52 protein-coding genes and 4 pseudogenes are annotated in these 56,799 nt (G+C 67.9%); 23 read left to right on the top strand and 33 right to left on the bottom strand.

Features of this window, described 5'->3' with window-relative positions:
* Positions 1-10: 10 nt before the first annotated feature.
* The 8 genes and pseudogenes from ACFPZ3_RS31770 to ACFPZ3_RS31735 all read right to left on the bottom strand — a co-directional run bounded on the left by ACFPZ3_RS31770 (position 11) and on the right by ACFPZ3_RS31735 (position 8,086).
* On the bottom strand, positions 11-1,408 hold the full coding sequence (locus ACFPZ3_RS31770; RefSeq protein WP_379517968.1) for a hypothetical protein: 1,398 nt from the start codon (positions 1,406-1,408) through the stop codon (positions 11-13).
* Positions 1,405-3,171: a hypothetical protein gene (locus ACFPZ3_RS31765; RefSeq protein WP_379517967.1), complete on the bottom strand. Its 1,767-nt coding sequence runs from the start codon at positions 3,169-3,171 to the stop codon at positions 1,405-1,407. Before ACFPZ3_RS31765 ends, ACFPZ3_RS31770 begins: the two co-directional genes overlap by 4 nt.
* Before the next feature lie 220 nt (positions 3,172-3,391).
* Complete coding sequence (locus tag ACFPZ3_RS31760; RefSeq protein WP_379517966.1) at positions 3,392-4,462, bottom strand: integrase core domain-containing protein; 1,071 nt, start codon at positions 4,460-4,462, stop codon at positions 3,392-3,394.
* 102 nt (positions 4,463-4,564) lie between these two features.
* Entirely contained in the window at positions 4,565-5,215 is a 651-nt protein-coding gene (locus ACFPZ3_RS31755) for an integrase core domain-containing protein (RefSeq protein ID WP_379517965.1), read from the bottom strand.
* Positions 5,216-5,262: 47 nt separating this feature from the next.
* Positions 5,263-5,385 (bottom strand): annotated as a pseudogene (locus ACFPZ3_RS31750) (hypothetical protein); the annotation flags it as partial.
* 12 nt (positions 5,386-5,397) lie between these two features.
* Positions 5,398-5,652: a hypothetical protein gene (locus ACFPZ3_RS31745; protein ID WP_379517964.1), complete on the bottom strand. Its 255-nt coding sequence runs from the start codon at positions 5,650-5,652 to the stop codon at positions 5,398-5,400.
* A 73-nt stretch (positions 5,653-5,725) separates the two neighbouring features.
* A pseudogene (locus ACFPZ3_RS31740) lies at positions 5,726-6,547 on the bottom strand (transposase); the annotation flags it as partial.
* A 367-nt stretch (positions 6,548-6,914) separates the two neighbouring features.
* Positions 6,915-8,086 (bottom strand): annotated as a pseudogene (locus ACFPZ3_RS31735) (IS110 family RNA-guided transposase).
* A 509-nt stretch (positions 8,087-8,595) separates the two neighbouring features.
* On the opposite strand from ACFPZ3_RS31735, the gene ACFPZ3_RS31730 reads away from it, so the two are divergent.
* The 5 genes from ACFPZ3_RS31730 (at position 8,596) to ACFPZ3_RS31710 (ending at position 12,106) form a co-directional block, all read left to right on the top strand.
* Positions 8,596-9,117, top strand: coding sequence for a WD40 repeat domain-containing protein (locus tag ACFPZ3_RS31730; RefSeq protein WP_379517963.1), 522 nt, complete (start codon positions 8,596-8,598; stop codon positions 9,115-9,117).
* Between the two features lie 216 nt (positions 9,118-9,333).
* Positions 9,334-9,489 carry a hypothetical protein gene (locus ACFPZ3_RS31725; RefSeq protein WP_379517962.1) on the top strand — a complete coding sequence of 52 codons (156 nt, stop codon included), beginning with the start codon at positions 9,334-9,336 and terminating at the stop codon, positions 9,487-9,489.
* Entirely contained in the window at positions 9,477-9,998 is a 522-nt protein-coding gene (locus ACFPZ3_RS31720) for a DUF4158 domain-containing protein (protein WP_379517961.1), read from the top strand. The genes ACFPZ3_RS31725 and ACFPZ3_RS31720 overlap by 13 nt, the downstream gene beginning before the upstream one ends.
* Positions 9,999-10,412: 414 nt before the next feature.
* On the top strand, positions 10,413-10,544 hold the full coding sequence (locus tag ACFPZ3_RS31715) for a hypothetical protein (RefSeq protein WP_379517960.1): 132 nt from the start codon (positions 10,413-10,415) through the stop codon (positions 10,542-10,544).
* A gap of 116 nt (positions 10,545-10,660) precedes the next feature.
* Positions 10,661-12,106, top strand: a complete 1,446-nt coding sequence (locus tag ACFPZ3_RS31710) for a hypothetical protein (protein ID WP_379517959.1) — start codon at positions 10,661-10,663, stop codon at positions 12,104-12,106.
* Positions 12,107-12,248: 142 nt separating this feature from the next.
* On the opposite strand, the gene ACFPZ3_RS31705 is transcribed toward ACFPZ3_RS31710, so the two are convergent.
* From ACFPZ3_RS31705 to ACFPZ3_RS31680, 6 genes are all read right to left on the bottom strand, one after another.
* Positions 12,249-12,398 (bottom strand): hypothetical protein, encoded by a 150-nt coding sequence (locus tag ACFPZ3_RS31705; RefSeq protein WP_379517958.1) that lies wholly within the window; start codon positions 12,396-12,398, stop codon positions 12,249-12,251.
* Positions 12,399-12,436: 38 nt separating this feature from the next.
* Entirely contained in the window at positions 12,437-13,762 is a 1,326-nt protein-coding gene (locus ACFPZ3_RS31700) for an IS701 family transposase (protein WP_379517957.1), read from the bottom strand.
* A gap of 205 nt (positions 13,763-13,967) precedes the next feature.
* Entirely contained in the window at positions 13,968-14,669 is a 702-nt protein-coding gene (locus ACFPZ3_RS31695; RefSeq protein WP_379517956.1) for an integrase core domain-containing protein, read from the bottom strand.
* Positions 14,670-15,052: 383 nt separating this feature from the next.
* Positions 15,053-15,214, bottom strand: a complete 162-nt coding sequence (locus ACFPZ3_RS31690; RefSeq protein ID WP_379517955.1) for a hypothetical protein — start codon at positions 15,212-15,214, stop codon at positions 15,053-15,055.
* Between the two features lie 55 nt (positions 15,215-15,269).
* The gene (locus tag ACFPZ3_RS31685; protein ID WP_379517954.1) at positions 15,270-16,169 is read right to left on the bottom strand and encodes a zinc-binding dehydrogenase; all 900 of its coding nucleotides are present in this window, start codon (positions 16,167-16,169) and stop codon (positions 15,270-15,272) included.
* A 66-nt stretch (positions 16,170-16,235) separates the two neighbouring features.
* Entirely contained in the window at positions 16,236-19,265 is a 3,030-nt protein-coding gene (locus ACFPZ3_RS31680; protein WP_379517953.1) for an AfsR/SARP family transcriptional regulator, read from the bottom strand.
* 152 nt (positions 19,266-19,417) lie between these two features.
* Between ACFPZ3_RS31680 and ACFPZ3_RS31675 the strand changes: the two genes are divergently transcribed.
* The 4 genes and pseudogenes from ACFPZ3_RS31675 to ACFPZ3_RS31660 all read left to right on the top strand — a co-directional run.
* A complete protein-coding gene (locus tag ACFPZ3_RS31675; RefSeq protein WP_379517952.1) occupies positions 19,418-20,419 on the top strand; it encodes an NADP-dependent oxidoreductase in 1,002 nt (333 codons plus the stop codon).
* Between the two features lie 55 nt (positions 20,420-20,474).
* Positions 20,475-20,915 carry a pyridoxamine 5'-phosphate oxidase family protein gene (locus tag ACFPZ3_RS31670; RefSeq protein WP_379517951.1) on the top strand — a complete coding sequence of 147 codons (441 nt, stop codon included), beginning with the start codon at positions 20,475-20,477 and terminating at the stop codon, positions 20,913-20,915.
* A gap of 962 nt (positions 20,916-21,877) precedes the next feature.
* Positions 21,878-23,005: an integrase core domain-containing protein gene (locus tag ACFPZ3_RS31665; RefSeq protein WP_379517950.1), complete on the top strand. Its 1,128-nt coding sequence runs from the start codon at positions 21,878-21,880 to the stop codon at positions 23,003-23,005.
* 126 nt (positions 23,006-23,131) lie between these two features.
* A pseudogene (locus ACFPZ3_RS31660) lies at positions 23,132-23,320 on the top strand (hypothetical protein); the annotation flags it as partial.
* Here the strand turns inward: ACFPZ3_RS31660 and ACFPZ3_RS31655 are convergent.
* From ACFPZ3_RS31655 to ACFPZ3_RS31600, 12 genes are all read right to left on the bottom strand, one after another.
* Entirely contained in the window at positions 23,268-23,483 is a 216-nt protein-coding gene (locus tag ACFPZ3_RS31655) for a biotin/lipoyl-binding carrier protein (protein ID WP_379517949.1), read from the bottom strand. The pseudogene ACFPZ3_RS31660 and the gene ACFPZ3_RS31655 overlap by 53 nt on opposite strands.
* Positions 23,461-24,855, bottom strand: a complete 1,395-nt coding sequence (locus tag ACFPZ3_RS31650; protein ID WP_379518007.1) for an acetyl-CoA carboxylase biotin carboxylase subunit — start codon at positions 24,853-24,855, stop codon at positions 23,461-23,463. The genes ACFPZ3_RS31655 and ACFPZ3_RS31650 overlap by 23 nt, the downstream gene beginning before the upstream one ends.
* Complete coding sequence (locus ACFPZ3_RS31645) at positions 24,855-25,637, bottom strand: LamB/YcsF family protein (RefSeq protein ID WP_379517948.1); 783 nt, start codon at positions 25,635-25,637, stop codon at positions 24,855-24,857. The genes ACFPZ3_RS31650 and ACFPZ3_RS31645 overlap by 1 nt, the downstream gene beginning before the upstream one ends.
* Positions 25,637-26,629 (bottom strand): 5-oxoprolinase/urea amidolyase family protein, encoded by a 993-nt coding sequence (locus ACFPZ3_RS31640; protein WP_379517947.1) that lies wholly within the window; start codon positions 26,627-26,629, stop codon positions 25,637-25,639. The genes ACFPZ3_RS31645 and ACFPZ3_RS31640 overlap by 1 nt, the downstream gene beginning before the upstream one ends.
* A complete protein-coding gene (locus tag ACFPZ3_RS31635; protein ID WP_379517946.1) occupies positions 26,629-27,591 on the bottom strand; it encodes a 5-oxoprolinase subunit B family protein in 963 nt (320 codons plus the stop codon). The genes ACFPZ3_RS31640 and ACFPZ3_RS31635 overlap by 1 nt, the downstream gene beginning before the upstream one ends.
* 73 nt (positions 27,592-27,664) lie before the next feature.
* Complete coding sequence (locus ACFPZ3_RS31630; RefSeq protein ID WP_379517945.1) at positions 27,665-28,402, bottom strand: SDR family NAD(P)-dependent oxidoreductase; 738 nt, start codon at positions 28,400-28,402, stop codon at positions 27,665-27,667.
* Positions 28,403-28,442: 40 nt separating this feature from the next.
* Entirely contained in the window at positions 28,443-29,228 is a 786-nt protein-coding gene (locus tag ACFPZ3_RS31625; RefSeq protein WP_379517944.1) for an SDR family NAD(P)-dependent oxidoreductase, read from the bottom strand.
* A 75-nt stretch (positions 29,229-29,303) separates the two neighbouring features.
* Positions 29,304-30,338 (bottom strand): asparaginase, encoded by a 1,035-nt coding sequence (locus tag ACFPZ3_RS31620; RefSeq protein ID WP_379517943.1) that lies wholly within the window; start codon positions 30,336-30,338, stop codon positions 29,304-29,306.
* 8 nt (positions 30,339-30,346) lie between these two features.
* A complete protein-coding gene (locus ACFPZ3_RS31615) occupies positions 30,347-31,276 on the bottom strand; it encodes a CobW family GTP-binding protein (RefSeq protein WP_379517942.1) in 930 nt (309 codons plus the stop codon).
* 65 nt (positions 31,277-31,341) lie between these two features.
* Positions 31,342-31,650, bottom strand: a complete 309-nt coding sequence (locus ACFPZ3_RS31610; protein ID WP_379517941.1) for a hypothetical protein — start codon at positions 31,648-31,650, stop codon at positions 31,342-31,344.
* Positions 31,651-31,731: 81 nt separating this feature from the next.
* The gene (locus ACFPZ3_RS31605) at positions 31,732-32,643 is read right to left on the bottom strand and encodes a polysaccharide deacetylase family protein (protein WP_379517940.1); all 912 of its coding nucleotides are present in this window, start codon (positions 32,641-32,643) and stop codon (positions 31,732-31,734) included.
* 86 nt (positions 32,644-32,729) lie between these two features.
* Complete coding sequence (locus ACFPZ3_RS31600) at positions 32,730-34,115, bottom strand: MFS transporter (protein ID WP_379517939.1); 1,386 nt, start codon at positions 34,113-34,115, stop codon at positions 32,730-32,732.
* Between the two features lie 589 nt (positions 34,116-34,704).
* Here ACFPZ3_RS31600 and ACFPZ3_RS31595 point away from each other — a divergent pair.
* The 6 genes from ACFPZ3_RS31595 (at position 34,705) to ACFPZ3_RS31570 (ending at position 40,918) form a co-directional block, all read left to right on the top strand.
* Entirely contained in the window at positions 34,705-35,442 is a 738-nt protein-coding gene (locus tag ACFPZ3_RS31595) for a GntR family transcriptional regulator (RefSeq protein ID WP_379517938.1), read from the top strand.
* 179 nt (positions 35,443-35,621) lie between these two features.
* Entirely contained in the window at positions 35,622-36,824 is a 1,203-nt protein-coding gene (locus tag ACFPZ3_RS31590) for an MmgE/PrpD family protein (protein WP_379517937.1), read from the top strand.
* Positions 36,825-36,866: 42 nt separating this feature from the next.
* Positions 36,867-38,024, top strand: a complete 1,158-nt coding sequence (locus tag ACFPZ3_RS31585; protein WP_379517936.1) for an acyl-CoA dehydrogenase family protein — start codon at positions 36,867-36,869, stop codon at positions 38,022-38,024.
* A 1-nt stretch (position 38,025) separates the two neighbouring features.
* Positions 38,026-38,898 (top strand): HpcH/HpaI aldolase/citrate lyase family protein, encoded by an 873-nt coding sequence (locus tag ACFPZ3_RS31580; RefSeq protein ID WP_379517935.1) that lies wholly within the window; start codon positions 38,026-38,028, stop codon positions 38,896-38,898.
* Complete coding sequence (locus tag ACFPZ3_RS31575; RefSeq protein WP_379517934.1) at positions 38,898-40,052, top strand: CaiB/BaiF CoA transferase family protein; 1,155 nt, start codon at positions 38,898-38,900, stop codon at positions 40,050-40,052. The genes ACFPZ3_RS31580 and ACFPZ3_RS31575 overlap by 1 nt, the downstream gene beginning before the upstream one ends.
* Positions 40,052-40,918 (top strand): HTD2 family dehydratase, encoded by an 867-nt coding sequence (locus ACFPZ3_RS31570; RefSeq protein WP_379517933.1) that lies wholly within the window; start codon positions 40,052-40,054, stop codon positions 40,916-40,918. Before ACFPZ3_RS31575 ends, ACFPZ3_RS31570 begins: the two co-directional genes overlap by 1 nt.
* Positions 40,919-41,161: 243 nt before the next feature.
* Here the strand turns inward: ACFPZ3_RS31570 and ACFPZ3_RS31565 are convergent, their stop codons facing one another.
* From ACFPZ3_RS31565 to ACFPZ3_RS31550, 4 genes are all read right to left on the bottom strand, one after another.
* Positions 41,162-41,446 (bottom strand): hypothetical protein, encoded by a 285-nt coding sequence (locus ACFPZ3_RS31565; RefSeq protein WP_379517932.1) that lies wholly within the window; start codon positions 41,444-41,446, stop codon positions 41,162-41,164.
* Positions 41,447-41,522: 76 nt separating this feature from the next.
* Positions 41,523-42,437, bottom strand: a complete 915-nt coding sequence (locus ACFPZ3_RS31560; protein ID WP_379517931.1) for a carbohydrate ABC transporter permease — start codon at positions 42,435-42,437, stop codon at positions 41,523-41,525.
* The gene (locus tag ACFPZ3_RS31555) at positions 42,427-43,380 is read right to left on the bottom strand and encodes a carbohydrate ABC transporter permease (RefSeq protein WP_379517930.1); all 954 of its coding nucleotides are present in this window, start codon (positions 43,378-43,380) and stop codon (positions 42,427-42,429) included. Before ACFPZ3_RS31555 ends, ACFPZ3_RS31560 begins: the two co-directional genes overlap by 11 nt.
* 60 nt (positions 43,381-43,440) lie before the next feature.
* The gene (locus ACFPZ3_RS31550; RefSeq protein WP_379517929.1) at positions 43,441-44,730 is read right to left on the bottom strand and encodes an ABC transporter substrate-binding protein; all 1,290 of its coding nucleotides are present in this window, start codon (positions 44,728-44,730) and stop codon (positions 43,441-43,443) included.
* A gap of 226 nt (positions 44,731-44,956) precedes the next feature.
* On the opposite strand from ACFPZ3_RS31550, the gene ACFPZ3_RS31545 reads away from it, so the two are divergent.
* Positions 44,957-46,219, top strand: coding sequence for a sulfatase family protein (locus tag ACFPZ3_RS31545; protein ID WP_379517928.1), 1,263 nt, complete (start codon positions 44,957-44,959; stop codon positions 46,217-46,219).
* Here ACFPZ3_RS31545 and ACFPZ3_RS31540 read toward each other — a convergent pair.
* Positions 46,216-47,136 carry an ROK family protein gene (locus tag ACFPZ3_RS31540; RefSeq protein WP_379517927.1) on the bottom strand — a complete coding sequence of 307 codons (921 nt, stop codon included), beginning with the start codon at positions 47,134-47,136 and terminating at the stop codon, positions 46,216-46,218. The genes ACFPZ3_RS31545 and ACFPZ3_RS31540 overlap by 4 nt on opposite strands.
* A 492-nt stretch (positions 47,137-47,628) precedes the next feature.
* A complete protein-coding gene (locus tag ACFPZ3_RS31535) occupies positions 47,629-47,919 on the bottom strand; it encodes a hypothetical protein (protein ID WP_379517926.1) in 291 nt (96 codons plus the stop codon).
* Positions 47,920-48,178: 259 nt separating this feature from the next.
* Here ACFPZ3_RS31535 and ACFPZ3_RS31530 point away from each other — a divergent pair, with 259 nt between their 5' ends.
* A complete protein-coding gene (locus ACFPZ3_RS31530; protein WP_379517925.1) occupies positions 48,179-48,832 on the top strand; it encodes a Rossmann-fold NAD(P)-binding domain-containing protein in 654 nt (217 codons plus the stop codon).
* Between the two features lie 624 nt (positions 48,833-49,456).
* Here ACFPZ3_RS31530 and ACFPZ3_RS31525 read toward each other — a convergent pair.
* Positions 49,457-50,068 (bottom strand): TetR/AcrR family transcriptional regulator, encoded by a 612-nt coding sequence (locus ACFPZ3_RS31525; RefSeq protein WP_379517924.1) that lies wholly within the window; start codon positions 50,066-50,068, stop codon positions 49,457-49,459.
* A 489-nt stretch (positions 50,069-50,557) separates the two neighbouring features.
* Here ACFPZ3_RS31525 and ACFPZ3_RS31520 point away from each other — a divergent pair, with 489 nt between their 5' ends.
* The 6 genes from ACFPZ3_RS31520 to ACFPZ3_RS31495 all read left to right on the top strand — a co-directional run bounded on the left by ACFPZ3_RS31520 (position 50,558) and on the right by ACFPZ3_RS31495 (position 56,275).
* Positions 50,558-51,790 (top strand): acyl-CoA dehydrogenase family protein, encoded by a 1,233-nt coding sequence (locus tag ACFPZ3_RS31520; protein WP_379517923.1) that lies wholly within the window; start codon positions 50,558-50,560, stop codon positions 51,788-51,790.
* 183 nt (positions 51,791-51,973) lie between these two features.
* Positions 51,974-53,209 (top strand): CaiB/BaiF CoA transferase family protein, encoded by a 1,236-nt coding sequence (locus tag ACFPZ3_RS31515; RefSeq protein ID WP_379517922.1) that lies wholly within the window; start codon positions 51,974-51,976, stop codon positions 53,207-53,209.
* Positions 53,209-53,991: a crotonase/enoyl-CoA hydratase family protein gene (locus ACFPZ3_RS31510; protein WP_379517921.1), complete on the top strand. Its 783-nt coding sequence runs from the start codon at positions 53,209-53,211 to the stop codon at positions 53,989-53,991. The genes ACFPZ3_RS31515 and ACFPZ3_RS31510 overlap by 1 nt, the downstream gene beginning before the upstream one ends.
* Before the next feature lie 28 nt (positions 53,992-54,019).
* Positions 54,020-55,000 (top strand): 3-hydroxyacyl-CoA dehydrogenase NAD-binding domain-containing protein, encoded by a 981-nt coding sequence (locus ACFPZ3_RS31505; protein WP_379517920.1) that lies wholly within the window; start codon positions 54,020-54,022, stop codon positions 54,998-55,000.
* A gap of 31 nt (positions 55,001-55,031) precedes the next feature.
* Positions 55,032-55,967: a hypothetical protein gene (locus tag ACFPZ3_RS31500; RefSeq protein WP_379517919.1), complete on the top strand. Its 936-nt coding sequence runs from the start codon at positions 55,032-55,034 to the stop codon at positions 55,965-55,967.
* Between the two features lie 95 nt (positions 55,968-56,062).
* Positions 56,063-56,275, top strand: a complete 213-nt coding sequence (locus ACFPZ3_RS31495) for a hypothetical protein (protein WP_379517918.1) — start codon at positions 56,063-56,065, stop codon at positions 56,273-56,275.
* Positions 56,276-56,799: the final 524 nt, after the last annotated feature.

The following is a 56,799-nucleotide window of genomic DNA, read 5'->3' as shown; positions in this document are numbered from 1 at the left end:
ACGGGCGGTTCTATAACCCGACCATCTCCAGAAATGGTTCTAAAGAGAAGTGGGCCATCTCGTATGCGTCCGGGTCCATCGCCGGGGGATACCGGTCGAGCCTCCGTCTGGAGTCGGCGCTGTTGATTTCGGGCAGCTCTCGCTGGTTGAGCTCTTCTGCGATCCGCTCGGCGAATGGTGCATCGTAGAGAGTGGGCTCGTTCTGGTAGAGGCGGAAGTAGCTGACGATGAAGCGCATGCGTTCGTGATACTTCAACCAGTTGGCGACTCCCGCGGTGGCCCCCCGGAGGTCATCGGTGATGAATTCCTCGGCGAGCCTGCGGACCCTCTTGTCCCGAATAGGCGCCCATGCTCGCGTTAAGCCAGTGCTTGGAGACGGAGTCAATCTCTCACCGACTTTGACCTTGCCGGCCGGGGTCTTCAACGATAAGAAAAAGCGAGTATGGAATGCCGCCCAGAGGTCTTCCAGCACGCGCGTCAGCAAGGGCTGGTCCTCGTGTCCCGTGCTGTACAAGCGGAACCTGTGGAAGGGCTGCCGGGTCACCAGCGAGCACAATGAGCGCCACCATACTTGCGTCAGCCAGCGTACCGGCCGATACAGCCTCAGTTCGAGGACTCGTTGCATCCGCATCTGCTCGTAGGCCGACAGTGCTATGTTGGCGCCGAGGACGAGTTCGGCTCGGACGACGGGATCATCCTCCTCCACGGCCTCGGAGAGGAGCGTCGCGGCGTCCCCTAGGAAGCGTGGGTCGGCCTCGGCAAGTAGGTAGGGGAGGAACTCAGGCGCCACTGGCGTCGCATCCGACTCCGGGCTCACCCTGATGTAGGAGGCGGGCCCATCGTGCATGAGGTGGATCGTCGCGCTGACCGTCTCCAAAAAGATCGCCCGGTTGGCCAAGGCGACACCGCGGGCGTAGGCGGAGCCGAGCGGAGAGCGCGGTGCTCCGCGTACAAGCAATCTGAGGCGCGTCCAAGCGGTTCGGCGGCTGGAGTCCGTGCCGAATAGGCCGTGTCCATCGAGGCTCAGGCTCTCGGTGATCGTCTTGGAGGACCACGTCGCGTAGCAGTACCAGTTGTTGGCGTCCCTGCCCAGGAGTCGGGCGAGAGCCAGTGCCATGGCGTGGTAGCCCTGTGTGATTTGCATCATGTTGAGTGCTGGGCTGTGCCACTTGTCCATCGCAATGCGAAGCACGTCATCGAAGGTCAGCGGGGCGCGATCCAACTGGGGCTGCGCGTCTCCCCACTCCGGTCGGGACAACTCGGCAGGACCGAAGATTCGCCGAGCCCGATCAGCCATGTCCTGATCGGAGAGATGCTCGACGGTTTCGCTGATCCCATCGATGAAGTTCAGGTAATCGGCCACCGAGTCGTATGGTGACGGTTGCTGCGGGGGTTCGGAGGAGTTCATTTGTCGCTCTCCTCATTGAGGCTTTGTGTCGGCCGGTCGACGATCTGCTGAAGCCGTTCACGGGCGAACCGCAGGTTCTCCCCGACCACGGTCCACTTCCGCCCGAGATGCTCGGATATGCCGGGCCTTGTCATTCCAGCGAGGTAGCAGGCCATTGTGTCCCATCGCGTGGGCGGCAATGCGTCGAGCATGAGCTCGATCCAGTGGCGGTCCTCCCACAAGGTCAGCCGCGATTCCCAGGGGGTAATTGTGGTCGCCGACGGCTGCTTGCCGCGCTGCTTGATAAAGGTGGCGAGGACCATCTCGCCGGCGTAGCCCTTGTGATCGTTGATCGCGTTCCAGCGGCCTCCTAGGGCGACCATGGTGGCGCGCACCGCCTTGTCGGCTTCGTCGCGCGTGGCACCGGCGAGCATGGCCACACTGATCAACGTCCGTCCGTGATGGTGGAAGAACTGCTCGACCTGTTGTGGCGGGCCGATGGCCTGCTTGAGGAGATAGTCGACGTCGCTTTGGCGGGCCGCGCGGTCGCGCAGTACTCGATGCACCAGGCGGTGCATCGAGACCGACCCGCGGTCTTCGCTGAATGCGACGAGTGAGGTGTTGGTCAAGTCGGCGAGCAGCTTCCGCACGTGCATCAGCTCGGCGCCCATCTCGGCGGCGAGCCTCGAAACGGAGACGCCCGTGGCTGGCGAGACCGCAAGGAATGACAGCAGTCGCCGGGCGAAGGGCAAAGACTCCTCGGCCTGGTAGACCGACAGCAGGATGGCCTCGGCGGCGCCAACCGGGTAAGCGTCGCCGTCCTGAGCCTGCAGGTAGTCGCTGATGCGGTCGTCGCGCAGCTGATCCAGGTACTCGGAGTAGTCCAGCTGCGTCTGGGTGATCATGGCGGCGGCCTGAGCCAGTGCCAGCGGCAGGTGCCCGAGCTCGACCGCGAGCCGGGCGGCGCTGACCGGATCGGACAGCCCGGTACGGTCTTGCAGGAAGGCGACCGACTGTTCGCTGGAGAACAGCCTGACTTCGAGATGTTCGAAAGCGCGCTCGAATTCACGCTTGCGTGAGGTGATGATCACTCGGGTGGCGCCTGTCGCCGGGCACCACTGGCGTACCTTGGCAACGCTGAGGGCGTTGTCGAACACCAGCAGGCACGGTTCCGTCGTCGTGGCCAGCCATGCCTTGGCCCGGCCAGCGGCGATAAGTTCGTTGTCATCGGGGGTCCGCTGCCCCAGCCGATCGGCGAGGGAGGCCAGGCCGGAAACGATCTGGGTGACCTCTTCCGCGATAATCCAAACAATGACTGGCCAGCCCGCGGCCTGACAACCCCAGGCGTACGAGGCGACCAGCATCGTCTTACCCACGCCCGGCCCGCCGGTCACGGCGCAGGACATCACCGCGCCGTCGCCCGCTGTCGATGTCTGGTGATCTAGCAGTTCTCGCAGCCGGAGCAGGGAGTCTTCACGCAGTTGATGGCCGGGAGGGCGCTGCGGGATGTTGCCCTCTACGATCTGGCCGGATCGCGGTTGGGAAGGGTTGCGGTCATGTTGCGCCGCCTCGCCCTGAAGAGTTGCTCCCGATTTCGTCGTGTGCGTACGTTCCGCGCGTACCTGCAGTAAGAACGCCGCCACGCTGACGATAAGCCCGATCGCGCTGATGAACATGCTCACCACGCTGGCCTGTTGATCCTGCGTCGCCAGTGGGGCGACGAGGAAGACGCGGGCCAGCCCCACCAGGAACACACCCGCCGTCACCACGATGGCCGCGATCATCGACCGGCGCCACGTGTTCGCACGTGACGCTCGGGAAGATGTCGCCTTCCGCATGGACCTAGAGTGCCGTCAGATGGCAAGGAGGGGAACGCATGGTGATATACGGCTGTGTATGCACACCTTTGGTGTGCATCCCAATGTGACGCTGATCCTGGGGCTCAGTATTAGGATTCGGTGTCTCACCTGCGGGTTCTTGATAGTGTGCCGCTCGAATATTGAGCTACGTGGTCTGAGCTCCCATTAGGCGGCATGGTGGTATTCGTTGATCGTTCCTGTGGCGACGGGTTTTCGGCGGACGGGTCGTAGGTCGTCGAGGGCGGTCATGTGCCGGGCGGGCTGCGCGGCGATGTCCGTTGTAGTGGATCAGATACTGGTGCAGCACGAGGGCCAGGTGGCGTTCGTTGAGGATCAGGGTCCGGTCCAGGAGTTCACGGCGCACAGTGCCGATGACGCGTTCGCAGATGGCGTTCATCCTCGGGGTCCGCGGCAGTGTCGTGATGATCCGCAGCCCTTCACCTTCGAAGACCTCCCGGAAGGCGGAGGTGAAGAGCGGGTCCCGATCGTGGATCACGAACCGCAGCCGGGCGATGCGGTCACCCAATTCCATCACCAGGTTGCGAGCCTGCTGCACCGTCCATGCCCCGCTCGGGTGCGCGGTCACACCGGCCAGGTGCAGTCGCCGGGTGCCGTGCTCGATGAAGACCAGCACGTACAGCCGCTTGAGAAGCACAGTTTCGACTACGAGGAAGTCACACGCGATGAACGCGTGGGCTTGAGCGGTCAGGAACTGCCGCCAGGTCGGCCCGGCCCGGCGGGGCGCCGGAGCGATACCCGCGGCGTGCAGGATCTCCCATACCGTGGAGGCCGCGATGTTGTAGCCGAGGCGCGCCAACTCGCCTTGGATTCTCCGGTGCCCCCAGGTTGGGTTTTCCTGGGCCATCCGCACAATCAGCGTCTTGACGGGCTGGCGGGTGCCGGGCCGTCCCGGGCGTCGCCTGTCGGTGAAGGTCCACTTACGCGCTACCAGGTTGCGGTGCCAGCGCAAGATCGTTGCTGGGGTGACGTGGACGACTTCCGCCCACCGATGGCGGGGGATCAGTCGCGCCAACGCCGCAAGCCAGAGTCGGTCGGCATGATCCCACCGTGGCCGGCCACCGAGTTGACGGCGGAGTACCTGGTTCTCGTGCCGGAGCGCCAGCAGCTCAGCGTCTTTATGCAGATCAGCGCGAACCAGCACTGTCAGTAGGCCGGACAAGGTCCTCATCAACCGGTAGACCAGCGATAGGAACACCTTGCGATGGTCGCAGCCGCCGCCCTGATCGCGCAGGAAAACCCCAGCTCACAGCACGAAACCGTGCCGCTCGAATATTGAGTTACGTGGCTTGAGCTGCGGTTATGCGGCGTGATGGTATTCGTTGATCACGCCGGTGACGACGGGTTTTCGGCGGATGGATCGCAAGTCGTTGAGGTCGGTCATGTCGCGGGAGGGTTGCGTTGCGATGTCCGGGGGCCGTTGTTGTCTGGACTGGTGCGGCCGGTGCTCGTTGTAGTGGATCAGATACTCCTGGAGCACGCGGGCCAGGTGGCGTTCATCAAGGATCAGGATCCGGTCCAGGAGTTCGCGGCGCAGGGTACCGATGACCCGTTCGCAGATCGCGTTCATCCTTGGCGTTCGCGGCAGCGTGGTGACCAGCCGCAGCCCTTCAGCTTCGAAGACCTCCCGAAAGGCGGAGGTGAAGAGCGGGTCTCGGTCGTGGATCAAGAACCGCAGCCTGGCAATGCGGTCACCCAGATCTATGGCCAGGTTGCGGGCCTGCTGCGCCGTCCATGCTCCGGCCGGGTGCGCGCTCACTCCGGCCAGGTGCAGTTTCCGGGTGCCGTGCTCGATGAAGACAAGCACATACAACCGTTTGAGCAGCACGGTTTCGACCACCAGGAAATCGCACGCGATGATCGCGTGGGCTGCGCGGTCAGAAACTGCCGCCAGGTCGGGCCGGCCCGGCGGGGCGCGGGATCGATACCGGCGGCGTGGAGGATCTCCCACACCGTGGAGGCTGCGATCGCGTAGCCCAGGCGCGCCAACTCGCCTTGGATTCTCCGGTGGCCCCAGGTCGGGTTCTCCCGGGCCATCCGAACGATCAGTGCCTTGACCGGCCGGCGGGTGCAGGGCCGGCCGGGGCGCCGCCTGTCGGTGAAAGTCCATTTACGTGCCACGAAATCACGATGCTAGCGCAAGATTGTCGCCGGAGTGACCGGGAACACCTCCGCCCACCGGCGGCGGTGGATCAGTCGCGACAACGCTGCAAGCCAGAGCCGGTCGACGCGACCCCACCGCGGCTGACCGCCGAGCTGACGGCGGAGCACCTGGTTCTCATGACGGAGCACCAGCAGCTCAACATCCTTGGACAGATCAGAGCGGACCAGCACGGTCAGCAGGCCGAACAGGCCCCTCACCAACCGGTAGACAAACGATAAGAGCACCTTGCGATGGTCGCAGCGACCGCCTTGATCACGCAGCAAAACCCCAGCTCACAGCACGAAACCGTATTTCCGAGCGGGACACCCGGTGCATGCGGTGGTTGACCTGCTCGGCCCAGCGGGCGCAGGCGTCTTCCAGTTCGGCGAAGCTGCCGTAGCTGGAGCGCAGGTTGGTGGTGGTGGGCACCAGATCGGCTTTGGCGATCTTCACGGTGTTCTCCACGCCGCCCTTGGACTCGGGGTCGAACGGCTCGCAGGTGTGCACCACGCATCCGTAGTGGCGGCCGAGCTCGACCATCTGCGGGTGCCGGACCGGGATCTTGGCGATGTGCTCGACCGTCACGGTGCGCGGGTTGTCGGTCAGCAGGTAGGTGGGCGCCGCGCCGATGATGCGCAAGGTCGCGTCCAGGCAGGCGGTCAGCGAGCCCAGTGTCTGATCCCAGGACGGCAGCACCACCCGGAACTTCGACCAGGCCAGCCAGGCGCAGAACAGCTGCGTCCGGCGTCCGGCGATGCGCGGGCCCTCGCCCCAGTCCCACTGCAGCCACATGCCCGGCTCGGGGATCCACGGCCGGTAGACGCGCCGTCGTCCCGCCCGCCACGACTCCTTGATCGCCGCAACGGCCCGCCGGGTGGTCCGCTCCGAGCCGCGAAAGCCCATCGCCACCAGGTCTTTGTGCACCACATCGGCCCGGACCCTGCCACCTGAGCGCTCGACCTTCTCCTCAATCTTGACCAGGAACGGGTCAATCGACCTGGGCCGCAACGCTCGCTCCGCCGGGACGCCGCCCGCTTCACGCAACGCGATGTAGCGCTGCACCGTCTTGGGATCGCACCCCGCCAGCTGCGCTGCGGACCAGGCACATCCGGTCAGATCGTAGGCGCGGAAGATCTCCATCAGCTCCGCATCGGACTTGGTCACAAGCCCCCTCCCGGTCGAAACGGCTGGTTACCTCGACCACCACTCAAACCGGGCAGAGCGTCACCGCGCACCGAGACACACGAACAAGATCAAGAGATTACGTGGCCATCGACCAGGATTGGATGCCCAGGTGGACGGACACGTCATTCCTGGTAAATGGCCATGTGACTCCTGCTGGGCGGCCACGAGATTTCCAGGTAGACGGACAACTCCATGGGGCTGAGATGCGGAGCCACGGCCAGGCATGGCTAACGGCGGCGAGGCCCTCAGGCTCCACCAGGCGGCGCTGAGCTGGGTGCGCGATGCCGTGAGGCCCGACGAAGACATCCCAGGAGCTATGATGTCAAGCGGCAGGTTCTTGGGCCTGGTGCGGCCAGGCGGTCACCTCGTTGTAGAGAGTGCCGTTCTTGAGGCAGCCGTGCAGGATGCCGACCAATCGGTTGGCGACCTGGCGCAGGGCAGCGTTGTAGTCGACGTCACGAGCGCGTTGCTTGTCGTAGTACGCGCGAGCCCCGGGCGAGGCGTTGATGGCGTTGGATGCCTGAGCCATGAGGGCGTCGATGAGCCGGTCATTGTGGATGAACCGCGCTGCGACGACCTTCTTCTTCCCCGAGGCCCGGGTGATCGGGCTGGTGCCGGCGTAGTTCTTTCGGGCCTTGGCGAGACGTAGCGCTCAGGGTCATCTCCGAATTCGGCAAGCACCCGGGTACCGAGAATCGGTCCCAGCCCTGGCTGAGAGACGATGATCTCAACGACCGGGTGCCAGCCAAAATGTGCCTCCACCTCCTTGTGCAGGAAGGCGACCTGCTCATTCAGCGTGACCAGGACGGCGATCAACGCCCGCACCGAGGCAGCGTAGGCCGCGGTGACCGGTGCGGGCCGGCCCAGATGATCGCTACGGAGCGCGTCCTGGAAACGCAGGGCACGCTCGGTCAGATCGCCGCGGCGGCGGGCGCGCTTGAGCGCGGCGGTGATCTGGCTGGTGGTCAGCTTGGCAGCGGAGTCGGGATCGGGTGCCCTGGCCAGCAGATCCAGAGCCTCGGGCGCGTCCAGGTCTGCGAAGGCGACCAGCGCGGCGGGAAAATAGTCCCGCAGGGCGTGGCGCAGCCGCTGGAGCTGGCGGGTACGTTCCCAGATCAGTGTCTTGTGCGCATCGGTTCTGACCATGTCGGCCAGCATGTGCGCATCGGCCGCGTCGCTCTTGGCGCCCGAGACCGCCAGACGTTCGCGGTAGCGGGCCGCCTGCAGCGGATTGACCGCATACACCGTGTATCCGGCCGCCACCAGCGCGGCTACCCACGGGCCCCGGTCGGTCTCGATGCCCACGATCACCTCGGCGTCCTCGGCATCATCACCGAGGTGCTGACTGATCAGGGCGTGCAGCCGAGCCATGCCCGTCACGCCTTCCGGAAGTCGCGCTTTGGCCAGTCTGCGGCCCGAGGCATCCATCAGCTCCACATCGTGGTGAGCCTCGGCCCAGTCATCGCCGACGAACAGTCGCACCGTCTCTCCCATCTCCGTCATCGCTGGTCAGCAACCTGCGGGAGAACTATCAGCGACCTAATGAAACGGTGCTCATCCCCAAGGCGGGGAGGCACGACATCCCAGCAGCGATCAACTCTCCCGAGCCACCTGCGGGGGCACGATCTTCGTCAAGGACTCAAAGTCCAGGAGGGCCGAGTGCTCACCCACCGGCGGTCGCTATCCACCATGGAGTCTGCCGGATGGCCTGCTCCTAGAACTCATTAGGAGGGTCTTGCGGCTCCGATCGCCCCAGCCCGTAGGGAGGTTGCCGAAGTCGGCGATCGTGACGGCCTCAGCTCGGAGCCTTCCGAAGATCACTATGTGCATGGGTAGATGGCCGTCAGACTGGACGCGTAGTGTCCGCCCACCTGGAGGTCGAGTGGCCATGGATCTGGATCGCCGTGGCCACCTACCTGGAGGAACTCATGTCCGTTCACACGCGGTCTCCTCCAGACCGCCCAGCGGCCGCAGGTCTGGGCGTTGAGTTGAGGAGAGGCACGGTGCGCGTGTGGGACGGTGGCGACGGCAAGAAGATTCACATGCTGCGCGCCCACGCCGGCCCGGTGTATGCCCTCGCCTTCAACCCCGGTAGCTCCCGCCTGGCCAGCGGCGGCTACGACAGCCTCATCCGGCTCTGGGACACCGGCACCGGCAAGGAGGTCACCACGCTGCAAGGCCACACCGGCACCATGTACGGGCTCGCCTTCAGCCCCGACAACTCTCGCCTGGCCAGCGCCGGCGAGGACATCGGTGTTCGCCTCTGGGACCACGCCACCGGCAAGCAGGTCACCACGCTGCACGGCCACACCGCCGCCGTCTACGCGGTCGCCTTCAGCGCGGACGGCCACCGCCTGGTCACCGGCGGCGCGGACAACACGACACGGGCGTGGGAGGTCTCCGCCCCAGCGGATCCGTTCGCCGGCGTGTGCACGTTGATCACCAGACCCATGGACGAGGGAACGTGGGCACGGTACCTGCCGGACGACCCGTACGAGCGCGTATGCCCCCCATCACCCGCATGACCGCGACCACCACGAGGCACTCGGTGGGGGCAGACCAAGGACGGGAGAAAGGGACAGTGGGCTGCTGAACTGCTAGTCAGAGGGGGCGTTCCACAGATGTTGTGACCCTCCGCTTGTGTTTGATTGCGGTTCGGTGAACAAGCCATCCGTTAGAGTTGATCACCGCTACGGTTTCGGCGTCTGAACGCCGGGATCGAGGCGAGGGACGTCCTTGGGATGACGTGGATCGAGCGGACCGCCTATCCGCAGTTCAAGCGGCTGACGTCGGCGCGGGTGCTGCACGTGTTCTTCACACCCTCGCCGGAAAAGGTGGACTGGGCTGAAAACGGACCGGCAGCCCGGAGTCGTGCTTCGCGCTGGTGCTGGCGTTGAAGTGCTTCCAGAAGATGGCGCGCTTTCCGTCCCCGGACGAGATTCCCGAGGCGCTGATTGACCACGTTCGGCGCTGCCTGGAGTTGGCCGAGGATGTCTGGCCGGACCATGGCTCCTCCGGCAGCGCGAAGGCGCATCGCAAGCTGGTGCGCCAGCGTCAGGGCGTGAAGCAAGACGCGGGCCCGGCCCGGGCGATCGCCGCGGTGGCGATCCGGAAGGCGGCCCAGGCCAAGAACAACCCGGCGGATCTGATCAACGTGGCGATCGAGGAGTCGCTCCGGCTCCGGCTGGAGCTGCTCGGGTACACGAGCCATGAACGAGCTCAACGAGCGTCTCAACCCTGCGCTGGAGACCACCTGCTACCTACTGGATCGGCTGAGCGTCGTCACCGGTCGGCCACGCGAGGACCTGATGCAGGAGATGGCCTTACCCGTCAAGTCTGCGTGTTGAAGCTCTTGTCGCTGTCTCGCCAGCGTCTGTTCGGGAGCCGTCCGGCCATGCCGCGATAGCTCATGCCGTCGTTCCGATTGCGGAGCTTGCGCAACTCGCACGCGAACCCGCGCCGCCGGCCCGGCCCCGGGTCCGACGGCCTCCTCAGGACGCCCAGATTTCCTCCGCGCGTGCGCCACCGATTGTCTGGACTGATGAAAGGGGGCTGCCAGACAACTGGCCGGTCCCCAAGACTGAGGACCCGCCGGCATCGCGGCGACGCAGCGATGCCGACGCGGCCGCCGACCGGGGCAGGGCTGTGACCCGCGTGTTCCGGCTCAGGCTGTAACAGGGTGACGGGCGTCGCCGCCGTGTTGTGCACTGGGATCTCGCAGCCGTGCAGCGGCGCACGCATCTCCTGCCGGTTGCCCCAAGGGACGCGACCTGACGGCCGCGGCGGGATATCACGCATCGGAAAGACGAGAGGTGACGGCATGACCAGAATGACGCTCAGACGGGCCGCGATCGGGCTGCTGACCGCAACCGGATTCGCCGTCGCCGCCTGCCCGGCCGCGGCCGGCGACGAGTTCTGGCCCAGGGGCGACGGGGTGGCGCCGATGGGCTGATCAAGTTTTGTTCAGGCGGCGAATCGGATTTCCGGGATAATCGTCGGCCCTCCGAAGCCGTGCGTTGTCGGCCGCCTTGCAGGCCGACCTTGATTCCGAGCAGAACGGGGACAGGGATGTTCGTCACGGGCCATGGGCGGGCCGGAGCGGTGATCGCAGGCCACGTTCTGGTCATGGGGTTGCTCGCCGGGTGCGGCGCCGGCCAGAGCGCGCCGCCCGCTCCGCCCACCGAGACCGACTACGTGGTCCTGAAACGCGCGGAACTCCTGATCATTCGCGACTGCATGCAAAAGCACGGCTTCCGGTACTGGGTGCCGAAGATGTGGGAGCCTTCGCGGGGGTTCGGCTTCGTTCTCGACGATCCGGACTGGGCGCGTGAGCACGGGTACGGCGGCCTCGACCAGCACAAGGCCATGCAAGCCAAGCGAGACGACCCCAACATCGCCTACCGCGCCAGCCTGCCCGCGTCCCGCCGGACCCAGTACGCCCTGGTTATGAGCGGCGGTGACGACGTCAAAGTTCTCACCGCGCACCTGCCCGACGGAGGGACGATCAACAACGCCCTCGGCGGGTGCGAGCTGTCGAGCAGCGAAGAGCTCTATGGCAACCACGAGCGGTGGTTCCGCCTGGACAGACTCGCCTCCAACATCGCGCCGCTGTACATGCGGGAGATTGCCAAGGACGCGCGTTTCGTCGCGGCCCTGTCCTCATGGTCACGGTGCATGCGCGGGAAGGGTCACGCCTACGCCACGCCACCGGAGATCCGGGCCGCCCTTCCCGGTCTCACCGGCGGACTGGCTCCCGCCCAAGCCCACACCGTCGAGGTGAAGCTGGCCGTGGCAGAGGCTACCTGCGCGCGTGCTACCTCGCTGCCCTCGACCTTGCGTGCGCTGAGAGCCGAATACCAGCCCAAAGTGGAGGGCCCCTACGCGGCCAGCCTCCGGACCCACGCCCGGCTGCTGCGCGAGGCACTCGATCGCGCGAAAGAGATCAACCACGCCACCCCCTGGCTTCCGCGGCACAAGGTCGCGGAACGCCCCTCAATGAGAGCCACCAAGGAGAGATCCATGCGCAAGATCCATTTCGCGGCCGCAGCCGTGAGCCTGGCGGTAGCCGCCGTCCCCATGTCCAGCCCCTCCTGGGCAGACAGCGCCGCCCTGGCGTCGCACTGCCGCACGCAGAAAGATCTCTACAACGAAGACGGCACCGTGACCGCCTACTCCGGCACCTCCTGCCATTACCCGCTCGGCTACGACGGCGGCAATGACGCCAACTGGGCCGACCAATCAGGCGAGTTCACCGGCAGTGCCGGTAACAACGCCATGTCCATCCTCAACACCGGCAAGCCTGGCGGATATGACGTCGTGGCCGTATACGACTACGAAAACCAGTGGGCCGGTGGCGGCTACCGGTGCCTGGGCGTGGGCGATTGGGTATCCGACCTGAGCCAGTCCAGGTTCGTCGACCCGAACGGCAACATCAAGGGACCCATGGCTCGTCAGATCTCCTCGCACCAATGGGTTCCCCGCAGCGCCTGCACAACTGCCAGCATGATCGGCTAACGCGCGAGCAATAGTCGGCGCCATCACCGGATGATCTGGGGGAACGACTACCTTGTTCAATCATGCGGTGATGGTTGCGCGAGCGCGTCGGTCACATGCCGGGCGGCGGTGGCCAGTTCGGGTCGCGTCAGGTCCCCCCGTCCTAGATGAATCGGGCGAGCGGGTCGCCGAGCGCCCACATGGCGTTCAACCGGGTGACGGTGCGCTCCGGCAGGGGAGCGGCCGGCGGGCTGTCGACGTCGGCCTGCCGCTGACTGAAGCGGCGCCGGACGGTGTCGGGGTGCGTCTTCAATGTCTGGCCGATCCCTCGTGTTTCGCAGTTGTGGGTGATCATGTTTCGGCGGCGGCCCAGGCTGCGAGGACGGCCTGGGTTTCTTCGGGTGTGGCCTGGTAGGGGGCTTGGGGCCGAAAACGTTCGGCGATAATGACCCGGCGGAGCTTGATCACCATGTCCTCGAAGGACGGTTCGGTCTTGGTGGTGCACCAGCGCGAGCGTGCCCGGCGCTCGGCGGTGTCGGCGGGGCTGTGACCGCTGGTGGCGTACCACAGGATGGTCACACTCAAGCAGATCATGCCGAAGGGGACGGTGCGTTCGACCGCGAGCCGGGTGCGGTTGCGGGCCTGGCCGACGCCCAGGCTCTGACGGGCATCGAAGAAGGCGACCTCGATGCACCAGCGCGCGGCATAGCGGGCGATGAGATCTTCGGCCGAGGAGAGCAGGTCTGTGGTGATCAGAGGAAGGCCGTAGCCGCGGTCGTCGCCATCACGAGTGCGGGGTTGAGTGTCGCGGACCAGGATGACGCGGATGCTCTGGCTGCGGAACGGCCCGTACCACAGGCATACCGTCTCGGTCAGATGCACGATGTCGGTGCGCCCGTAACGGCGAACCCGGGTGGTGCGCCAGCTGCCGGCCGCGGCCAGGTCGGCCGGGGTTCCCAGGCGGGCGCCTTTGGTGCGCGGCCGTCCGGACCTGCCGGTTCTGGGTGGTGGCAGGGCGTGCAGGACCGAGGTAACCTTCAGCCGGCTGGTCCAGGTGATCGCATCATCCAGGCCGCGTAGGTGTTCTCCGGCGTAGGCGGCATCGCCGACGGCGTGCACCATCCGGGTGGGGTGGCGGGTGGCGATCGCCTCGACCATCTCCTGGGCGAACGCGATCTTGCCGGTGTGTCCGGGGCGCCACAACCGAGCCAGGACCGGCAGGCACAGCGGCCGGGACAGGAACGGCAGCTGCACGATGATCCCGGCGATGACCCAGCAGTTGCCGAACCCGATCGGTTTGGGACCTTTAGCGGCGCCGTCGTGATGCCAGGCGACGCCGAACACCTTCTTGCCCGACCGTTTGAACAGGGTGTCATCGACCACCACGATGATCGCCGAGCCCGGCGCCAGCAGCCGGGCCACGACCAGATCACCCAGCACCAGCCCGAGGGCGTCAGTGCACCAGCGAGCGGTGGAGAAGAAGCGGTGCGCGCGGCAGTGATGCCAGGCTCGTTCCAGGCCGGCGCCCAGCAGCATCCCGCACACCGTGCGGCGCCGCGTCTGCGCGATCAACCCCACCACAAGAGCGGCGAACGAGCGATGACCCGGCGCGGTGAAACAGGACCGGAACACCGCCAGCAGCGCGGCGAGCGAGGGTAACGTGCCATCTGGGAGCATCGGCGGATTCACCTTCTAGCAGGGTGTTACAGACACCGCCGATGCTCCTCCGGCATCTCCACGTCCGCCCCGCAGACCAGCCAAAGCACGCGGAAACATCCCCCTCGCCACATGCAAGACGATCAAGGAAAAGTGCGAAACACGAGGGACCTTGTGCGGTGCCAAAACGTGGATACGGTTACTGAGCTGGACGTTCGTAGGGCGATCAGGCCGCTCGGCGGTACTCGCTGATCAGTCCCGTGACGGTCCTTCGGCGGTGGATCCGGGCGGTCATGTCGATCGCCTGGCTGGGGTCGTGCAACGGCGGGCGAAGGTAACGGCTCTGATGCGGGCGATGATGGTTGAAATGGTGTTCGTACTCGGCCAGGACCTCACGCAGGTGCCGCTCACTGTAGATGAGCAGGTGGTCGAGGCATTCACGGCGTAGCGTTCCCACGAACCGTTCCGCGAACGCGTTTGCCCGTGGCGACCGAACGGGCGTCTTGATGACCCGCACACCGCTGGTGGTGAACACCTCATCGAACGAACGGGAGAACTTGCCGTCACGGTCCCGGATGAGAAACCTGAAGGCGCTGGCACGTTCCCCCAGGTCCATCAGCAGATTCCGGGCTTGCTGGGTGGTCCATGCGCCGGTCGGGTTGGAGGTGATGCCCCGCATGTGCACGCGCCGTGTCTCGATTTCCATGACGAACAAGACGTACAGGCGCTTGAGGAACACGGTGTCGACGTGCATGAAGTCGCACGCCAAGATGCCGGAGGCTTGCGAGGTGAGGAACTGTCGCCAGGTCGGTGAGGTCTGGCGTGGCGCTGGGCCCAGACCGGCCGCGGCCAGGATCCGGCGGATGGTGCCGTCCCCAATCCGATGGCCGAGCCCGAGCAGTTCACCCCGGATCCGCCGATGCCCCATCGGGGATCCTCCCTGGCCAACCGGACCACCAGAGCACGCAGTTCATCCGGGATCGGTGGACGTCCGGCTGTGTTTGGGTAAGTCCAGTGTTGGCTGACCAGCCGGCGGTGCCAGGACAACAAGGTGCCCGGCGTCACGATCCGATGGAGGCGAAGCCGCGTGGGGAGCAGTCGCGCCAGTGCGGCCAGCAACGCCCGGTCGGCCCAGTCCGGTCGCGGCCGGGCGACCTGACGACGCAGGACGGCGACCTCATGACGCAGCACCAAGATCTCCACCTCCTTGGAGGCGTCGCCCCGCGCGAGAAGCGTCAACCAGCCGAACAACCGGACCATCAGTAGATACAGCAGGCGTAGGAACACGAGTGCCGAGGATAGAAGACCAGGTCAGATGCCATGGACGAGTTTTGGCACCGCACACGTGATTTCGGGATCGCTCTTTGTCGTGGTTGGAGCGGAAGAGAAAGGGCCATTGTCCCGGAACTCTGGGGCGATGGCGGCGACGGCTTCGTTGGTGGTGTGGTCGTCGGTGCCCGACAGGATTGACATCAAGGACTTTCTGCACGTCAGCGAGGGCTGAGCAGGCCCAGCATGGCTCGGTGCGTCACAAATCGAGCACTGCTTTTCCAGCGATGCGGCGGGCGAGCAGGGCATCGGCCGCCTCCATCGCCTTGTCCCACGGCCCGCGCCAGCCGACCTGAGCATCCAACTCGCCGGCCGTCAGCAGCCCGACGAGGTGAGCAAGGTCGCCGCCGAACGGCGTAGTCACGTTGAAGTTCTCGATTCGGCCCCGTGCCGATCGGGTGCCCGCCAGCTCGAAGTCGATGACCGTGGCCTCGCGGGCCGCCCGTCCGATGGCCATGACCACGCCGTCGTCCTCCAGTCGATAGAACGCCTGCGCAAGCTGCCGCCCGCCCACGTTGTCCAGCACACCGTACACGCGGCCCTCCAGATTCTCCGGGCCGATGACGATCTCCGCGGCGCCCAGCTCGCTCAGGCCCTCCGCTCGGGTGGGGCTGCCGGCGGAGGCGACGACCTGCGCCCCCGCACGGACGGCGATCTGTACGGCGTAGCGGCCGACGCCGCCGGACGCCCCGGTGACCAGGACACGGCGGCCCGCCACCGGGCCGAGCCGACGGATCGCCTGCAGCGCCGTGACTCCGGCGACCGGCAGCGCGCTGGCCTGCCCCAGGTCGACGGCCTCGGGTACGACGGCCAGCTCGGCGGTGTCCACAGCGCGCAGTTCCGCCCAAGCCCCCGACCAGCCGAACGTGACCACGCGAGTGCCGGCGGCAGGACCCGAGCCGTCGGCGGCGGCCTGGACGATCACTCCGGCGGCGTCCCATCCCGGGACGTAGCCGGGCCGGACGTTCGCGCTTGCGTAGGCGATCTCACCGAAGTTGAGCGAGAAGGCCACCACCTGGACCAGTGCCTGGGAGGGCGTGGGCACCGGGTCAGGCACGACGTCGAAGGACAGGTCCGGGGTGAAGGTCAGGGCGCGCATCGTTACTCCTGCATCCGTGGGTGACGGGTATGACCCTGACGGAGCCCGCGCACGATCGGCTGGGGGTCAGCGCATGGACGCCTCCTCGCCCAGCGCCGCGCGAACAGTGGCGGCGATCCGGTCGACGTCGCCGCGTTCTGCGGGCGGCAGGGGCGCGCCCACCGACTCCCTGAGCGCGGCGGCCTCACTGAGCAGGGCCGCCGCGTCCTCGTAGGCGCCCTCGGCCGCCGCTACCCCGGCCAGCCCTTCCTGGGCCAGGGCGATGGCGCGCGGATCGCCGACCCCGCGGGCCGCGGCAAGCCCCTCCAGGTGCAGTGACCTGGCCGCGGCGGAGTCGCCGCGCTGCTCGGCGATGAAGCCGAGCTCGGCCAGCAGCAGCGTCATCCCGTAGAAGGGCACGCCGTAGTCGGCTTCCAGACGGCGGTTCCAGGCCAGGGACTGCTGGAAGAGCCGCTCCGCCGTGTGGAGGTCGCCGGAGCGGCGGGCCACGAGGCCGAGGCCGACCCGGGCGAATTCCTCGGCGAAGCTGTTGGACTGCTCGGCCGCCAGGCGCATGCCCCGCTCGTGGAGCTCCCGGGATCCGTCCAGATCCCCGGTCAGCAGGGCAAGCCGGCCGAGGCTGGACAGCTGGTAGGACGCGTCGGTCCACAGCCTCAGGTCCTCGGCGACGCGCAGGCCCTCACGGTGCAGGCGGGCTGCGTACTCGTAGTCGCCGGTGATCTCGGCGAGATAGCCGAGCATGTCGGAGGCCTGCAGCCGTCCCCAGCCATCGCCCAGCTCACCGAAAATGGTCAAACTCTCGCTGCCGGACCGCTTGGCGAGGGCGTGGTCGCCCTGGAACATCGCCTGCTTGGCGCGACCCGCCAACGCCGCGGCCTCGCCCCAGCGGTCGCCCACGGCGCGGAAGGCGGCCAGCGCCTCCGTCAGCAGGCCCTCCGCAGTGGCGGCGTTCCCGAAGCTCAGATGTACCAGTGCCAGGAACCAGCGTGACCGTGCGGCGCCGGCCTCCAAGGCCCGCGCCGCGGCACGGCTGCGCTCCAGCAGGTCGGTGCCGTCGCCGCTCAGCATGGCGAACCCGGCCTCCCACGCGGCCGCCTTCGAGCACTTCGCGCCGGGCAGCGCCATGGCCGCGGTGAAGGAGGCGCGGCCCTCGCGGTACCTGCCGCGCAGGTACCAGTACCACGCCAGGGCGTCGGCCAGGCGCAGTGCCAGCGCGGAGTCGGTGGTGTGTTCGAGCGTGGCGCGCAGGTTGGGTGCCTCGGCGTCCAGGCGGTCCAGCCACTGGCGCTGGGCGGGACCGTAAAGGTGGGGCCTGGCCTGTTCGGCCAGCTCGGTGTAGTAGAGATCGCGCCGCTGGAAGAGGGGGTCGCCGGGGGCGAGCCGTTCAAGGCAGTAGGCGGCGATCGATTCCAGCAGCCGGTAGCGGATCCCGCCGGAGGATTCGACCATCGACCTGGCCACCAGCTGGTCCAGCAGGTCGGCCACGTCCAGTCCGGCGCCTGTGCAGACCGCCTCGGCCGCCTCCAGGGTGCAGCCTCCCGGGTGGATGGCCAGCCGGAGCAGGATCAGCCGCTGTTGCTCGGTGAGCTGCTCCCAGCTCCAGTCGATCACCGCGCGCAGGGTCTGCTGGCGGGCGGGCCGTCCCCGGCCCGAGACGGTGAGCAGGTGGAAGCGGTCGTCCAGCCGGTCGGCCACGCCGCGCACGCCCAGCGCGCGTACCCGGGCGGCGGCCAACTCCAGCGCCAGCGGCAGGCCGTCCAGCCTCCTGCAGATCGCCGCCACCGAGGGCGCGTTCGCCTCGTCCAGCACGAACCCGGGCGCGGCGGCCGCGGCGCGGGCCACGAACAGTTGTACGGAGCCGGCCTGCGCCGGATCCGCTCCGGGCACCGGAAGCTCAAGCGGCGCCACCGCGTACAACGTCTCTCCCGGGAGCGCCAGCGCCTCCTGGCTGGTGGTCAGCACGCTCAGGTCCGGGGCGGCCCGTAGCAGCAGGTCCACCAGCTCGGCGACCGGTTCGATCATGTGCTCGCAGTTGTCCAGGACGAGTAGCAGCCGCCGGCCGCGCAGGGCGTCGGCGAGCCGGTGCGCCAGGTCGGCCGGTCGCACGCCTGGACGCGAACCGCTCGCCGTGTCGTCGCGGACGTCCAGTCCGGCGGCCACCACCTCGGCCACGGTCGCGCTCTCGCCCGAGGTGCCCGCCAGCTCGACCAGCCACACCCCGTCGGGAAAGGCGTCGACGGCGAGGTCGGCGACCGCCAGGGCGAGTCTGGTCTTGCCGACACCGCCCGGACCCGTCAGCGTGACCAAGCGTGCCGAGCCGAGCAGGGCGCCGATCTCGGCCACGGACTGCTCGCGGCCGATCAGCCCGGTGAGGGGGGCGGGGAGGTTCGTGCGCGGGCGCGCGGGCGCGAGTGAGGGATCCTGGCGCAGCATCGCCTGGTGGAGGGCGGCCAGCTGAGGGCCGGGGTCGAGACCCAGCTCGTCGGCCAGCCGGTACCGCAGGTCGTCGTACCCGCTCAGGGCCTCCGCCTGCCGTCCCGACCGGTAGAGGGCGCGCAGGTGGGTGGCGCGCAGGCGTTCGCGCATCGGGTGCGCGGCCACCAGTTCGCCCAGCTCGTCGGCCAGCAGGGTGTGCTCACCCAGCTCCAGCCGTACCTCCGCCTGCTCCTCCAGCGCGGTCAAGCGCTGCTCCTCCAGCCGGGTGGCGGCGGTCCGGGCGAACTCCTCGTCGCGGAAGTCGGCGTAGGCGGGGCCGCGCCACAGTGCCAGCGCGTCCGACAACAGCTCGGCCCTTGCCCGCGGATCAGTGCTGGCGCGGGCGAGGTCGAGCAGCGCAGCGAAACGGGCAGCGTCCACGTCGGTGGCGCGCAGGACGTAACCCGGCGTCTGGAAGGCCACCAGGTCGCGCCCTCCCGGTTCGGCCTGCTCCAGGGCACGGCGCAGCTGGGACACCTTGGTCTGCAGCGTGTTGACGGGATTGCCCGGCGGGTCGTCTCCCCACAGGTCCTCGGCCAGACGGTCGGCCGACACCGCACGCCCCTCGTGGGCCAGCAGGTCGGCAAGCAATGCCCGGACCTTCACCTCGGGGACCCGCACGGGCCGTCCGTCGTCAGTCCACACCGAAAGGTGGCCAAGTACACCGAATCGCACCAGGTCACCGTACCCGCAGCGAACCCCCAGTCGATCGTGCGCGCCCCTGTCCAGAGTGGAGCCCAGCACAAGAGAGCACCACGAGTGAGGAGCACACCATGACCGTGAACCGTGAGATCCACCTGGCCGCCCGCCCCGTCGGCGAGCCCGGCGCGGAGAACTTCGAGCTGGTCGCCACCGCGCTGCCCGAGCTTGCCGAGGGCCAGGTCCTGGTCCGCAACACCTGGATGTCGGTCGATCCCTACATGCGCAAGCGGATGCACGACACCGATTCCTACCTGCCCTTGTTCCAGCTCGGCGCCCCCCTGGACGGTTCGGCGATCGGCGAGGTCGTCGCCTCACGCTCGGCCGACATCCCGGTGGGCGCGACCGTCGTGCACTTCCTCGGCTGGCGCGAGTACGCCGTGGTGGACGCCGCCGCCGTGACCGTCGCCGACCTCGCCCTGGCCCCCGCCGAGGCGTGGCTGGGCGCGCTGGGCCCCACCGGACTGACCGCCTACGTGGCCCTGACCCACGTGGCCCCCGTACGAGAGGGCGACGTGGTCTTCGTCTCGGCAGCGGCCGGAGCGGTCGGCAGCGTCGCCGGGCAACTCGCCCGCGAGCTCGGGGCCTCCCGCGTGATCGGCTCCGCTGGCGGGACGCTGAAGGCCAAGAAGCTCGTGCAGGACTTCGGCTACGACGCCGCGATCGACTACCATGCCGGTTCACTCGCCGGGCAACTGGCCGAGGTCGCCCCCGAGGGCATCGATGTCTACGTCGACCACGTCGGCGGCGACCACCTGGTGGCGGCCATCGACGCACTGCGTCACGGCGGCAGGATCGCGATGGTGGGCGCGATCAGCTCCTACAACGCCACCGAGCCGGTCCCCGGCCCGAGCAACCTGTTCACCCTGGCCGCCAAGGACGCCACCCTGCGCGGCATGCTGATCAACTCCTACCTCCACCTGTTCCCCGAATGGATCGCGAAGGCGGCCGGCTGGCTGGCCGACGGCTCCCTGCACACCGAGCTGACCGTGGCCGAGGGCATCGAGCGGGCGCCCGCCGCGTTCCTGGACATGATGCGCGGCGGCAACGTCGGCAAGATGCTCGTCAGGCTCTGACCCACCTCGGGCCCGACCCGCAGCTTTCACAGAGCAATGAACAAGGGAGCAGATCATGTCAACGAAACTGACCACGGCCGAGCGGGAGAGTTTTCTCGCCGACACCCATATCGGGGTGCTGAGCGTGGCCGGTTCCGGCGGGCGGCCGCCCATGGCGGTGCCCATCTGGTACGGCTACGAGCCCGGCGGCGAGCTCACGTTCGCCACGAGCCCCGACAGCGTCAAGATGGCGCTGATCCGCGAGGCGGGCCAGATCGGATTCACGGCCCAGCAGGAGGCTATGCCGTACAGGTACGTGTCCATCGAAGGGATCGTTGTGGGGTACGAGCCGACCGATGCGGACGAGTATCGCAGGTGGTCAATTCGCTACCTCGGCCCGGAGGCGGGCGAGCGGTTCTTCGACGACATCAAGGACTACGTGCGGACGATGGTGACCGTGCGGGTGCGTCCCGAGCGGTGGCGAACTTACGACTTCGGCAAGGAATTCAGCGGCTAGTGTCCGGGGGGCGAACCATGCCGGCATCCTGCGCGGAGACCTCGGCGTCGTCGGCGCAGACGATCAGGAACCGCGCCGTTGTTCCCCACCCTCGCTGAACTCCCGCCGTCCCGTCTTCTGACTGCGACAAATAGCGATCCCGGAATCACGTCATCAAGCGATCCAAGTCACAAACCAGAGGCCAGGTGAGGCGTCTGTCGATCATGGTAATGGGTTCGCCGCAGTAAATCCGGCATTTACTGCGGCAAGACGCTTGTCCTCCGCTCCTCGGCAACCAGTGCGGCATCTACGGCCTGGCGGCTGCGGATCAGATTGTCGGCGGCGTCTGCGAACCTGCCAGGTGTCGGCGATCTCCGTGCACCTGGAGGCACCTGTGCCAGCGCCACTTGACCCCCACGTCGCCGAGGCCCGCATGCGCGCCAAAGGGTGGATCCCGACCGTTCCCTTTCCTGGCGCGGACAAGCCCTGGCCGGGCTACTGCGCAACGTGCCGGCAGCCGAGATCTCCGCGATACAGCAACGTGTGCTCGCCGAGCTCAACTCAGGGACCATGCCGTTCCTGCAGCGGTTCGGAGAAGAAGACGGAGGTGGAGGCGCGTGCAGTAATGGCGCTTCGCGGCCTCGCGCCGACAGTCCCGTACGTGGACAACCGGACGCCCTGGGAATCAGTGTGCGGGAACTGCAAGGGGGTCACGTCCCCCACGTTGTCCAGTGTGAAGAAGGCGATCAAGCAGGGCCAGCCGAAGTGCTGCGACCTGTGCCGGCGAAACGGGCCTATCAGACCCGAACAGGCAGAAGACATGCTCCGGTTGGCAGGCGGAGAACCGCTCGTCCCGTTCCCCGACGTAAAGGCGCGATGGTTGTCGCGGTGCCTCAATCCGGTGTGGGTGCCGAATATTGCGTCACAGGGTTTGATCTGGGGTTTTGCTGTGTTCGATGGCTCGGCTCCGGCAGGATCACAGGGTGACTCTGCGGCTGCTGTACTTGATCGTCTTACGAGCATTTGGCTGGATCGCGCTGCTTGCGCGATCACAGGCGTCCAAGGACGCAGAGATCCTGGTGTTGCGGCATCAGTTGGCTGTGCTCCGGCGCCAGGTCGCCGTTCCCCGGGCGTCGTGGGCGGACCGGGCCATCATTTCCGCGCTCGCGCGACTCCTGTCCCGACGCCGCCGATGTCACCTGTTCGTCACCCCGCGGACGCTCCTGCGCTGGCACGCCGACCTGGTGAAGCGACGTTGGACCTACCCTAAGCACGGGCCGGGGCGGCCACCGATTCGACCTACCATCCGAGCCCTGGTGCTGCGCCTGGCCGCCGAGAGTCCGGACTGGGGATATCGGCGCATTGCCGGGCAGATCGTCGGCCTGGGCCGGAAGGTGTCCCCGGCCACTGTGTGGGCGATCTTGAAGAAGGCCGGCTTCGATCCAGCTCCCCGGCGCGGTGGTCCGACCTGGGCTCAGTTCCTCAAGGCTCAGGCGTCCGGGATTCTTGCCTGTGACTTCTTTACCGTGGAGACGGTCATGCTCGCGCGGCTGTACTGCTTCGCTGTGGTCGAGCACGCCACGCGGCGGGTGCGCGTGCTGGGGGTCACGGCGAACCCAACCGCCGGCTGGGCCGCCCAGCAGGCCCGCAACCTGATGCTCGACCTGGGCGATCGGATCGGTGACTTCCGGTTTCTGATCAGAGACCGGGACACGAAGTACATCGCTCTGTTCGATGAGGTGTTCACGACCGCGGGCATCCGCGTGGTGCTCACCGCACCACAGGCTCCTCGGATGAACGCCATCATGGAGCGGTGGGTCGGCAGCGTACGGCGCGAGCTGCTCGACCGGATCCTCATCATGAACGAACGCCACCTGCGCAAGGTTCTTGCCGAGTACGAGATCCACTTCAATGGACATCGTCCGCACCGGGCCTTGAAGCAGGCCAGTCCGCTGCGGGCGCTACCCGATCCGGTCGACGCCGACATCGATGTCTCCCGACGAGACCGGCTCCGCGGCTCCACCAACGTTTCCGCAGGAACGATCGTCCCGAAAATCGTTGTCACTTTACGAAGGCTGGCGCCTAGAGGTTGGAGACGCCATTGGCGCTGAGCCGGTCGCGAGTGACCTTGCGGTCGTTGTGCAGCACGGTGATCTCATACCCGAGGAAACGCGCCGCCTGGGTGTGGGCGTGCGTAAATCAGTGTCTTGTCCTGAGACAGCTCCAGCGCGAGTTCGCGGATGGCCGAGCAGGCCGCTGACGCTCTCGGCGCACTCGACCTCCTGGTCAGTAACGCCGGCATTGAACACTTCGGCAGGCTGGAGGAGGTCACCCCCGCCGACTTCGACCGTAGCCTGGAAAGGCAGCGTCTGCTCAGGCGATCTCGGCGATCAGGTCCCCCTCATCGAGGACGTCGCCTTCGCTGACGGCGAGTCTCGTCACCGTGCCTGCGCATTCGGCCTCGACCGGGATCTCCATTTTCATCGATTCGAGGATCACCAGGGTGTCGCCGGCGGCCACGGCGCTGCCTTCGGACACCAGGACCTTCCAGACGTTGGCCGCGATGTCAGCGCTGATCTGCTCGGCCATGTGCCGGCTCCGTTTCAGGTCGGGGGCGTGCGGCACGCATCCGCGTGACGATTGCGGTGCTGTACGTGCCGTCGGCGAAGGAGAGCTCGCCGAGGAGTTCGGTGAAGAACGGCAGATTGTGCTTGGGACCGGCGATGGCGAACGACGCGAGGGCGGAGCGCGCTCGGGCCAGTGCGGCCGCCCGGCTGTCCGCGTGCACGATCACCTTCGCCATAAGGGAGTCGTACGACGGGGTGACCCGGTTGCCCTCGGCGTACCCGGCGTCAACGCGAATGCCCGCGCCGGCCGGTTCGGTCCAGGTGGTGATCAGGCCGGGACCGGGCAGGAAGCGGACCGGGTCCTCGGCGTTCACGCGGAACTCCACCGCGTGGCCACGCGGGCGCAGTGTGGCGAGGTCCACCGACGGAGGCCGCCCGGCCGCGATGCGCAGTTGCTGCTCCACCAGGTCGATTCCCCAAACCGCCTCCGTCACGGGATGCTCGACCTGCAGCCGGGTGTTCATCTCCAGGAAGACGTAGCTCTGCGCGCCCCGCTCGCCGTACACCAGGCACTCCACGGTCCCGGCGTTGCGGTAGCCGACGGCCCTGCCCGCCTGGACGGCCGCGGCGAGCATCTGCTCGCGCAGTTCCGAATCCAGGCCCGGCGAAGGGGCCTCCTCGACGAGTTTCTGGTTGCGGCGCTGCACGGAGCAGTTGCGTTCGCCCAGGGCGACGACCGTGCCGTCGGTGAGACCCAGGATCTGCACCTCGACATGTTTCGCGTCGGGGTAGTAGCGCTCCAGCAGGATGCCGCCTTCGCCGAACATGCGCTCGGCGAAGGCGGAGACCGCCGCGTACTGCTTGCGCAGCCCGTCCTCGTCGTGGACCACGGCCATACCCATGCCGCCTCCGCCGGCGGAGGCCTTCACCATCAGGGGGTAGCCGATCGCCGCCGCGGCGTCGATCGCCGCGGCCACCTCGGTCACCGGTTCGGGCGTGCCCGGTGCGACGGGCATGCCGGCGGCGGCGAACGCGTTTCGTGCGTTGATCTTGTCGCCCATCAGCTCGATGACGGCTGGGGGCGGTCCGACCCAGATCAGGCCCGCCTCCTCCACCTGCCGGGCGAAGTCCGCGTTCTCGGACAGGAAGCCATAGCCCGGGTGGATGGCGACGGCCCCGGTGCGCCGCGCGGCGTCGAGGATCCGGCCCGCATGGCGGTAGGACTCTGCCGGAGCAGCCGGGCCGAGCCCCACCGCCTCGTCCGCCTCGGCGACGAAGGGCAGGCCGGCGTCGGCATCGCTGTGCACGGCGATGGCCCGGATGCCGAGCCGCTTGGCGGTGCCGATGATCCGGCGGGCAATCTCGCCGCGGTTGGCGACGAGCAGGCTCTCCATCACGGCTGCTCTCCGTCGGCAGCCGCGAGGATCTCGGCCAGCGGGACCACGCCGATCCCATGGTCGGCGAGGGCCCGGTGCACCGCCGCCGCGGTCTCCACGCCGTTGGGCGCGTCACCGTGCAGGCAGAGCGAGACGGCCTCGATCTCCAGCTCGGTACCGTCCTGGGCGGTGACCCTCTTCTCCAGCGCCATCCGTACCGCTCGCCGGGCGACCAGCTCCGGATCCCAGGCCAGCTTGACCGGTTCGATGATGAGCGCTCCGGAGCCGTCGTAGTGCAGGTCGGGGAACGCCTCGGGGACGAGCCGGACGCCCTCGGCCGCCACCGCGTCCGCGGTCGCGAGGTTGAGCAGCATCAGCGGTAGCGAGGCGTCGATTTTGGCCACGGCGCGAGCGACCGTGGCCGCCAGGGCGGGGTCCTCCGACGCCATGGCGTACAGCGCGCCGTGCGGTTTGACATGGGCCAGGCGCGCACCGGCGGCGCGAACGAAGGCGTCCAGCGCGCCGAGTTGGTAGAGGCAGTAGTCTTCCAGATCGCGTGGCGGGATGATCATGCGCCGCCGGCCGAAGCCCATCAGGTCCGGGAAGGCGAGATGCGCGCCGATCGCCAGGCCCCTCTCGGCCGCGGCCGCCACCGTACGGCGGATGGTCGGCGGGTCACCTGCGTGGTAGCCGGTGGCGATGTTGACGGACGTGAGGTACGGCATCATGCCGAGGTCGTCGCCCAGCGTCCAGCGGCCGAAGCTCTCACCCATGTCACAGTTGACGTCGATTCGGGGCATCACAGCTCCTCGTAGTTGCGCGGGTCGGTCCTGTCGTCGATGCCGGCGGAGAGCGCCAGCGCCTCCTCCAGCGGCACCTCGCGGAAGCGGATGGTGTCGCGACCGGGCCGGAGCTGACCGATCTTCCACAAACCGGCCTGCACGACGGTGCCGATCACTGTGAACCCGCCCGCGGTCGGTCCGTCCGGGCCGAGGATGACCGGGACGTCGCCGTTGGTGTTGATACCGCCGATCGGATAGCTGCCGTCGAGCACGTTGGACGGGTGGCCGCCGGCCACGCCGCCGGAGGACCGGGCCCACTGGAAGCGGTGGGCGTCCAGCCGGGTTCCGACCCGGTTGGAGTTGAGGTCCACCTTCCATGTGCGCTCCAGCAGGTCCTTCCAGTCCTGTTCGGTGAGGAAGTCGGGGTCGGCGTGCGGCCCGCGCATCACCTCGACCTCCCAGTCGTTCGCCAACGCGGGCCGCAGCGTGTCCGGCAGACGAAGGGGGACGGGCGCGGGTACCGGGCTCCCGTGCAGCACGTCGCCCTTGGCGAGGGCGCGGCCCGCCACGCCACCGATTCCGCCCATGGTGTACGTGGCACGCGACCCCAGCACCACCGGCACGTCGACGCCCCCCGCCACCGCGAGGTACAGCCGGAAGCCGGGACCCTTGATGATCGAGCAGCCGATCGTGTCACCCGGGACCACGCGCACGGTCCGCCACAGCGGCAGGGGTGCATCGTTGAGAGTGATGCGGGAGTTTTCGGCGCCGGCGACTGCGATCGAGGTTTCGGCCAGCACTCGCAGGGTGAGCCGGCCCATGGGAATCTCCAGCGCGGCGGCGTCCGGATCATTGCCGACGAGGGCGTTGGCGATGCGGAAGGACAGGTGGTCCATCGGGCCCGCCGGGAAGAATCCCTTGGACTGCAGCCCGCGGCGCCCGGGATGGTCCTGCACCAGCGTCTGCAGGCCGGGCGAGACGACGTCGAACACTGCGTACGTACCGGTCATCACGGCACCTCCATCTGGGCTGCGGCGACCTCCCGGGCGGTGCGCCGCGTTTCGGCCTCGGCGTGCACGCCGGCGGCACCGGCGAGGTACTCGGAGACGGCGAAGGGATCGTCCTCGATCACGTACTCGTAGCGGTTCTCCAGGACCTCCCGGCGCATCTGGAGGAGTTGCTCCTCGCTGACCGGCACGAAACGCACCCGGTCGCCGGGACGGATCAGCAGCGGGTCGCCACGGAAGACGTCGTGACGCGCGAGGATGTCATAGATCGGCACGGTACGGCCGAACAACTGATAGCCGCCGGGCGCGTCCACAGGGTAGATGGCCACGCACGGGCCGCCGATGCCGACCGCGCCCTCGGCGGTATAGGTGCGGGTGGGGTTGTACTTCGGCACGGTGATGGCGTTGCGCGGGTCGAGCGGGAACATGAACGGCAGGCCGGGGAAGAAGCCGGTGTAGGCGTTCCACCAGGTGGTGCCGGTCACGGTGGCGTACAGCGCCGCGCGGTCGGGCAGGCCGTTGTACTCGACGATGTAGTCGATGTTGGAGTCGTCCCGGACGTTCGGCGCCTCCTGCCGGATGGTGGTGGCATAGCGGCGCACCGCCTCGCGGCTCGCGGAGTCGTCAAAGGCGATCGGCAGGGTGATCAGCCGGCTCGGGATGACGAGCGAGCGCACGGACTGCTGCGCTTCGTGCACCTCCTCCATCGCGTCGATGAGGGTCCTGCGGTCGATGAGCGCGGGCTCGTGGTGCAGCAGCAGCGAGCGGAAGCCGGGTGCCGCCTCCACCAGCCCGGGCACGCGCACTCCGGCGAGTTGGGCGGACACCGCGGTGACGAAGAAGTTCAGCTCCAGGTCCAGCGTCATCTCGCCGTATTCGACGAGCACATGCCGGTCGCCGGCAGCTCGGTAGGTGATGGCCGGCCGGTCGCCCTGGGCGGGCCGGCTGGTGATGATGGCGGTCATGGTTCCTTTCTCAGCGGAGCGCCGCGGTCCTCGACGGCGAGCGTGATCACTCCGGCGTGGCATGTGGTGGACATCAGGGCATGACGTCCCCGGAGTTGGGGCCGAGGGTCTGCCCGACGTAGAGGTTGCCGCCGGGTTCACTCGCCAGCAGGACCGCGGTGGGAGCGACCTCCTCCGGCCGGCCGAACCGGCCCAGAGGGAGCTCGGCTCGCTTGGCGGCCTTCCACTCCTCCGTGATGCCGGCCACGAGTGGGGTCTCGATGGGGCCCGGAGCGATCGCGTTGACCAGCACGTTGTGTTCGGCGACCTCCAGGGCGAGCGACTTGGTGAGCCCGATGACACCGGCCTTGGCGGCGGCGTAATGGGTGAGCGAGTGGCCGCCCTTGATGCCGAGCTGCGAGGCGATGTTGATGACGCGGCCCCATCGCCGTCCGATCATGTGGGGGACGACGTGGCGGCAGCACAGGAAGACCCCGGTGAGATCCACCGCGATCGTCTCCGTCCACGTCCGCAGGTCCAACTCCACCAGCGGCGCCTCGGTGAGGATGCCGGCGGAGTTGACGAGAACGTCGATCCTGCCCAGCCGCTCCATCGCGGCTTCGACGGCCGCCGCCACAGACGTCTCGTCACTCACGTCGACCGCGACATGGCCGGCCGCACCGGCCTGCGCGGAGACCTTGGCCGCCAGCTCCGCGTCGCGGTCGGCGATGACGACCTCGGCCCCCTCCCGGACGTAGGCGTCGACGATGGCGCGGCCGATCCCGCTCGCGCCTCCGGTGACGAACGCGGTCCTGCCCGCGAGAACCGGCATGAGATCCCTTTTCGCTCGTTCCGACATAGGTGCGTTCATCTCAAGCGGGCATGCGCACGGTGAGTCCACCGTCGACGACGACGGCCTGACCGGTGACGTACTCGGCGTCGTCGGAGGTGAGGAACCGGATCACGGACGCCACCTCCTCAGGTCGTCCGACGCGGCCCCAGGGGATGTCCTCGCCCGCGCGGGCCAATCCCTGCGGGCCGAGCGAGTTCACCGGGTCGGAGGACTGCGGGGTGACGATCAGCCCTGGGATCACGGCGTTCACCCGGATGCGCCTGGATGCGAGTTCCACCGCCAGGCTGCGGCACAGGCCGACCACCCCGGCCTTGGCCGCGGCGTAATGCGCGTGCTCTCCCCAGCCGTACACGCCGCCAGCTATCGAGGAGACGGCGACCAGCGCGCCGTCACCTTCCATGCGCGCGGCCGCCGAGCGGAAGGTGCGCAGCACACCGGTCAGGTCCACCTGCAACATGTCGTCCCAGGCGTCGTCGGTAAGGTCCGCGAGCGCGGCCTTGCGCAGCACGCCCGCGTTGGCCACCGCCACGTCGAGGCGGCCCCATTCGTCAATGGCGCGCTGCGCGAACGCCTCGACCTGCGCGGCGTCGCGCACGTCCACCTCATGCACGACGCACTCGCCCCCGGAGTCCTTGACCAGCCGGGCGGTCTCGGCGGGGTCGTGCGGGTCGCCGGGGTAGGAGCCCACCACGGTCCGTACTCCCTGGGCGGCGTAGGCCACGGCCAGGGCACGTCCGATGCCGCTGGCGGCACCGGTGATGATGGCGACCCGGCCAGGGAGGCCGGGCGGGATGGAAGATGTCATGTCGACCTCCAGTGGTGACGGGTATGGGCGGCGAACGGTCTGCTCAGGCGACGGTCTGCTCAGGCGACGGTCTGCTCAGGCAACGGCGTGCGCCGTGACGGACGCGTCGACCTGCTCGAAGGCGACTCGCACGGCGTTGGGGCCGGCTCCGGCCGCCAGTAGCAGGCTCAGCAGCACCCGGGCCTTCAGGCCGTCGAGGAAGCCCGCCGGGATGAGTCCCCGGGAGCGGAGGTCCCGCTCGGAGCCGGGGAAGCCGTAGGTCTCCCGCAGCAGCTCGCCGCCACCGGTGCGCGAGGCCAGGACCACGGGCAATCGCCCGGCCAGCCGTTCGAGCGCCGGGACCACGCGGGCGGGCACATGGCCGCCGCCGAACGCCTCGACGACCAGGCCGGAGTATCCGAGAGCCGCCACCTGCTCGACCAAGCGGGAGTCGTCACCGATGGCGCACTTGAGCAGCGCCACCGCCGGAATCTCCGCGTCGATGGCGCCCGGTTTGCCCTGCAACTCGGACGCGCGGAAGGCGATGCGGGGCCGCCCCTCCGCCATCCAGCCGATCGGACCGGCGGTCGGGGAGTGGAAGGTCGCCGGGCTGGAGGTGTGGGTCTTGCGCACGAAGCGGGCGGCGTGGATCTCGTCGTTGAACACGACCAGCGTGCCGAGCCCGGTCGCCTGCGGGGACGCCGCCACCTGCACCGCGGCGAGCAGGTTGGCCGGGCCGTCGGGGCCGGCGAGGGTGGGGTTACGCATGGCTCCGGTCACGACCACGGGTCGTGGGCCGCATACCAGCAGGTCAAGGGCGAAGGAGGTCTCTTCGATGGTGTCCGTGCCCTGGGTGACGACCACTCCCGCGACGCCGGCCTCGAAGCGTTTTGTGATCTCCGCGGCCAGGGAGACGAGGTCGCGCAGGGTGAGGTCGCCGGACGACGTCTGGCGGAACGCCACCGTCTCCAGCTCGGCGGTCTCCCGCAGCTGGGGAACCGAGTCCACGAGTTGCCTGGCACCCAGCCGAGGCGTCACCCCGGCGTTGGCACCGCCGGAGTCGTTCGTCGAGGCGATGGTCCCGCCGAGGGAGAAGACCGTCACCCGGGGCAGTCCCGCCTGAACTGTCACAGTTTCCTTCACTTTCGGTTGATGGTGAGAAAGGTGTGGAAAGAGCGCTCGAGCAGCTTGGTGTCGATGTCGCGAACGATGAAAACCAGCCGTGTGCCGGGAGGGACCGGACCGTCCAGGTGCTCGGGCCGGTGGACGATGTGCTGGACGCCGTTGAGGGCCACCGGCCCGACTCCCTGGATGTCGAGCACGCCTTTGACGCGCAGCACATCGCCGCCGTGGGTGTGCAGCAGCAGGCTCAGCCATACGGAGAAGGCCTGCCAGTCGAGGGGCTCGCCGGTCACCACCTCGAGCGTGGAGACGCCGGTGGTGTGGGCGGCGTCGGACACGGGCGGGCCGGTCGGCTCGCTCCGAGCCGATACCGCCGCCTCGGCGCGCAGCAGTTCACCGCTCGCGGTGACGCTCACGCCCGCGGACGGGTTCAGCTGTTGCAGTGCCCGGACCAGCTCGTTCACCTTGCCGGGCGCGACGAGATCCGCTTTCGTGACGACGACCTCGTCGGCCGCCAGGAGCTGACGAAGGGCGATGTCGTGCTGCTCGATGCCGCCCAGGCCGGTCAGGGCGTCGACAGTGACGCAGACGCGGGCCAGCGCGTAGTGGTGCTTCAGGACCGGGTCGTGCGCGACGGTGAAGGCGATGGGCCCGGGGTCGGCGAGCCCGCTGGTCTCGATGACGACGTGATCCCGGCGCGGACCGCCTCCGCGCTGCTCGACGTCGAGCAGGCCGGCCAGGGACAGGGCGAGGTCGTCCAGCCGGGTGCAGCAGGCGCAGCCGCCCGCCAGGACGACCGGGCGCTCCTCGCCAGTGGTGAGGAGAACGTCGTCCACCATCGCTTGACCGAAGTCGTTGAGGATCACCGCGGGTGCGTTCGCCCCGGCGCGGGCCAGCACGCGGCGCAGCAACGTCGTCTTGCCCGAGCCGAGGAAGCCGCTGAGCAACGTCACTCCACGCCGGCCCTGCCCGGATGGGCCGGTCCGCGTGAGGGCGGGCGACCGCAGGAGACTCACGTGTCCGCCGAACCACGTGCCAGTGCTTCAAGCAGCGCCGGATCGAGCACATCGATGCGCCGGGAGCTCAGTCTCTGGGCCGCACGCCACACTGCGGGCAGGCCGGCGGCGATCTCCGCGGCGCCCTTGCGGTCCGCGATCAAGCAGTGCGGGCCGGTTCTCGGATCGGACACAGTGAGGCCATAAGGAGCCAGGACGGCCGCCAGGAGGCGCATGCGCCGATAGCGCGAGCGGCTGGGCACCGCGTCAGAAAGCCCGTCCGACCAGTGGTCCTCCGGGATCAGCTCATAGCACAACACACACATGGAATCGCTTGTCCTTCGCCTCTTCCGGCCTGTCCAGGGGCGGGGCCGGGTGGCCGTGACCGACCAAGCCCCGCCTCGCGGTCAGGAACCGGGCATGAACGGGCTGCCCTTGGCCCCGGGGAAGGCGTAGCGCCGGCGGAAGTCGTCCGCCGCCTCCTCCATGGTCACCCAGCTGACGCCCTCATGGCCGCTGATGTACTCGATCAGGCGTTCGAGCATGAGCAGCACCTGCGGCCGACCGGCGACGTCCGGGTGGATGGTGAAGGCGAAGACCCCGTAGTCCTGCTCCCGATACACCCAGTCGAACTGGTCCCGCCACCATGACTCGACGTCGCGGGGGTTGACCCAGCCGGCGCTGTTCGGGGACTTCTTGATGAACATCATCGGCGGCAGGTCGTCCATGTACCAGTTGGCACCGATCTCGACCAGGTCGATGACCTCACCGCGCTCCAGCGGCGTCATCCAGGTGCTGGCCTCCTGCGAATAGTCGATCTTGGTCCAGCTGTCACCGACGCGGGCGTAGAACGGCATGAAGTCGTGGAAGCCCTGGCTGTGGTCGTACGTGAACCCGTACTTCTTCAGCAGCGACGCGGTGATGTTGGACATCTCCCACCAAGGCGCCACGTAGCCGCGAGGAGCTCTCCCGCTGACCTTCTCGATGAGATCGACGCAGTAGGAAAGGACGTCCTCCTCCTGCTTGGGAGTCATGGCGATCGGGTTTTCGTGGGAATAGCCGTGCGCACCGATCTCGTGACCCGCATCGACGATCTTCTTGACCGAGTCGGGAAAGGTCTCGATCGAGTGACCGGGGATGAACCAGGTCGCAGGGAGGTCGTACTTCTTGAAAAGATTCAGCACACGCGGGGTCCCGACTTCACCGGAGAACATTCCCCGCTGGATGTCCGACGGCGAGTCCTCGCCACCGTACGAGCCGAGCCATCCTCCGACGGCGTCGATGTCGACGCCGAATACACATTTGATGTCCTTGGGCATGTAGATCTCCTCCTAGAGGGCGAACACCCCGGGTTCGCGGCGGTGCGGGACTGTTGAGGGGAATGTCGTAGAGGGGGGCTGGAGGATCAGTCGAGCCGTACCTTGCGCGGGTCGACGTTGCGTGCGGCAAGGATGATCAGACCCGAGGCCAGGATCGGCAGGCAGCCGAAGAGGAAGGCCGTCTTGGTCCAACTCTCGCCGCCGGCCAGCGCCGCGGTGATCAGCACACCGCCCAGGATCGAGCCGACCTGTCCCGCGGCGTTGATGATCGAGCCGCCGGTCGCACGGGTGTGGACGGGGAAGCTCTCGCCGTTGAAGAAGAGCAGCGCCGCGTAGGGACCGATCAGGAAGAAGAGGCCGGCGCTGTAGAGCGCGATGATCAGGCCGAAGCTGCCGTTGGGGGCGAGCAGCATGCCGCTGAAGGAAGCCGCCGACACGACCCACCCGATGACGATCGCGTTGCGACGGCCGATCCGGTCGCCGAACCAGCCGTGGAAGAGATAGCCGGCGAAGGCAGTTGCATTGGAGATGATCAGGATGGCCAGCGCGTTGTCGAACGTGATGGCCTTGCCGTCCGCGGCCGTCAGCAGCGAGGTGCCGAGGATGGCGAAAGCGAGGACGCCGAGCCAGTTGAACAGGGTGGCCAGTCCGATCACGACGGTGGAGCGCAGCGACTCGCCCTTGAACGCGGCTGTGAGCGGGGCCGACTGGTCGGTCAGGTCGACGCCGGCCGAAGCCGCGAGCGCCTTGGCCTCTTCGGCGTGTCCTTGCGCCAGCAGTGTCTCGGCACGGCGACGCACCGCGAACTGCGGGCTCTCCTTGAGATAGCGAGCGGCCCACACCATGAAGATCGCCGGGAACACGGCGACGATGAAGCACAGCGCCCAGCCGCCGATCGGGAACAGCACGTAGATCGACACGGCGGCGAGCACCGAGCCGATCGGCCAGCCCGACTGCACCAGGGAGTAGATGAAGCCACGCCGGCGGGCCTTGGCCGGGTCGGAGTACACCTCGGCGAACATCTCGTTCAGGTAGGTCGCGTTGATCGCCTGCTCGGCGTAACCGAGACCGGCCAGGGCACGCACCAGGATGAGAATCACGATGCCGACACCGGCGACCAGTCCGACGACCCAGCCGGCGATCGCGGTGAGGAGCGAGGCCACGGCCGCACCGATGACGGCGATGATGATGCCCTTACGACGGCCGACGCGGTCCACGAAGGGGCCGATGCCGAAGGCGACGAGCGCGGTGCCGGCCGTCACCCAGGTGTTGATGCCGGTCGATTGGGCCGAGGACCAGCCGTGATCGGCGGCCAGTTCGGGAAGCAGGTTGCCGAACAACACGAAGTCGTACACGGCGAAGGTCCAAGCGAAGAAGCACACCCAGGTCGCGATCTTCACGTCCTGGGCGGTGACGTGCTGTGGCTGGGAGGCCGGCCCGGCAGGGGTGGTCAGTGATGCCGAAGGATCCATTTGCCTTTTGTTCCATTTCCTAGAGCCGCACCGGCCAGTGACACGGGGTGGCGGGTGGGTGCGAGCTGTCCAGCAGGTACTGCGGGAGTAGACCGGTAGGCGCGACGGGTTGTCGGCAAGCGATGAGGTCTGTCTGTCCAGTGGCGCGTGGCCTCTAGTTCCACTCATGGCCAAATTGGCGGATATGTAGGGCCATTTATAGCCACAGGGTTGTCGCCGGTCAAGGGTTGTTTGCCGGTTCTTGGGGCACCTTGAGCGCCCCGGGTGTGGCGCTGGGATCGTGGGAAAGATCGCGGTCACGCGGAAACTCCTGCCGTGCCGCGGTTTGCGGGCGGTGTGTGCGCTCTATGCCATTCGCGCACGTGGGAGCGCTGGCAGGCACCAAAGTCCGCCATCGGGGGAGCGCGCACGCTTCGAGGGCCGCGGCGGCGAAACTCGGGGACCGGCTGTCAAGGATCATGCGGGGCCGCTCGGCGCCACCCGCCCGCCTCGGCGCCAGGCTGCACCGGAGGCCTGATGTCCCTAAGATATGTTCCAGCATTTGGTGCGACAAATGTGTCGTCTCAGTTGGAGGCACCCGGTGAGTTCAATGGCGAGAGCAGAACCGGCGTTCCGGCGCGTTTGGGGCGACCTCCGAGCACAGATCCTCGGCCACGCGTTCCCGCCGGACACGGCCCTGCCCACCGAGGCCGAGATCGCCCGCCAATACTCCGTGAGCCGCCAGACCGTGCGGCGTGCCTTCCAGGACCTGGTCGCCGAGGACCTGGTGTTCCGCGTGCCCGGCAGGGGCACCTTCGTGACCCCATCCTCGGGGCGCTACCTGCGGCAGTTCGGTTCCGTCGAGGATCTGATGGGCTTGTCGGCCGACAGCCAGTTGCAGGTCCTGCACCCTCTCGGCGCCGCGGTGGACCCCACCTCGGCCGGTCGGCTGCGGTTGCCCGACGACCGGGTCGTCACGACGTCCTTCCTGCGGCTCCACCACGGAGAGCCCTTCTCTCACACACGGGTCTACCTGCCGGCCCACGTCGGGGCGCGCCTGGGTAAGGCCGAGGAACTGGCCGTATCCGGGACGGTCAGCGAGGTCACCGTCATCGGGCTGCTCGACCAGTCGCTCGAGGCTCCGATCCAGGAGGCCGAACAGAGCATCACCGTCGGGACCGCCCCTGCCGAGGTCGCGGAGACCCTGGATCTGCCGGTGCACACGCCGCTGCTGCGCATCGACCGGATGTACTTCGACACCAACGGCAAGCCGGTCGAGCTGGCGATCAGCCACTTCCATCCCGACCGCTACTCCTACCGCACTCGGCTTCGCCGTCACGGCGCATAACGCTGCCACGCGTACCGCCCCCGCCATCCCCGGGGGGCCTGTGCTGCCGACGCTCCGGCACATGCGCGTAGCCCTGTTTCACGGCATTGTGCCGCAGGCTGTTGACGTCGACGGTACTTTCTGCCTAAATGGCCGTACATTTAGCAGCCTTTATGCACATCCGAGGAGCTGGCACTGTGATGTCGATTGCAGGGAAGCTGGCGACCTGGGCCGCCGGCCTGCGCCCAACCGCTGAGGATCTTGCTCTGGCCGACCGTTCCCTGCTGGACACGGTCGCAGTCGCGGTGGCAGCGCGCGACGAGCCCGTGGTTCAGACGGCCTCGTCCCTGTCAGAGGCGGCACGGTGGGCGGTGGCCGCGCACGTGCTCGACTTCGACGACCTGCACATGGAGTCGACGACCCACATCAGCGCCGTCTGCGTCCCTGCGGTGCTGGCAGCCGCGGGCGACGCGCGCGCCTACCTCGCCGCCGCCGGTGTCATGTCCCGACTGGGGAGTGCGCTCGGCTGGTCGCACTACACCTCCGGCTGGCACGCGACCACCACTGCCGGCGCGCCGGCCGCCGCCGTCGGCGCCGGTGTGGCCCTCGGGCTCGACGCCGACCGGCTCGCCACGGCCATGGCACTCGCGGTGCCCGCGGCGGGCGGTGTCCAGCGAGCGTTCGGCACCGACGGCAAGGCGCTGCAGGTCGGCTTCGCCGCTGACGCCGGCGTCCGGGCCGCGTACTTGGCCGCCGCTGGCGCCAGCGCGGACGCCTCGGCTCTGGACCAGTGGCTGGAGCTCGTGGGAGGTGACCAGAGCGCCCTGGATCTGACCGGCCCGGCGATTCCCGGCGGCCTGGCCATCAAGATCTTCCCCTGCTGTTACGCTCTGCAGCGTCCGATCAGCGCCCTGGCCGAACTGGCTACGCAGCTGGATATCACGCAGGTCAGCCGCATTGTGCTCAAGACGCCCAAGGGCACGGTCACCCCGCTGATCCACCACCGGCCGGACACCGGGCTGCAGGGCAAGTTCAGCATCGAGTACGCCGCGGCGACCGCTCTGCTGGACTCCCATCAAGGATTCGCGAGCTTCACCGACCACGCCGTACGACGACCCGAAGCCCGCCATCTGGTGGACCTGGTCGACGTGCGGCTCGGCGATGGCGACGGCGACGGCGGGCTGCTCGCCGGAGAGCTGGAGGCGGAGGTCCACATCGACGGCGACGTGCGGCGCGTCCGGTCGCGGTTGCCGCCTGGCTCACCGGGACGTCCGCCCACGCGGGAGGTGCTGCTGCGCAAGGTCGCGGACTGCCTCCAGGGCACCACGCTCGACCCCGAGAGCATCCGATGGTCCTCCGCGGGCCGGATCCTGCGCGATCAGCTCCAAAACCGGCCCGCGTAGCGCCCGAGACGCCGTAGCCACCACGAACGGAGAGGAGTCCCCATGGAGGGGCTGCATGAGGACGAGCAAGCGATCGTCGAAATGGTCCGTCACTTCGTCGACCGGGAGGTGAAGCCGGTCGCGCAGCAGCTGGACCACACCAACACCTACCCCGACAAGCTCATCGAGCAGATGAAACAGCTGGGCGTGTTCGGCCTCGCGATCCCCGAACCCTGGGGCGAGGCCCGCGTGAGCACGCCCTGCTACGCGCTCGTCACCGAAGAGCTGGCCCGCGGCTGGATGAGCCTGGCCGGAGCCATGGGCGGTCACACGGTGGTCGCGAAGCTCATCCTCGACTATGGCACTCAGCAGCAGAAGGACACGTACCTGCCGCGGATGGCGACCGGTGAGCTGCGCGCGACGATGGCCCTCACCGAGCCCGGCGGTGGCTCCGACCTGCAGGCGATGCGCACGTCCGCGTCCCGAGTCGACGACGGGTACGTCGTCAACGGTTCCAAGACGTGGATCACCAATGCCCGCACGGCCGGGCTCATCGCGTTGCTGTGCAAGACCGACCCGGCCGCCACCCCGGCGCACAAGGGCATGAGCATCCTGCTGGTGGAGAAGGGCCCGGGCTTCTCCCTGTCCCGTGACCTGCCCAAACTGGGCTACAAGGGAGTGGAGAGCTGCGAGATCGCCTTCGACGACTTCCGCGTACCTGACTCGTCCCTCCTCGGCGAGCGTGAGGGCGAGGGGTTCACGCAGATGATGCGCGGGCTGGAGATCGGCCGGATCCAGGTGGCCTCTCGCGCCCTCGGCGTCGGCCGGGCCGCTCTGGAGGACTCGCTGCGCTATTCCCAGGAACGGGAAAGCTTCGGCAAGCCGATCTGGAAACACCAATCGATAGGCAACTACCTCGCCGACATGGTCACGAAGCTGACTGCCGCCCGCCAGCTTGTTCTCTACGCGGCGCGCCGGTTCGACCGCGGTGAACGGGCTGACATGGAAGCCGGCATGGCCAAGCTCTTCGCCTCCGAGGCGGCCATGCAGATCGCGCTCGACGCCGTACGGATCCACGGCGGCTACGGCTATTCCACCGAGTTCGACGTGGAGCGTTACTTCCGGGACGCGCCGCTGATGATCGTGGGCGAGGGCACCAACGAGATCCAGCGCAACGTCATCGCACGCCAGCTGGTCAGCCGCGGCACAGTGGCCCCGTGAAATGAGCGCACACATCGCCCCCTGCCGGCCCGCGGCAGTGGATGTCCTCAGCGCTCGCTCCTGGCTGTTCGTCCCGGGCGACCGCGGCGACCGATTTGCCAAGGCGAGCGCGAGCGGGGCCGACGTCGTGGTCTGCGACCTGGAGGACGCCGTGGCCGCTGAGGCCAAGGAATCGGCCCGCGCCGAGGTGGCGCGTCGGCTCGGCGCGGGCGGCGCCGCCTGCGTGCGGATCAACGCCCATGGTACGCCGTGGTACGACGCGGATGTCTCCGCGCTTGCCGGGATGCGCGGCCTGCGTGCCGTCATGCTGCCGAAGGCCGAGGACCCGCGGGTCCTGGCCGAGCTGGGCGACGTCCTGGGCCTGGACACGTCGGTGGTCGCGCTGATCGAGACAGCGCTGGGCCTGCACCGCGCACACGACCTGGCCTCGGTACGGTGCGTGACCCGACTGGCCTTCGGCTCGATCGATTTCGCTCTCGACATCGGGGCCCAGGAGGCCCCGACGCCGATGCTGTTCGCGCGTTCGTCGCTCGTGGTGGCCTCGCGCGCGGCCCGCGTGGCCGCTCCGGTCGACGGGGTCACCGTCGACCTGGACGACATTTCCATTGTCGAGGCGGAGGCGGTCACCGCGGTCCGTCTGGGCTTCGGTGGCAAGCTCTGCATCCACCCTCGCCAGGTGAGCACCGTCAACGCCGCGTTCAGCCCGAGCGAGGAGGAGGTGTGCCGCGCCCGCCGGATCCTGGACAGCACTACGGACGGGGCTGTGGGACGGCTGGACGGGAAGATGGTCGACCGGCCGGTCGTGGAAGGCGCCCTGGCCGTTCTGCGACGGGCCGGCCTGGAGCATGCCCCCGATGACCCGAGGAGGTCCTAGTGCTCCCGTTGGAGGGAATCACCGTCATCGCGCTGGAACAAGCCGTGGCGGGGCCGTTCGCCACTCGTCAACTGGCCGACCTCGGCGCTCGCGTGATCAAGGTCGAGCGCGCGGGCGGCGGAGACTTCGCCCGTGGCTACGACGCGGTGGTCAAGGGCATGTCGAGCTACTTCGTGTGGCTCAACCGGGGCAAGGAGAGCGTCACGCTCGACATCAAGGATCGCGACGACCGCGAACTCCTCGACGCGATGCTCGCGCAGGCAGATGTGTTCGTGCAGAACCTCGCGCCAGGGGCGGTGCAGCGGCTCGGCCTGGACGAGGAGACTCTGCGGGCGAAACACCCACGGCTGATCGCCTGCTCGATCTCCGGCTACGGCTCGGCGGGTCCCTACCACCACAAGAAGGCATACGACTTGCTCATCCAGTGTGAAACCGGCCTGCTGTCGGTCACTGGCACGCCCGAGGCGCCCGCCAAGGCCGGCATCTCCGTCGCGGACATCGCTGCCGGCATGTACGCCTACAGCGGTGTGCTCACCGCCCTGTACGAGCGCGAGCGTACCGGCGCCGGCACCGGCTTCGAGGTGGCGATGCTGGACGCATTGGGGGAGTGGATCAGCCAGCCGTACTTCTACGCCAACTATGGCGGCACGCCTCCGAGCCGTACCGGTGCCCGCCACGCCTCCATTTCTCCCTATGGGCCGTACCAGGCCGGAGACGGCGCGCATGTGTTCCTCGGCTTGCAGAACGAGCGCGAGTGGGCGATCTTCTGCGCCGACGTGCTGGGCCGGCCGGAGCTGTCCCAGGACTCCCGTTTCATCCGCAACTCCAGCCGGGTGGAGAACGACGCGGCGCTGCGGGTGATGATCGAGGACGCCTTGTCCGGCCTGACCGCCCAGCAGGTCATCGAGCGCCTCGACGAGGTCGGCATCGCCAGCGCCCGCATGCGAACCATGCGGGAGTTCGCCGAGCACCCGCAGTTCGAGGCACGCGACCGATGGCGCGAGGTGGACTCGCCGTCGGGCCCTGTCCGCTCCTTGCTCCCTCCGGTCACCGTGTCGGGGCGGGAGGCGGCCATGGGCGCGATACCGGCCGTCGGCCAGCACAGCGACGCCATTCGCGCGGAGTTCGCCGCCACAAGGAAGGACCGGACCTGATGTCGAGCGCAGCCGCGGCGGGGCAAGGTGGAGTTGAGACCAGCCGCCGCACCGAACTGATCACCCCCGAGCCGGCCGAAGCCCTTGCCGGCCTGCTCGACATCGACCCGCCTGCCGTCGGCGAGGAACTGCCGGCCTTGTGGCACTGGATCTACCTGCTTGAGCGTCGCAGGCAGAGCGACCTGGGCCCGGACGGGCACCCGACGGACGGCATTCCGGCGCCTCCCGGCCCCGGTCGGCTGCGCATGTTCGCCGGCGGGCGGGTGTCCATGCACGCCTCGCTGCGCATCGGCGAGCCGGCGACTCGCACCACGCGGGTCATCCGGACCGTGGAAAAGCACGGCAAGTCCGGGCCGCTGACCTTCGTGACCGTACGCAGCGACATCGAGCAGGGCGGCCGGCCGGCGATCGCCGACGAGCAGGACATCGTCTACCGCGCCTCTGGATCGACGCTTCCGGCGAGGCCCGGCACCGCCTCCGCCTTTACCGGTGGGCTCGCGCTGGACGTGGACTCCGTGGTGCTGTTCCGGTTCTCGGCGCTGACCTACAACGCGCACCGCATCCACTACGACCCCGCGTACGCCGCGATGGAGGGCTACCCCGGTCTGGTCGTGCACGGTCCGTTGCAGGCGCTGATGATGGGGGAGCTGTTTCGTCGCTCGGGCGTGCGGTTTGCCGGCAAGGAGTTCGCCTACCGGCTCGTCGCGCCGATGTTCGGGGAGCAACGCCTGACGGCGCTTCCCGACCCCGCGGACAGCTCCGCGTCGGCGCAGGTCAGGGACGGCGCAGGCAGGGTCACCGCGACCAGCGTGCTTCGGGCCGGGTCGCGGCCGATCAGCAGCGGCACTACGTGGTCGGACGGGTAGGAGGCGGCCTGTGCGGTGCCAAAACGCGGATACTACCGCTGACCTGGGCGTTCGCCGGGTGATCAGGCCACTCTGCGATACTCGTTGATCAGCCCTGTGACGGTCCTTCGACGGTGGATCCGGGAGGTCATGTCGATCATCTGGCTGGGGTCGTGCAATGGCGGGCGGAGCGAACGGTCCTGATGCGGGCGATGATGGTTGAAATGGTGTTCGTACTCGGTCGGGACCTTACGCAGGTGCCGCTCACCATGGACGATCCGCGCGAGGCGCTCGCGGCGGGATCTTCAGCACGTGAACGTCGTCGCAGGCGAAGACCTCATCGAAGCTGCTGGTGAACTTGGTGTCCCGATCCCGGATCAGGAACCGGAACGAGAAGGCCCGGTCCGTCAGATCGGCGAGAAGGTTACGGGCTTGCTGGGCAACCCAAGCGCCATCAGAGTGCGCGCTCACGCCGAGCACGTGCACGAACCGGGTGCCGACCTCCACCACGAAGAAGACGTACAACCGGCGCAGCGTGACGGTGTCCACCGTGAAGAAGTCACACGCCAGCGTGCTCCCGGCATGGGCACGACGAAATCACGCCAGCGGTCATCGGCCCGAGGCCCTACTTGATGCCGGTGGTGGCGATGCCCTTGATCAGGAAGCGCTGGCCGAACAGGAAGACCAGGAACAGGGGCAGCAGGGTGATGATCGACATCCCGAACATGCCTCCCCAGTCGCTGCCGCCGGTGGAGTCGAGGAAGGATCGCAGGGCAACCGAGGCGGTGTACTTGTCCGGCGAGGTCAGGTAGATCAGGGCGGTGAAGAAGTCGCTCCAGGTCCAGATGAAGGTGAAGATCACCGCGGTGGCGATCGCCGGGACCATCAGGGGCAGCATGATCCGGGAGAAGATCCGCCAGTGGCCGCAGCCGTCGATCCTGGCGGCTTCGTCGAGTTCGCGGGGGATGCCGCGGATGAACTGCACCATCAGGAAGACGAAGAAGGCGTCGACGGCCAGGAACTTCGGCAGCACGAGCGGGATGAAGGTGTTCAGCCAGCCGAGGTTGTTGAACAGGATGTACTGCGGCACCACCACGACGTGGATCGGCAGCATGATGCTCATCAACATGACCGTGAACCAGAGCGTACGGCCGCGGAACTTGAGCCGGGCGAAGGCGTACGCGGCCAGCGAGCAGGAGATGACGTTGCCGAGGATGGCGCCGGTCACCACGATCGCCGAGTTGATCATGTAGTGGCCGAACGGCGAGTCCAGCGCGACCCAGCCGCGGCGATAGTTCTCCAGCGTCGGGTCGGACAGCCACAGATCCGGGCTGCCGAAGATCTCGCTGGTCGGACGGAACGAGCTGACCAGCATCCACAGCAGCGGATAGATCATGATCAGGCCGGCGGCGATCAGCACGAGGTGCTTGATCACGGACCTGATCCTGGAGCTGATCGAGGAGCGGCGGTGAGCGGCCGGCTCACCGGGGTCACGGCCGGTCGGGCGGGCCGAGGTGACGGTGCTGATCTCAGTCGTCATAGAACACCCAGAATCTGGCGAGGAAGAAGTTGAGCGCGGTGAACGTGGCCACCAGGGTCAGCAGGAACCAGGCCATCGCGGAGGCGTAGCCCATCTGGAACCGGCCGAATCCCATCTCGTACAGGTAGAGGGTGAAGAACATCGTCGAGTCCGACGGTCCGCCGGTGCCGCCGGAGACGACGAATGCCTGGGTGAAGGACTGGAAGGCGTTGATCACCTGCAGGACGATGTTGAAGAAGATGATCGGCGACAGCAGCGGCAAGGTGATCTTGAAGAACCTGGTCCACCGGCCGGCTCCGTCGACAGCGGCGGCTTCGTAGTACATGGCGGGGATCTGCCGCAGCCCGGCGAGGAAGATCACCATCGGTGAGCCGAAGGTCCACACGTGCAGCAGGATGATCGTGCCCAGCGCGTAGTCGGGATCGGAGATCCAGCCGGTGGCGCTGTGGATCCCGATCGCGCCGAGGAACTGGTTGACCAGGCCGTCCATGCCGAAGATCTGCCGCCACAACACCGCGATCGCGACCGAACCGCCCAGCATCGACGGCAGGTAGAACACCGACCGGTAGAAGGCCAGCCCGCGCATCCCCTTGTCCAGCAGCATGGCGATCGCCAGCGCCAGCCCCAGTTGCAGCGGTGTGCCGACCAGCACGTAGGTCAGGGTGACGCGGATCGAGTTGTGCAGCCGCGAGTCGTCGAGCATCCGCTGGAAGTTCTCCAGCCCGATCCACTTCGGCGGCTGGATCAGGCTGTACTCGGTGAAGGACAGGTACAGCGAGGCCAGCATCGGGCCGATCGTGATCACGACCAGGCCGATCAGCCACGGCGACAGGAACAGGTAGCCGGCCAGATTGTCCCGGCCGGCCTTCCGGTCCGGCGGGGTCTCCTCGGGGTTGCGCGCCCGGCCGCGCCGGAGCGAGCTGAGTTCGGAGATGGCGCTCATAGGCGAGCTTCGCTCACGGTCGTCCTCCAAAGTCGATCATGCTGCGATGGGCGCGGACGACTACTGCCACAGGTCCCCCTGGAGTTCGTCGACCATTCGTTGAGCGGCCTCGTTCGACGACATCCGGCCGAACATCACCTCGGACGCGTGCCGCGCCAGCACGCTGGGCAGCTCACCTCCGCCCGCGGGCACCGGATCGGGTGGCGATCCCAGCTCGGGTGCGATGGATTCGAGATAGTCGACCGAGCGCTGGTCCGGCGGCGGCAGGGCGTCCGCGATGTGCTTGCTGACCTTCGTGTTCGGCGGCAGCCCGCGCTCCGCCAGCAGGGCCTCACCGGCCTCGTCAGCGTTCGCCAGGAAGTCGATCAGGGCCTGCGCCTGAGCCGGATGTCTGCTCCGCGATGATCCGCTCCAGAACATCGCGGCGCGCAGCCAGAGCCGGCCGTCGCCGGCCCTGCCCGTCCGCGTCGGGTAGCGCAGCGGGCGGATCTCCTCACCGGACGCGTTGTCGTATACGGCCAGCAGGTTCGAGTAGTTGGCCGCCAGGGCGTACCGCTGCTGGGCGAACCCGCTCTGGTCGATCGATACCCCCGTGTCTTCTGAGGCCTCGGCGGCGGGGGGCACGGATCCCCGCTTCATCAGAGCGAGATTGAAGTCGAACCAGGAGGCGAGTTGCCCGGCGGTGAAACCGAGTTTGTCCCCGACGAAGAGTTCGGCCCCGAACTGGCGCAGGTACACGCCCAGGGCGGCGTCCTGGGTGACCATGCTCGCCATCCCACGGGTGCCGGGCTTGGCTGCGGTGAGCCGGGCTGTGATGTCGGCCAGGTCGTTCCAGGTCCAGGTCCGGTCGTCGGGCAGCTTCATGCCCGCCGCCCGGAAGAGCGCCGGGTTGGCCAGGATGGTGGGCGCGTTGACCCCGGCGTTGATGCCGACCAGTACGCCGTCGCTGACTCCGGGCTCCCGGGTTCCCGGGGTGAAGCCGGACACGTCCACGTTCTTCAGGTCGAGCAGAGCCTCACGCTTGGCGTACTCGGGCAGGAATTTCTCATTCATCTGGAACACGTCGGGCGCGTCATTGGCCGCCATCTGCGTGGCGAGCTTGTCGAAGTAGCTGTCTATCTGACCGAATTCCAGCGACACCCGAATGCCGGGATGGGCCTGCTGGAAGGCCTTGACCGCCCGTGCGGTCAGCTTCTGCCGCACCGCGTTGCCCCAGTAGGCGAACCGCAACTCCACCCGCCCGGAGGTCTCGGCGCTGGGCTGCGAGCAGCCCACCAGACCGCCCGCTACCGCAACGCCGAGGGCCAGGACCGAACGTCGGCTGTACCGGGGGCTGGTGCTCTTCGACATGGAACTCGTTCCTTCCGTCCAACCGCCGGAGCGTCGGGACCGGGCTGATACGACCGGGTGCGGTCGGTTCAGGCAATCAGCAGGCTGACGGGCAGCCAAGCAGGTTGCGTTACTCGGCCTCCGGCCCGGCGACTTTGTCAACGTCCCCGCGGCGCCCCCGAAATGGCGGTGAGGATGGCGCAGCACGCTTCCGATCTCGCCGAACGCCTGGAGATGGCCCGCACAGATGAGTCCTCAGAGCCCGAACATCATTCTGATCCACTGGCACGATCTTGGAACCCACCTGGGTGTCTACGGTCACCCAGGCGTCCAGAGCCCACGGCTCGACCATCTGGCTGAGACGTCCGCACGCTTCACGAACGCGTTCTGCACCGCACCACAGTGCAGCCCGTCCCGTGGGTCACTGTTCACCGGCCGCTATCCGCATGCGAACGGGCTGATGGGCCTGGCACACACCGGCTGGGCCTACCACCCGGGAGAACAGACCCTGCCGATGATGCTGCGGCCGGCCGGATACGAGAGCACGCTGATCGGTCTGCAGCACGAGAACGACGATCCCCATCGCCTCGGATTCGATCACGTCGACTCGCCGTCGCCCTCGATGCCGGCCGGCGAAGTGGCGGCGCGGGCGGCCCGGTGGCTCGCCGGCCGCCGCGACCGGCCATTTCTCCTCACGGTCGGATTCCTGGAAACCCATCGGCCCTACCCGGCCGAGCACTACCCAGCGGTCGACCCCGCCTCCATAGAGGTGCCGGCCTACCTTCCCGATCGCCCGACGACCCGCGACGATCTCGCCGCCTTCTACGGTTCGATCAAGGTCGCGGACAGGGCCGTCGGAGCGATCCTCGACGCTGTCGACCAGGGACCGAACGCGAGCGACACCTGGATCATCTTCACCACCGATCACGGGCCGGCCTTCCCGCGGGCAAAGGGCACTCTGTACGATCCGGGCCTGCGGGTGGCGCTGCTCATCCGCCCGCCGAAGGGCCGGCGCCGGGCAGCCGTCATCGATCGCGCGGTCAGCCTGATCGACGTGGTGCCGACTCTCCTGGATCTCGTCGGGCAGCCCATCCCGCCGGCGGTGCAGGGCCACAGCTTCCTGCCCGCGATCTCCGGAGAACCCATGGGGCCACCAGCCCCGATCTTCGCCGAGAAGACATCCCATCGGGACTACGATCCGATGCGCTGCATCCGGGACGACGGGTTCAAGTACATCCGCAACTACGAGCCGGGCCCGCTGCTGTTGCTACCCCGCGACATCGAGGACAGCCTGACCCGGGAGGGCATGGGTGATGAGCATCTCCACCCCCGGGCAGCGGATGAACTGTACGACCTGAACGAGGACCCGCTGGAGTCGACCAACCTCGCCGAGGCCGCCGAGTACTCCCCGGTCCGCGACCGGCTGGCGGCCCGGCTTGATCGCTGGCAGCACGAGACGGGCGATCCGATCCTGTCCGGGCCGATCCCCGCGCCCACCCAGCAGTCCTAGCCGGCCGCCTGTTCCCAATGGGGCTTGCCCTTGCGGTCGATCACCAGGCGTCGCGACGCGTCCATCAGCACCAAGGCGGCCGCCCCCAGCGGCTCCGGCCGGCGCAAGGTGCTGAAACGCAGCTGTACCGACCGCCTTGCCACCGGCAGCGCACGCCGATCCATCTCGACCCGGATGGCGTCCAGGATCACCGGCCCGCACTGCCGGCTGAGCACACCGCCGACGATGAACAGCGACGGGTTGAGAATGTTGATCAAGGTGCTCACCGCCACACCGACCTGTGTGCCGATGTTCGTGATGGCCCGCAGAGCCGCTGGTTCGCCGCGGTTGATCAACGCGAAGATCTGGTCCGGCTCCACCTGACCGTAGACCGGGCGAAGCGCTCGCTGGATGCTGCCCAGCGAGGCGACCGTCTCGAGACAGCCCTGACTGCCGCACCGGCAGATCTCACCGTCCGGATCGACGACGATGTGACCGAGTTCGCCGGCGAATCCGTCTCGGCCACGCAGCAGTTGCCCGCCCGAGCAGATTCCACCGCCGACATTGGCGTCAAGCCCGATCCAGATGAAGTCGTCCACCCGGCGCCCGGCACCCCAGAGCCGTTCGGCCATCACCGCCAGATTGCCATGATTGCCGACGTAGACGGGAAGCCCCACTCTTTCCCGCAGGAGTTCCCTGACCGGAGCATCGACCCACAACTGATGGCAGCTCGACGGCGCCGGACGAAGCGTCTCCGGGTCGATGGGCGCCGGGATGGCGACTCCTACGCCGAGGCACTCGCCGTGCCCGCTCACCGCCTCGTCGATGACATCACGGACCGCACGGGCGACGACTCCGAGTGCCTGGTCGATGTCGAGCGGGTCGACGAGGGGATAGTCGGACGCCGCGACCACGACGTGGGCGAGATCGGCGGCCACGCACCGGACATGGGCATGAGTGATGTTCACCCCGACCACGAACCCCAGGCCGGGACGGAGGCGTACCGCATGGCCAGGACGCCCCATCCGCGTCTCGGGATCGGGTGGAGCCGGAGCGTCGGTGACGAGGTTCATCCGTGCGAGCTGGCCGATGACCTGGCCGACACGAGTGCGGCTGATCCCCAGGATCCGGGCGAGGTCGGCCCGGGAGGCGGGGCCGGACGTTCGCAGCGCCAGGAGAATCTGCTCCTCGGAGCTCCCCACTTGCAGCCCGTCCCGACTCTTCCCTTGCGAAACCGGCCGACTGCCCAAGCTGGTGTCATCCACGCCGCCATTATCACGGCGCTACGGCCGGCCCGCTCCTGCGGCGGCAGCACAGTTCGTGGACGTTGCGGGACACCGGGGACGTGTCGGCGGCGTTCCTGAGCGTCTCTTTCGGTCCCGGCATGGCGAAGAGCCGCCTGCATGAACGACTGAGCAGATCACGCTGGTTCAGCCGGTTGACGGGGCAGGCCGTCGGTGGCAGATCAGGGCGGCGGTTTCGTGCTGGATGCGTACATGACCGCCCAGGGACTCGATCGTGCCGTGCATCACCCGCAGAAGTGCCGTGAGCCGTTCGGCCCCGAGCTGGAGGTGATCGCTCGACGTCGCGACGAGCCCGACCCACTGATCGGCGGTCAGAACGCGTTCCCGCCGGTAGACCTTCTCCTCGATGGGGGAGAAGGCGTGGCGCAGGAGACCTGTACCTCGTAGTCGCCGGTGCGCGGGACCACGGGCCGCCATCGGACGACGTGTCCGCCCGTGCCGGCGGGTCCACCTGCCGACCGAGCCGGCTGACCGGAACATTTGTCCAAGCCACCGGCGTGCACGGACGGCGGCAGTGGGCCCATGAACATGCGGATTCTCATCTCCGGCGCCAGCGTCGCCGGTCCGGTGCTGGCGTACTGGCTCACCCAGGCACGGCTTCTTCGTCACCGTCGTCGAGTACGCGCCGACCCTGCGCAAGACGGGCGGCCACGCGGTCGACCTGTTCCGGCCCGCGATGACCATCTCGGAGAAGATGGGCGTGCTCCCGCGGATCGAGGAGCGGGCCACCGGCGCGCACCGGATGACCGCCCACCGGGAGGGTGCGCGGCGTCCCGTCCGGGTGGATCTCTCGAAGATCTTCAGCGCCGCCTCCGAACGGCATGTCGAGATCATGCGCGACGACCTGAGCGAGATCTACTACGACGCGGCGCGCGACGCCGTCGAGTACGTCTTCGGCGACTCGATCACCGCGATCTCGCCCGACGGCGAGGTGCGGTTCGAGAACGCCGCGCCGCGCCGTTTCGACCTCGTCGTCGGCGCGGACGGGCTGCATTCCAACGTGCGCCGCCTCGTCTTCGGCAGCCGCCTCCTGCGTGAGCGCCACTCGGACGAAGGTGCGATCGAGCCCCCGGCGCAGCGCCCCGGCGCGGGCTCCCGGCCCATCTTGGTGACTGGAACTACATGCCTGGTGACTGGAGCTACCCGCACGGCTCCGAGCCCGCCGACTTCGCGCGGCCCCTCGCCGACGCCATCAGGCAGGCCTGCCTCATCGTCGGCCTCGACGTCGCCGGGGAATTGCCACCGTCGGCGGGCAGCACGCCGTGTTCGCGATAGCCGACGTCGTCGTGTTGACCGCGACTATCCGGCGCGGCACCGCTGGCCCGGATGACGTGCCGTGACCCTGCGCACTGATCGCCTCCCCGCACCTGGGGAGGCGATCAACCTGTCCGATTTTCAGGTCGTGATTATCGCCTGTTCGGCGGGTAAGGACAGCATGGCCATGCTCGCGTACGTGGCCGACCTGATCGCCCGGCAGTGCGGTAGGCCCACGATCGGGCGTCGCCGCGCCCGCGACCGGAGTGCTCGCTCACGATGTCCCGATCACCTTCTACGGCGGCGCGTCCGCGATCAGCTTCCACGCGACCAAGATCCTTCATTCGACGGAGCGGGTGAGCACTCCCACCGAGGCGCTGGCCGAGATGGTCCGCACGCTTCGGACCCTCGGGCTCGGTGCCGGAGGCCATGCACTCCCAGGGGGACCAATGCCAAGCTCAATGAACTGGAGTCGGCTCTGGGGCTGCTCGTGCTGGACGAGATGGCCGGGCGGGCGCGTGTGATGATATCGGCGTCGGGCTGCGGCGCCATGCTCCCGCGGTCTTCAACCATCTGAAAGATTCGAAGTCCGTACAGGCCCTGGTTCAATACGACCAATCGTGCCGCCCGCCAGCCCAGGAACGCTATGCCGTGCGGGGGCCCATGGCGGGCCCGGGGCGAAGGAAGCACGGGGCCGCCGTCAGCCGTCCAAGCCGAGCAACCTGGTGACCAGCTGATGCAGGTACGCACGAAACCGCTGCAGGTACACAATGTTGCGGGGCCCATGGGGCTCACCTTCCGGGGTGAGCATGCCACCTACCACGAAGCCGCGGACGCACCAGACGATGGTCTCCGTGGTGACCTTGACGTCCGCGTCGGGGCTGACGATGCCCTGGATTGCGTTGTTGACCCGGTCCCGAAGTGGCTTGAGGAACTGAGCCTCAACCCCGGTGATGTCGGCGGCGTCGGACAGCCAGCGATGTATCCACAGCTCGGGCACCTCCGGGTGGTCGATGTAGAAGTCCAGAAAGCGGTCCACCACCAGGAGAACACCCGCTCGATCGGGTGTGAACGCGGTGAATGCGGAGTCGAGTATCGCCTGTGTGGCGAGGTAGTTCCGACGCATCACCGTGAGGTAGATGTCGCGTTTGTCACCGGCGAGTTCGGTGACGGTGGCGATGCCGAGTCCAGCGGCGTCGGCGATCGTCTGGGCCGAGGTTCCGTCGTACCCAAGAGATGCGAAGAGCCGGGAGGCCGTCTCGATGATGCGCTCCCGTGCCTTGTCTGACTCGGGTCCGTCTGCCTGTCCCATGAACGCGACGTTAGTCACGAGGTTTCAGCCTTTGCCTCCTGCCACTCCGCGATTTCCGGTTCCTATTCCGCTGGATAGCGAAAAGCATGAGGCCTCGATGTTGGCCCGGATGCGTGCCATCGTCCCCGAGGGCGTCAGGTCTTACTGGCCAGCAGTGCGGAAACGGCTCAGCTGCGGTTGTCCTTGCCGCAGCGGGGCGGGGCAGCGTCCGGGTGTGCGGTGAGGCGCCAGCGTTGGCCAGGTCGGTGAGGAAGTCGTCAAAGGATTTCTTCCTAGACGCTTTCTATCACCCCCTGCTACCCCGTTCTGTGCGTGAGACTCCGGCCTGACCGTGAACGGTCAACGCTGGAGAAGCGTGGGCGCACGCCCACTTTCCGGCCCTGCATGCGTTTTCCCGGGTCGATACTCACATTTTGGACACCCGTGTGGCTCCCGGCCGCAGGGCCGGGCAAAGGGGTGGGACCGTAAGTGAGGGGAGGGAGTGTCGAAATGACGACGCTCTTCAACGGAAGACCGCTGGTGGAGCCGCCCGTGTTGGGCGGGTCTGAGCATACGGACTACTACCTGATCAATGACCTGCTGACTGACGATCAGCGGTCGCTTCGCAAGCGGGTCCGCGACTTCATGGATCGCGAGGTCACCCCGATCATCAACCCTTACTGGGAGCGTGCGGAGTTTCCGCATGAGCTGGTTCCCAAGCTGGCTCAGCTGGGCGTCGCGGGCTTCCAGATCCAGGGCTACGGCTGTCCGGGCATGAGTAATCTGACGGCGGGGTTGGTGGTGATGGAGCTGGCCCGTGGCGACCTGAGCATGTCCACCTTCACCGGGGTGCACTCGGCGCTGGCCATGACGTCGATCGCGCTGCTGGGCTCGGAGGAGCAGAAGCAACGTTTCCTGCCTGCGATGGCTCGGCTGGAGAAGATCGGCGCTTTCGGCCTGACCGAGCCCTTCCATGGCACGGACGCGGTCAAGCTGGAGGCGACCGCGCGCCGGGACGGCGATGCCTATGTGCTCAACGGTCATAAGCGGTGGATCGGCAACGCCACCTTCGCCGACTACGTGATCATCTGGGCGCGTGGGGACGACGGGCACGTGGGCGGCTACGTGGTTGAGAAGGGAATGCCCGGGCTCGACGCCCAGGTCATCACGGGCAAGACGGCTCTTCGCTGTGTCCAGAACGCTCAGATCTCTCTGACGGATGTCCGGGTGCCGGCCGAGAACCGGCTGGCAGGCAGTCACACCTTCCGCGACACCGAGAAGGTCTTGCTGGCCTCGCGCTTCTTCGTGTCCTGGGAAGCGATCGGCGCGGCCATTGCCGGCTATGAGACCGCGCTGGCCTATGCCAAGCAGCGGCATCAGTTCGGGATGCCGCTGGCCGCCTTCCAACTCGTCCAGAACCGGCTGGCGCAGATGCTGGCCGACATCACGGACATGATGTGTATGCAGCTTCGCCTCAGCCAGCTGATGGACGAGGGCAAGTTCTCGATGCCGCGGGTGGCGTTGGCCAAGATGCATTACACCCAGCGCGCGCGGGCCATCCTGTCCGATGCCCGTGACCTGCTCGGCGGCAACGGGATCGTGCTCGACTATCACGTGGCCCGGCATCTGTGTGACATCGAGGCCATCGACACCTACGAGGGCACCGACACGGTGCAGGCGCTGATCGTCGGCCGCGACATCACCGGATACAACGCCTTCGTGCCCGTGGCTGACGGCCACTGACCCGGCACGCCGGCTGGGCGCGGAAGGCCGCCCGGTCGGTGACGGCATCGTCTTCGACGACACCATCGGCCGCTTCGTCGCCGATGCGCAGACCCGCTACTTCTACGAGGGGACTCCGGGAGAGATGCAGACACTCATTGTCGGGCGCGGTGACCAGCGGCCTGAGCGCCTTCGTGTGAGGTGATGAGGATGGCAACCGAAGGTGTCTTCGCCGGCCTGAAGGTCCTCGACGTGGCGAGCTTCATCGCGGGCCCGGCCGCAGCGACCGTGCTGTCCGACTTCGGAGCGGATGTGATCAAGGTTGAGCCGCCGGGGAAGGGTGATCCTCAGCGGATCCTGGGCTCCGTCCCGCCGAGTCCCCGCGCCGATGCCAACTACAGCTGGCATCTGGCCAATCGCAACAAGCGTGGTATGGCGATCAACCTGAAGTCGCCGGGTGGGACCAAGATCCTCAAGCGGCTCGTCGAGTGGGCCGACGTGATGATCACGAATTTCCCGCATGGCACGCGCGAGAAGCTGCGCCTGGACTACGAGGAGGTCTCGGGCTGGAATCCGCGGATCATCTACGCCGACATCACCGGCTTCGGCGATGCCGGCGCGGACGCCACGCTGCCGGGCTTCGATGTGACCGCCTACTGGTCGCGCAGCGGGCTGCTGGCCTCGACCCGCGACGCCGGCGCGCCGCCGACGGTTCCGGTCTTCGGCAGCGGCGACTACATGGCGGCGATCGGCATCTACGCGGCGATCGTGACCGCCCTGTACCACCGCGAGCGGACCGGGACGGGGGCCAACGTCGGGACGTCGCTGCTCGCCGAAGGGGTCTGGGCCACAGGAACCCTCGTGGCCGGCGCGCTGGCCGGCGGCACGTCGTACGGGCTGCATGACCACTCGGCGCCGGCCAACCCGCTGATCAACCCCTATCAGTCCGCGGACGGCCAGTGGTTCATGCTCGTCGCCTCCCCCATGCATTGGCCCGGGCTCGCCCAGGCCATCGGGCATCCCGAGCTTCTCACCGATCCGCGCTTCGCCGGCCCCGAAGGCTTCACGAAGCACTCCGCCGAGCTGACCACCCTGCTCGACGCCGAGTTCCGCGCCCAGCCGCTTGCGCATTGGAAGCAGGTCCTCGACCAGGGACGCATCACCTACAGCGTCATTCAGACGCCGCAGGAGGCCGCGAAGGATCCGCAGCTGCGCGCCAACGACATCGTCGTGCCGTTGGAGGGGGTCAGCGGGTTGGAGTACACCGTCAACAGCCCGATCAACGTGCGAGGGGTTGCGAAGGTGCCGGCCAAGCGGGCGCCGGAGCTGGGCGAGCACAACGACGAGATCCTCCAGCAGCTCGGGTTCAGCGGCGAGGACATCCAGCAGCTCCGCGCCGAGGGAGCGATTCCCGGCCCGGCGCAACGGGAGGCAACCTGATGAGCACCACGAGTGAAGCGACCACGCCGGTACTCGTCGAGCGCCGCGGCGGCGTGCTGACGATCACGATCAACCGCCCGGCACAGAAGAACGCGGTCAACCACGAGGTCGCGGTCGGGCTCGCCGCAGCGGTGGATCAGCTCGACGCGGACCCGGAGCTTTCGGTGGGGGTGCTCACCGGCGCGGGAGGGGCGTTCAGCGCGGGCATGGACTTGAAAGCATTCGCCCGCGGCGAGCTGCCGGTGCTGCCCGATCGGGGGTTCGGCGGGCTCACGCGCGCGGTGGTGCGCAAGCCGTTGATCGCCGCGGTCGAGGGCTGGGCGCTCGGCGGTGGCTTCGAGCTGGCCCTGGCCTGCGACCTGATCGTCGCGGCGGACAATGCACGGTTCGGGTTTCCCGAAGTCACGCGCGGTCTCGTCCCATCGGAGGGAGGCCTGATCAGACTGCCGCGCAGGCTCCCGTACCACGTCGCCGTCCGCGTAGTGCTGACCGGCGAGCCGCTGCCCGCCGCCAAGGCCGAGCAGTACGGGCTCATCACCGAGCTGACCGCGCCCGGCGCCGCGCTGGACAAGGCGCGTGAGCTGGCGGGACACATCGCCAAGAACGCGCCGCTGGCGCTGGCGGCCGTCAAGGAGGTCCTGCGCGCGACGCAAGGCCTCAACGATGGGGACGCCTTCGAGCGCCAGGACCAGCTCATCTCCGGGCTGCCCTCCAGCCAGGACGCGCACGAAGGCGCGCGGGCGTTCGTCGAGAAACGCGCACCCGTCTGGCACGGCCGCTGACGCCCGACCGGCAGGAGGAGTGAATATCATGCACGCGCACACACCCGTCCACAACGTGGCGATCGTCGGCACCGGCACCATCGGCGCGAGTTGGGCGACCCACTACCTCGCTCGAGGCTTCGACGTCACAGCGACCGACCCGGCCCCCGACGCGGAGGCGGCCCTGCGCTCGTACGTGCAGGCGGCCTGGGACGGAGCAGCCACGCTCGGACTCTCACCGGGAGCCTCACCCGATCGCCTGCACTTCACCCCCGACCTGCGACAGGCCGTCGCGGACGCCGATTTCGTGCAGGAGAACGCGCCGGAGCGCCCAGAACTCAAGGTCAAGCTGTTCGCCGCCATCGACGACGCCACACCGCCGCAGGCCATCATCGCCTCCAGCTCATCGGGCCTCACGATGAGCGCCATCCAGGCCGAGTGCCGCCATCCGCAACGAACCGTCATCGGCCATCCCTTCAACCCGCCGCACATCCTCCCGCTGGTCGAGGTCGTCGGCGGGACGAAGACCGCCCCGCAGACGATCCACGACACGATGTCGTTCTACACCTCGATCGGCAAGAGACCGATTCACCTCAAGAAGGAGCTTCCCGGGCACGTCGCCAACCGGCTGCAGGCCGCGCTGTATCGCGAGGTCGTCTACCTGATCGAGCAGGGAGTGCTCGATGTCGCAGACTCCGACGACGCCGTGTCGTGGGGGCCAGGGCTCAGATGGGGAGTCATGGGCCCCAACCTGCTATGGCACCTCGGCGGCGGCGAGGGCGGCATCCAGCATTTCATGGACACACTCATGCCGCGGATGACCGACTCCATGTGGCCGGCCCTCGGCAACCCGGAGCTCACGCCCGAACTCAAGGAAAAGATCGTCAACGGCGTCCTGGACGAGGCGGACGGCCACTCGATCGATGAGCTGGGCGCCCAGCGCGACGCGATGCTGTTCGGCCTGCTAGCCGTGCGCGCCAAGCACGCGGCATCCGGCCCGCGGACCGCCGCAGACAGCCAGCCCGAGTAAAGCGACACCCGCTGTCCCCCGCGGGCAGTGTGTGCTCGCTCCTCCCGCGAATGGAGTAGCGGTGACACAGCTGCAAGAAAGACTGTTCGTTCTCGAGATCAGCTGCGGCGGTCGGGTGTTCTCTGTGAACCCCGACGGCTCGGACAAGAAGGTGCTCCTCACCGGATGCACGTTGCCCGATGGCGTCGCGGTCGATGTCGAGGCGGGCCACCTCTACTGGACGAACATGGGACTTCCGCCGGAAAACGACGGCTCGATCGAACGCGTGAACCTCGACGGAGGCAACCGGACGACGATCGTTTCCAGCGGCGTCACCTTCACCCCGAAGCAGTTGCACTTCGAGGCCGGGAGCCGCAAGCTGTACTGGGGAGATCGCGAAGGCATGCGGGTCATGCGCTGCGACCTCGACGGCTCGAACGTCGAGACCCTCGTGCAGACCGGGCAGACAGACGACGACCGCCGCGACCAGAGAAGGTGGTGCGTCGGAGTCTCCGTCGATCCTGTCGAGCGGCACCTTTACTGGACGCAGAAGGGCCCGAGTGATGCGGGACTCGGGAAGATCCTCCGGGCCGGAACCGACCTGCCGGCCGGCGACACCGCGGCCGGCCGCAGCGACATCGAGGTGTTGTTCGAGGACCTGCCTGAACCGATCGACCTGGAACTCGACCTCGCCGCCCGGATGCTGTACTGGACCGACCGCGGGGACCCGCCGCGCGGCAACACCGTCAACCGGGCGCCGATGGACGCAACCAACGGGCGACGACAACCTCCCGAGATCCTGGAAACCCACCTGATGGAAGGCATCGGCATCGCACTCGATCGGGACCGCGGCCGCATGTTCGTGACCGACCTGGGTGGAAGCGTCTACGCGGCCGATCTCGACGGATCGAATCGCAGGGAAATCCTCCTCGCCCAAGGCAACCTCACCGGCATCGCCTACGCCGAACTACCCGCCGGGAAGTCATAGACGCCGCCGACACCGCCACCGCCCGAGGACAGCGAGCCGCGCTGAGATGGGAGGCCACGACCATGCGCTGCACGATGATGACGACACCGCTTCAGGTGTCAAGGCTTCTCGAGTACGGCAGCACCGTGCACGGCGAAACCGAGGTCGTGACCTGGACCGGCGCCGACACCGGACCCCGCCGCACCACCTTCGCCGAGATCGGGCGGCAGGCCGCGAGAGTGGCCCACGCCCTGCGCGACCAGCTCGGGATCACCGGCGACCAGCGGGTCGCCACCCTGCGCGCGCTCAAGCTTCGACATAAGCCCTGAATCGCTGCACGATGGGATCGGAGCGGCTGGGCGCTGTGTTCGGCCCCTGCGAGTCCTCGGCATCCCCACGCTATCTGCTCGAAGGCCGGGGCGCATGGTCGCAGCCGGTAAGCGCGCCAGGTGGCGGGGTGTGGCGTGACTGCGGGGGACGAGCCGATGGCCGGCACAGGCGGTGACGGGCCGTCAGCAGGAGGGCCGGCGAGAGGCAGCGGCAGGACGGCGGCGTGTGGCCGAGTCGGTGCGGGCATGGGCGGATTCACCGTGCGGATTCACCATGCGGATCGCCGGGAGGGGCGGCGGGGTTTTGGGGCGGGGGCGCGGACGTGGGGGATGCGGGGAGTTCGATCTTGGGGTGACCGTAACAGCCGCATCCACCTTTGGCCAGACATAAGCGGAAGTTCTGACTCTTTCAGCGCTACTTCTTGACAATTCACTGAAAATGGCGCGTACTTCGATCGAATGTCGATCTCACTACCCCCCACAGCATCACCGATCACGACGCGACCGGTCCAGGCCTACACCAA

The organism is Nonomuraea insulae, from assembly GCF_042656245.1.
This window is presented reverse-complemented; position numbering and strand designations above follow the sequence as displayed.

Coding starts and splice junctions, on each gene's coding strand:
- ACFPZ3_RS31770 (WP_379517968.1), bottom strand. CDS start 1,408: ATGAACTCCTCCGAACCCCCGCAGCAACCGTCACCATACGACTCGGTG.
- ACFPZ3_RS31765 (WP_379517967.1), bottom strand. CDS start 3,171: ATGATCGCGGCCATCGTGGTGACGGCGGGTGTGTTCCTGGTGGGGCTG.
- ACFPZ3_RS31725 (WP_379517962.1), top strand. CDS start 9,334: ATGACGTGGATCGAGCGGACCGCCTATCCGCAGTTCAAGCGGCTGACG.
- ACFPZ3_RS31715 (WP_379517960.1), top strand. CDS start 10,413: ATGACCAGAATGACGCTCAGACGGGCCGCGATCGGGCTGCTGACCGCA.
- ACFPZ3_RS31710 (WP_379517959.1), top strand. CDS start 10,661: ATGTTCGTCACGGGCCATGGGCGGGCCGGAGCGGTGATCGCAGGCCAC.
- ACFPZ3_RS31700 (WP_379517957.1), bottom strand. CDS start 13,762: ATGCTCCCAGATGGCACGTTACCCTCGCTCGCCGCGCTGCTGGCGGTG.
- ACFPZ3_RS31695 (WP_379517956.1), bottom strand. CDS start 14,669: ATGGGGCATCGGCGGATCCGGGGTGAACTGCTCGGGCTCGGCCATCGG.
- ACFPZ3_RS31690 (WP_379517955.1), bottom strand. CDS start 15,214: ATGTCAATCCTGTCGGGCACCGACGACCACACCACCAACGAAGCCGTC.
- ACFPZ3_RS31685 (WP_379517954.1), bottom strand. CDS start 16,169: ATGCGCGCCCTGACCTTCACCCCGGACCTGTCCTTCGACGTCGTGCCT.
- ACFPZ3_RS31675 (WP_379517952.1), top strand. CDS start 19,418: ATGACCGTGAACCGTGAGATCCACCTGGCCGCCCGCCCCGTCGGCGAG.
- ACFPZ3_RS31670 (WP_379517951.1), top strand. CDS start 20,475: ATGTCAACGAAACTGACCACGGCCGAGCGGGAGAGTTTTCTCGCCGAC.
- ACFPZ3_RS31655 (WP_379517949.1), bottom strand. CDS start 23,483: ATGGCCGAGCAGATCAGCGCTGACATCGCGGCCAACGTCTGGAAGGTC.
- ACFPZ3_RS31650 (WP_379518007.1), bottom strand. CDS start 24,855: ATGGAGAGCCTGCTCGTCGCCAACCGCGGCGAGATTGCCCGCCGGATC.
- ACFPZ3_RS31645 (WP_379517948.1), bottom strand. CDS start 25,637: ATGCCCCGAATCGACGTCAACTGTGACATGGGTGAGAGCTTCGGCCGC.
- ACFPZ3_RS31640 (WP_379517947.1), bottom strand. CDS start 26,629: ATGACCGGTACGTACGCAGTGTTCGACGTCGTCTCGCCCGGCCTGCAG.
- ACFPZ3_RS31635 (WP_379517946.1), bottom strand. CDS start 27,591: ATGACCGCCATCATCACCAGCCGGCCCGCCCAGGGCGACCGGCCGGCC.
- ACFPZ3_RS31630 (WP_379517945.1), bottom strand. CDS start 28,402: ATGCCGGTTCTCGCGGGCAGGACCGCGTTCGTCACCGGAGGCGCGAGC.
- ACFPZ3_RS31625 (WP_379517944.1), bottom strand. CDS start 29,228: ATGACATCTTCCATCCCGCCCGGCCTCCCTGGCCGGGTCGCCATCATC.
- ACFPZ3_RS31610 (WP_379517941.1), bottom strand. CDS start 31,650: ATGTGTGTGTTGTGCTATGAGCTGATCCCGGAGGACCACTGGTCGGAC.
- ACFPZ3_RS31605 (WP_379517940.1), bottom strand. CDS start 32,643: ATGCCCAAGGACATCAAATGTGTATTCGGCGTCGACATCGACGCCGTC.
- ACFPZ3_RS31600 (WP_379517939.1), bottom strand. CDS start 34,115: ATGGATCCTTCGGCATCACTGACCACCCCTGCCGGGCCGGCCTCCCAG.
- ACFPZ3_RS31595 (WP_379517938.1), top strand. CDS start 34,705: ATGGCGAGAGCAGAACCGGCGTTCCGGCGCGTTTGGGGCGACCTCCGA.
- ACFPZ3_RS31590 (WP_379517937.1), top strand. CDS start 35,622: ATGTCGATTGCAGGGAAGCTGGCGACCTGGGCCGCCGGCCTGCGCCCA.
- ACFPZ3_RS31585 (WP_379517936.1), top strand. CDS start 36,867: ATGGAGGGGCTGCATGAGGACGAGCAAGCGATCGTCGAAATGGTCCGT.
- ACFPZ3_RS31580 (WP_379517935.1), top strand. CDS start 38,026: ATGAGCGCACACATCGCCCCCTGCCGGCCCGCGGCAGTGGATGTCCTC.
- ACFPZ3_RS31570 (WP_379517933.1), top strand. CDS start 40,052: ATGTCGAGCGCAGCCGCGGCGGGGCAAGGTGGAGTTGAGACCAGCCGC.
- ACFPZ3_RS31560 (WP_379517931.1), bottom strand. CDS start 42,437: ATGACGACTGAGATCAGCACCGTCACCTCGGCCCGCCCGACCGGCCGT.
- ACFPZ3_RS31555 (WP_379517930.1), bottom strand. CDS start 43,380: ATGAGCGCCATCTCCGAACTCAGCTCGCTCCGGCGCGGCCGGGCGCGC.
- ACFPZ3_RS31550 (WP_379517929.1), bottom strand. CDS start 44,730: ATGTCGAAGAGCACCAGCCCCCGGTACAGCCGACGTTCGGTCCTGGCC.
- ACFPZ3_RS31545 (WP_379517928.1), top strand. CDS start 44,957: ATGAGTCCTCAGAGCCCGAACATCATTCTGATCCACTGGCACGATCTT.
- ACFPZ3_RS31535 (WP_379517926.1), bottom strand. CDS start 47,919: ATGGCGGCCCGTGGTCCCGCGCACCGGCGACTACGAGGTACAGGTCTC.
- ACFPZ3_RS31530 (WP_379517925.1), top strand. CDS start 48,179: ATGACCATCTCGGAGAAGATGGGCGTGCTCCCGCGGATCGAGGAGCGG.
- ACFPZ3_RS31525 (WP_379517924.1), bottom strand. CDS start 50,068: ATGGGACAGGCAGACGGACCCGAGTCAGACAAGGCACGGGAGCGCATC.
- ACFPZ3_RS31520 (WP_379517923.1), top strand. CDS start 50,558: ATGACGACGCTCTTCAACGGAAGACCGCTGGTGGAGCCGCCCGTGTTG.
- ACFPZ3_RS31515 (WP_379517922.1), top strand. CDS start 51,974: ATGAGGATGGCAACCGAAGGTGTCTTCGCCGGCCTGAAGGTCCTCGAC.
- ACFPZ3_RS31510 (WP_379517921.1), top strand. CDS start 53,209: ATGAGCACCACGAGTGAAGCGACCACGCCGGTACTCGTCGAGCGCCGC.
- ACFPZ3_RS31505 (WP_379517920.1), top strand. CDS start 54,020: ATGCACGCGCACACACCCGTCCACAACGTGGCGATCGTCGGCACCGGC.